49 protein-coding genes and 1 tRNA gene (2 of these 50 running past the window's edge) are annotated in these 56,772 nt (G+C 71.8%); 27 read left to right on the top strand and 23 right to left on the bottom strand.

The features are described 5' to 3' along the window. The 3 genes in view from cydB to ABZ128_RS02450 are tightly spaced (at most 45 nt apart) and all read left to right on the top strand, a layout consistent with a single transcriptional unit that may run on beyond the window. A protein-coding gene (cydB, locus tag ABZ128_RS02460; RefSeq protein WP_356845603.1) for a cytochrome d ubiquinol oxidase subunit II crosses the window boundary here: on the top strand, positions 1-135 show its final stretch. Its footprint begins 867 nt before the window's first position; only the last 135 of its 1,002 coding nucleotides appear in the window; its start codon lies off the left edge, out of view; the stop codon is at positions 133-135. A gap of 45 nt (positions 136-180) precedes the next feature. Next, complete coding sequence (cydD, locus tag ABZ128_RS02455; protein ID WP_356845602.1) at positions 181-3,729, top strand: thiol reductant ABC exporter subunit CydD; 3,549 nt, start codon at positions 181-183, stop codon at positions 3,727-3,729. A gap of 24 nt (positions 3,730-3,753) precedes the next feature. Next, positions 3,754-5,499: a GAF domain-containing protein gene (locus ABZ128_RS02450; protein WP_356845601.1), complete on the top strand. Its 1,746-nt coding sequence runs from the start codon at positions 3,754-3,756 to the stop codon at positions 5,497-5,499. Between the two features lie 2 nt (positions 5,500-5,501). Here the strand turns inward: ABZ128_RS02450 and ABZ128_RS02445 are convergent, their stop codons facing one another. Beyond that, positions 5,502-6,386 (bottom strand): Cof-type HAD-IIB family hydrolase, encoded by an 885-nt coding sequence (locus tag ABZ128_RS02445; protein WP_356845600.1) that lies wholly within the window; start codon positions 6,384-6,386, stop codon positions 5,502-5,504. A 119-nt stretch (positions 6,387-6,505) separates the two neighbouring features. On the opposite strand from ABZ128_RS02445, the gene ABZ128_RS02440 reads away from it, so the two are divergent. Then, positions 6,506-7,411: an LLM class flavin-dependent oxidoreductase gene (locus tag ABZ128_RS02440; protein WP_356845599.1), complete on the top strand. Its 906-nt coding sequence runs from the start codon at positions 6,506-6,508 to the stop codon at positions 7,409-7,411. 78 nt (positions 7,412-7,489) lie between these two features. Here ABZ128_RS02440 and ABZ128_RS02435 read toward each other — a convergent pair whose 3' ends face one another. The 3 genes from ABZ128_RS02435 to ABZ128_RS02425 all read right to left on the bottom strand — a co-directional run bounded on the left by ABZ128_RS02435 (position 7,490) and on the right by ABZ128_RS02425 (position 13,068). Then, on the bottom strand, positions 7,490-10,492 hold the full coding sequence (locus ABZ128_RS02435; RefSeq protein WP_356845598.1) for a tetratricopeptide repeat protein: 3,003 nt from the start codon (positions 10,490-10,492) through the stop codon (positions 7,490-7,492). Continuing rightward, the gene (locus tag ABZ128_RS02430) at positions 10,489-12,387 is read right to left on the bottom strand and encodes an HSP90 family protein (protein WP_356845597.1); all 1,899 of its coding nucleotides are present in this window, start codon (positions 12,385-12,387) and stop codon (positions 10,489-10,491) included. Before ABZ128_RS02430 ends, ABZ128_RS02435 begins: the two co-directional genes overlap by 4 nt. 141 nt (positions 12,388-12,528) lie before the next feature. Continuing rightward, on the bottom strand, positions 12,529-13,068 hold the full coding sequence (locus tag ABZ128_RS02425) for an RNA 2'-phosphotransferase (RefSeq protein WP_356845596.1): 540 nt from the start codon (positions 13,066-13,068) through the stop codon (positions 12,529-12,531). Positions 13,069-13,201: 133 nt separating this feature from the next. Between ABZ128_RS02425 and ABZ128_RS02420 the strand changes: the two genes are divergently transcribed. Next, entirely contained in the window at positions 13,202-13,969 is a 768-nt protein-coding gene (locus ABZ128_RS02420) for an aquaporin (protein ID WP_356845595.1), read from the top strand. A 104-nt stretch (positions 13,970-14,073) separates the two neighbouring features. Here the strand turns inward: ABZ128_RS02420 and ABZ128_RS02415 are convergent, their stop codons facing one another. The 3 genes from ABZ128_RS02415 to ABZ128_RS02405 all read right to left on the bottom strand — a co-directional run bounded on the left by ABZ128_RS02415 (position 14,074) and on the right by ABZ128_RS02405 (position 17,932). Beyond that, a complete protein-coding gene (locus tag ABZ128_RS02415; protein WP_356845594.1) occupies positions 14,074-14,988 on the bottom strand; it encodes a MerR family transcriptional regulator in 915 nt (304 codons plus the stop codon). 281 nt (positions 14,989-15,269) lie between these two features. Beyond that, positions 15,270-17,078, bottom strand: coding sequence for an SDR family oxidoreductase (locus tag ABZ128_RS02410; RefSeq protein ID WP_356845593.1), 1,809 nt, complete (start codon positions 17,076-17,078; stop codon positions 15,270-15,272). Continuing rightward, positions 17,075-17,932, bottom strand: coding sequence for a M24 family metallopeptidase (locus ABZ128_RS02405; RefSeq protein ID WP_356845592.1), 858 nt, complete (start codon positions 17,930-17,932; stop codon positions 17,075-17,077). Before ABZ128_RS02405 ends, ABZ128_RS02410 begins: the two co-directional genes overlap by 4 nt. A gap of 276 nt (positions 17,933-18,208) precedes the next feature. On the opposite strand from ABZ128_RS02405, the gene ABZ128_RS02400 reads away from it, so the two are divergent. The 5 genes from ABZ128_RS02400 (at position 18,209) to ABZ128_RS02380 (ending at position 22,437) form a co-directional block, all read left to right on the top strand. Beyond that, positions 18,209-19,186 carry an ABC transporter ATP-binding protein gene (locus tag ABZ128_RS02400; RefSeq protein ID WP_356845591.1) on the top strand — a complete coding sequence of 326 codons (978 nt, stop codon included), beginning with the start codon at positions 18,209-18,211 and terminating at the stop codon, positions 19,184-19,186. Beyond that, positions 19,176-20,063 (top strand): ABC transporter permease, encoded by an 888-nt coding sequence (locus ABZ128_RS02395; RefSeq protein ID WP_356845590.1) that lies wholly within the window; start codon positions 19,176-19,178, stop codon positions 20,061-20,063. The genes ABZ128_RS02400 and ABZ128_RS02395 overlap by 11 nt, the downstream gene beginning before the upstream one ends. Then, complete coding sequence (locus ABZ128_RS02390) at positions 20,060-20,971, top strand: ABC transporter ATP-binding protein (RefSeq protein ID WP_356845589.1); 912 nt, start codon at positions 20,060-20,062, stop codon at positions 20,969-20,971. Before ABZ128_RS02395 ends, ABZ128_RS02390 begins: the two co-directional genes overlap by 4 nt. A gap of 14 nt (positions 20,972-20,985) precedes the next feature. Continuing rightward, positions 20,986-21,705, top strand: a complete 720-nt coding sequence (locus ABZ128_RS02385) for an ABC transporter permease (RefSeq protein ID WP_356845588.1) — start codon at positions 20,986-20,988, stop codon at positions 21,703-21,705. 84 nt (positions 21,706-21,789) lie between these two features. After that, positions 21,790-22,437, top strand: a complete 648-nt coding sequence (locus ABZ128_RS02380) for a rhomboid-like protein (RefSeq protein WP_356845587.1) — start codon at positions 21,790-21,792, stop codon at positions 22,435-22,437. A gap of 123 nt (positions 22,438-22,560) precedes the next feature. On the opposite strand, the gene ABZ128_RS02375 is transcribed toward ABZ128_RS02380, so the two are convergent. From ABZ128_RS02375 to ABZ128_RS02335, 9 genes are all read right to left on the bottom strand, one after another. Then, entirely contained in the window at positions 22,561-23,373 is an 813-nt protein-coding gene (locus ABZ128_RS02375) for an HAD family hydrolase (RefSeq protein ID WP_356845586.1), read from the bottom strand. Then, positions 23,370-24,647, bottom strand: a complete 1,278-nt coding sequence (serS, locus tag ABZ128_RS02370; protein ID WP_356845585.1) for a serine--tRNA ligase — start codon at positions 24,645-24,647, stop codon at positions 23,370-23,372. The genes ABZ128_RS02375 and serS overlap by 4 nt, the downstream gene beginning before the upstream one ends. 527 nt (positions 24,648-25,174) lie before the next feature. After that, positions 25,175-26,110: a prephenate dehydratase gene (gene pheA / locus ABZ128_RS02365; protein WP_356845584.1), complete on the bottom strand. Its 936-nt coding sequence runs from the start codon at positions 26,108-26,110 to the stop codon at positions 25,175-25,177. 45 nt (positions 26,111-26,155) lie between these two features. Continuing rightward, entirely contained in the window at positions 26,156-27,430 is a 1,275-nt protein-coding gene (efeB, locus tag ABZ128_RS02360; RefSeq protein ID WP_356845583.1) for an iron uptake transporter deferrochelatase/peroxidase subunit, read from the bottom strand. Positions 27,431-27,435: 5 nt separating this feature from the next. Further along, positions 27,436-29,409, bottom strand: coding sequence for a copper resistance protein CopC (locus tag ABZ128_RS02355; protein ID WP_356845582.1), 1,974 nt, complete (start codon positions 29,407-29,409; stop codon positions 27,436-27,438). A 22-nt stretch (positions 29,410-29,431) separates the two neighbouring features. Continuing rightward, a complete protein-coding gene (locus ABZ128_RS02350) occupies positions 29,432-29,944 on the bottom strand; it encodes a copper chaperone PCu(A)C (protein WP_356845581.1) in 513 nt (170 codons plus the stop codon). Then, positions 29,941-30,591, bottom strand: a complete 651-nt coding sequence (locus ABZ128_RS02345) for an SCO family protein (RefSeq protein WP_356845580.1) — start codon at positions 30,589-30,591, stop codon at positions 29,941-29,943. Before ABZ128_RS02345 ends, ABZ128_RS02350 begins: the two co-directional genes overlap by 4 nt. A gap of 63 nt (positions 30,592-30,654) precedes the next feature. Continuing rightward, positions 30,655-31,371 (bottom strand): YcnI family protein, encoded by a 717-nt coding sequence (locus tag ABZ128_RS02340; protein ID WP_356845579.1) that lies wholly within the window; start codon positions 31,369-31,371, stop codon positions 30,655-30,657. A gap of 103 nt (positions 31,372-31,474) precedes the next feature. Next, on the bottom strand, positions 31,475-32,281 hold the full coding sequence (locus tag ABZ128_RS02335) for a hypothetical protein (RefSeq protein WP_356845578.1): 807 nt from the start codon (positions 32,279-32,281) through the stop codon (positions 31,475-31,477). A 203-nt stretch (positions 32,282-32,484) separates the two neighbouring features. On the opposite strand from ABZ128_RS02335, the gene ABZ128_RS02330 reads away from it, so the two are divergent. Continuing rightward, a complete protein-coding gene (locus ABZ128_RS02330; RefSeq protein WP_356845577.1) occupies positions 32,485-32,985 on the top strand; it encodes an ATP-binding protein in 501 nt (166 codons plus the stop codon). A 77-nt stretch (positions 32,986-33,062) separates the two neighbouring features. Here ABZ128_RS02330 and ABZ128_RS02325 read toward each other — a convergent pair whose 3' ends face one another. Both ABZ128_RS02325 and ABZ128_RS02320 read right to left on the bottom strand, forming a co-directional pair. Further along, entirely contained in the window at positions 33,063-34,529 is a 1,467-nt protein-coding gene (locus ABZ128_RS02325) for an aminopeptidase P family protein (RefSeq protein ID WP_356845576.1), read from the bottom strand. 87 nt (positions 34,530-34,616) lie between these two features. After that, entirely contained in the window at positions 34,617-36,236 is a 1,620-nt protein-coding gene (locus ABZ128_RS02320; protein WP_356845575.1) for a PP2C family protein-serine/threonine phosphatase, read from the bottom strand. A 448-nt stretch (positions 36,237-36,684) separates the two neighbouring features. Here ABZ128_RS02320 and ABZ128_RS02315 point away from each other — a divergent pair, with 448 nt between their 5' ends. Beyond that, on the top strand, positions 36,685-37,383 hold the full coding sequence (locus tag ABZ128_RS02315) for a bifunctional DNA primase/polymerase (RefSeq protein ID WP_356845574.1): 699 nt from the start codon (positions 36,685-36,687) through the stop codon (positions 37,381-37,383). 376 nt (positions 37,384-37,759) lie between these two features. After that, complete coding sequence (locus ABZ128_RS02310; protein WP_356845573.1) at positions 37,760-38,167, top strand: hypothetical protein; 408 nt, start codon at positions 37,760-37,762, stop codon at positions 38,165-38,167. A 182-nt stretch (positions 38,168-38,349) separates the two neighbouring features. Here ABZ128_RS02310 and ABZ128_RS02305 read toward each other — a convergent pair whose 3' ends face one another. The 3 genes from ABZ128_RS02305 to ABZ128_RS02295 all read right to left on the bottom strand — a co-directional run bounded on the left by ABZ128_RS02305 (position 38,350) and on the right by ABZ128_RS02295 (position 41,031). Next, complete coding sequence (locus ABZ128_RS02305) at positions 38,350-39,324, bottom strand: DUF5926 family protein (protein ID WP_356845572.1); 975 nt, start codon at positions 39,322-39,324, stop codon at positions 38,350-38,352. Between the two features lie 218 nt (positions 39,325-39,542). Beyond that, positions 39,543-40,145 (bottom strand): ATP-binding protein, encoded by a 603-nt coding sequence (locus ABZ128_RS02300; RefSeq protein ID WP_356845571.1) that lies wholly within the window; start codon positions 40,143-40,145, stop codon positions 39,543-39,545. Positions 40,146-40,230: 85 nt separating this feature from the next. Continuing rightward, complete coding sequence (locus tag ABZ128_RS02295) at positions 40,231-41,031, bottom strand: glycerophosphodiester phosphodiesterase (protein ID WP_356845570.1); 801 nt, start codon at positions 41,029-41,031, stop codon at positions 40,231-40,233. A gap of 222 nt (positions 41,032-41,253) precedes the next feature. Here ABZ128_RS02295 and ABZ128_RS02290 point away from each other — a divergent pair, with 222 nt between their 5' ends. From ABZ128_RS02290 to ABZ128_RS02225, 14 genes are all read left to right on the top strand, one after another. Beyond that, positions 41,254-42,852: a trypsin-like peptidase domain-containing protein gene (locus tag ABZ128_RS02290; protein WP_356845569.1), complete on the top strand. Its 1,599-nt coding sequence runs from the start codon at positions 41,254-41,256 to the stop codon at positions 42,850-42,852. Between the two features lie 102 nt (positions 42,853-42,954). Then, positions 42,955-43,860 (top strand): LysR family transcriptional regulator, encoded by a 906-nt coding sequence (locus ABZ128_RS02285; RefSeq protein WP_356845568.1) that lies wholly within the window; start codon positions 42,955-42,957, stop codon positions 43,858-43,860. A 79-nt stretch (positions 43,861-43,939) separates the two neighbouring features. After that, positions 43,940-44,488 carry a cysteine dioxygenase family protein gene (locus ABZ128_RS02280; RefSeq protein ID WP_356845567.1) on the top strand — a complete coding sequence of 183 codons (549 nt, stop codon included), beginning with the start codon at positions 43,940-43,942 and terminating at the stop codon, positions 44,486-44,488. After that, complete coding sequence (locus tag ABZ128_RS02275; RefSeq protein WP_356845566.1) at positions 44,488-45,534, top strand: putative sulfate exporter family transporter; 1,047 nt, start codon at positions 44,488-44,490, stop codon at positions 45,532-45,534. Before ABZ128_RS02280 ends, ABZ128_RS02275 begins: the two co-directional genes overlap by 1 nt. Before the next feature lie 252 nt (positions 45,535-45,786). Next, positions 45,787-46,743: a peptidase gene (locus ABZ128_RS02270; RefSeq protein WP_356845565.1), complete on the top strand. Its 957-nt coding sequence runs from the start codon at positions 45,787-45,789 to the stop codon at positions 46,741-46,743. A 106-nt stretch (positions 46,744-46,849) separates the two neighbouring features. Continuing rightward, positions 46,850-46,937: transfer RNA gene (locus ABZ128_RS02265), tRNA-Ser, on the top strand. 221 nt (positions 46,938-47,158) lie between these two features. Then, positions 47,159-47,614, top strand: coding sequence for a DUF6344 domain-containing protein (locus tag ABZ128_RS02260; RefSeq protein ID WP_356845564.1), 456 nt, complete (start codon positions 47,159-47,161; stop codon positions 47,612-47,614). Positions 47,615-47,918: 304 nt separating this feature from the next. Beyond that, positions 47,919-49,097: an acyl-CoA dehydrogenase family protein gene (locus ABZ128_RS02255; protein WP_356845563.1), complete on the top strand. Its 1,179-nt coding sequence runs from the start codon at positions 47,919-47,921 to the stop codon at positions 49,095-49,097. Next, the gene (locus ABZ128_RS02250; protein ID WP_356845562.1) at positions 49,094-50,140 is read left to right on the top strand and encodes an OB-fold domain-containing protein; all 1,047 of its coding nucleotides are present in this window, start codon (positions 49,094-49,096) and stop codon (positions 50,138-50,140) included. The genes ABZ128_RS02255 and ABZ128_RS02250 overlap by 4 nt, the downstream gene beginning before the upstream one ends. Further along, complete coding sequence (locus tag ABZ128_RS02245) at positions 50,140-51,183, top strand: acyl-CoA dehydrogenase family protein (RefSeq protein ID WP_356845561.1); 1,044 nt, start codon at positions 50,140-50,142, stop codon at positions 51,181-51,183. The genes ABZ128_RS02250 and ABZ128_RS02245 overlap by 1 nt, the downstream gene beginning before the upstream one ends. Before the next feature lie 5 nt (positions 51,184-51,188). Then, positions 51,189-51,587 (top strand): MaoC family dehydratase, encoded by a 399-nt coding sequence (locus ABZ128_RS02240; RefSeq protein WP_356845710.1) that lies wholly within the window; start codon positions 51,189-51,191, stop codon positions 51,585-51,587. Further along, positions 51,584-52,750: a lipid-transfer protein gene (locus tag ABZ128_RS02235; RefSeq protein ID WP_356845560.1), complete on the top strand. Its 1,167-nt coding sequence runs from the start codon at positions 51,584-51,586 to the stop codon at positions 52,748-52,750. The genes ABZ128_RS02240 and ABZ128_RS02235 overlap by 4 nt, the downstream gene beginning before the upstream one ends. Before the next feature lie 192 nt (positions 52,751-52,942). After that, positions 52,943-53,476: a SigE family RNA polymerase sigma factor gene (locus ABZ128_RS02230; protein WP_356845559.1), complete on the top strand. Its 534-nt coding sequence runs from the start codon at positions 52,943-52,945 to the stop codon at positions 53,474-53,476. 309 nt (positions 53,477-53,785) lie between these two features. Continuing rightward, a complete protein-coding gene (locus ABZ128_RS02225) occupies positions 53,786-55,435 on the top strand; it encodes a long-chain fatty acid--CoA ligase (RefSeq protein WP_356845558.1) in 1,650 nt (549 codons plus the stop codon). Positions 55,436-55,523: 88 nt separating this feature from the next. On the opposite strand, the gene ABZ128_RS02220 is transcribed toward ABZ128_RS02225, so the two are convergent. Together ABZ128_RS02220 and ABZ128_RS02215 are read right to left on the bottom strand one after the other, a co-directional pair. Next, positions 55,524-56,099 (bottom strand): antibiotic biosynthesis monooxygenase, encoded by a 576-nt coding sequence (locus ABZ128_RS02220; protein WP_356845557.1) that lies wholly within the window; start codon positions 56,097-56,099, stop codon positions 55,524-55,526. Positions 56,100-56,112: 13 nt separating this feature from the next. Then, on the bottom strand, positions 56,113-56,772 hold the 3' end of the coding sequence (locus tag ABZ128_RS02215) for a PAS domain-containing protein (RefSeq protein ID WP_356845556.1). 2,739 nt of this gene lie beyond the right edge of the window; 660 of the gene's 3,399 nt are visible here — the last part of the coding sequence; its start codon lies beyond the right edge, outside the window; it ends in the stop codon at positions 56,113-56,115.

Genomic DNA, 56,772 nt, shown 5'->3' with positions numbered 1-56,772 from the left:
TCCAGCCCGTACACCCTGAAGATCATGACCTGGTGCGCGGCCGTGGCGACGCCGCTCGTGCTGCTCTACCAGGGATGGACGTACTGGGTGTTCCGCAAGCGGATCGGCACGCAGCACATCGCCGATGTGCACTGATCCCCGACCCTGCGGCCAGACCTGCCTGACCCCCCACCCGGAGGGATGTTTCACGTGAAACCGATCGACCCGCGCCTGCTCCGGTACGCCCGCACCACCCGGCTCTTCCTGGGCGCCGTGGTGGCTCTGGGACTCGCCGGAGCAGGGCTGGTCGTCGGCCAGGCGATGCTCCTCGCCGAGATCGTGGTCGGAGCCTTCGAGAAGGGGCTGGACGGGCAGGCGCTGCGCACGCCACTGCTGCTGCTCGCGGCCGTGGCGCTCGGGCGGGCCGTGCTCGCCTGGCTCACCGAGCTGGCCGCCCACCGGGCCGGGGCGGCGGTCAAGTCACAGCTGCGGGCGCGGCTGCTCGACCGGGCCGCGGAGCTGGGGCCGGGCTGGCTCAGCGGTCAGCGCACCGGCTCATTGGTGGCACTGGCCACCCGGGGGGTGGACGCCCTCGACGACTACTTCGCCCGCTATCTGCCCCAACTCGGGCTCGCGGTGGTGGTTCCCGCGGCGGTGCTGGCCCGGATCGTCACCGAGGACTGGCTCTCGGCGGCCGTCATCGTGGTCACCCTGCCGCTGATCCCCCTGTTCATGGTGCTGATCGGCATGGCCACACAGTCGCGGATGGACCGCCAGTGGCGGCTGCTGTCTCGGCTTTCGGGGCACTTCCTGGACGTGGTGGCCGGGCTGCCGACGCTGAAGGTCTTCGGACGGGCCAAGGCCCAGGCCGCCTCCATCCGCAGGATCACCGACGACTACCGGCAGGCGACGATGCGGACCCTGCGCATCGCGTTCCTCTCCTCCTTCGCCCTGGAGCTGCTGGCGACCCTGTCAGTGGCACTGGTGGCGGTGACCATCGGCATGCGCTTGGTGCACGGGGAGCTGGACCTCTACACCGGCCTGGTCATCCTGATCCTGGCGCCCGAGGCGTACCTGCCGCTGCGCCAGGTGGGCGCCCAGTACCACGCGGCCGCCGAAGGGCTCGCCGCCGCGGAACAGATCTTCGAGGTGCTGGAGACGCCGGACACCACGACGGCCGGCGCCGCTCCCGTCCCCGCGCAGGGGCTCCGGATCGAGATCGACGGGGTCGCCGTCCGCTACGAGGGCCGGGACGAGGACTCCCCCGGACCGGTCTCACTCGTCGTCGAGCCGGGGGAGTGCGTGGCGCTCACCGGGCCGAGCGGGGCGGGCAAGACCACGCTGCTCCAGGTGCTCCTGGGCTTCGTGGCCCCGACCGCCGGGCGGGTACGGGTCGCGGGCACGGACCTGGCCGAACTGGCGCCGGCGCAGTGGCGGGAGCGCATCGCGTGGGTGCCGCAGCGCCCGCACCTCTTCGCCGGGACGATCGCGCAGAACGTACGCCTCGCCAGGGCGGGGGCCCCCGCCGAAGCCGTGGTGCAGGCGCTCAAGGACGCCGGTGCCTGGGAGTTCGTGAGCCGGCTGCCGCAGGGGGTGGACACGGAGCTCGGTGAAGGCGGGGCCGGGCTGTCGGCCGGCCAGCGCCAGCGGCTGGCCTTGGCACGGGCGTTCCTCGCGGACCGTCCGGTGCTGCTGCTGGACGAGCCGACGGCGGCCCTGGACGGCGAGACCGAGGCTGCCGTGGTCGACGCGGTCCGCCGGCTGTCCGTCGGACGGACCGTACTGCTGGTGGTGCACCGGCCGGCGCTGCTCGCCGTGGCGGACCGGGTCGTGGAGGTGGCGCCCGTCGGCGCCCTCCCCCGCCAGGCCCCGGCCCGGCAGGAGGCCGCGCCGGTCTTCGAGGGCTCGGCGTCCGCTGTGCCGGCGGCCGGAGCGGCGGCGACGGCACCTGTGGGGACTGCTGTCGTCGAGGGCGGCCGGGCGCAGGCGCGCGGCTCCGATCCGCTCCGCCGGGTCAGAGAGGTCGCCAGGGCCTGGCAGGGGCGGTTCCGGCTCGGCCTGTTGCTCGGGGCGCTGGCGGTGGGCTGCAGTGTCGGGCTGATGGCCGTCTCCGGATGGCTCATCTCACGGGCTTCCGAACAACCGCCTGTGCTCTATCTGATGGTGGCCGTCACCGCGACCCGGGCTTTCGGGATCGGGCGGGCCGTCTTCCGGTACGCGGAGCGGCTCGTGTCCCACGACGCCGTGCTGCGGATCCTGGCCGACCTGCGCGTGTCGGTGTTCCGTCGGCTGGAGCGCATCGCTCCCGCCGGGCTGCGGGAACAGCGGCGCGGGGATCTGCTGGCCCGGCTGGTGGCCGACGCCGACGCCCTCCAGGACTACTGGCTCCGCTGGCTGCTGCCCCTCGGCACCGCACTGCTCGTCGGCACCGGCTCGGTCGCGTTCACCGCCTGGCTGCTGCCCGAGGCGGGGGCCGTGCTCGCCGTCGGGCTGCTTGCCGCCGGGGTCGGGGTGCCCCTGGTCAGTGGCGCCTGTTCCCGGCGGGCGGAGCGGCGGTTGGCGCCTGCCCGGGGTGAACTCACCACCCGGGTGACGGACCTCCTGACCGGGACGGCCGAGCTGACCGTGGCCGGTGCCCTGGAGCAGCGCAAGGATGCCGCGAAGGAGAGCGACCGGACGCTGACCGGGATCGCCGCCCGGGGGGCCACCGCCACCGGGCTGGGCAGCGGGCTCTCCGCCCTGGTGTGCGGACTGACCGTGGTGCTCGCCGCCGGCTTGGCCGCGAGCGCCGTGCAGGACGGGAGGCTGTCCGGGGTGGCCATGGCCGTGGCGGTGCTGACCCCGCTCGCCGCCTTCGAGGCGGTGGCCGGGCTTCCGCAGGCCGTCCAGTACCGCCAGCGGGTGAGCCGCAGTGCCGAGCGGCTCTACGAGGTCATCGATGCTCCGGCCCCGGTCGCCGAACCGGAGCAGCCGGCCGCCGCCCCCGCCTCCCCCTTCCCGCTGCGGCTGACGCGGCTCTCCGCCCGCCACCCCGGGCAGCAGCGCTACGCGCTGTGCGCAGTGGACCTGACCTTGGAAGCCGGGCGGCGCGTCGCCGTCGTCGGTGCCTCGGGCGCGGGCAAGACCACACTGGCCCAGGTCCTGCTGCGCTTCCTGGACCCGGCCGAAGGCTCGTACACCCTGGCCGGGACGGATGCGCGCACGCTCGACAGCGACGAGGTACGCCGCATCGTGGGCCTGTGCGCCCAGGACGCGCACGTCTTCGACAGCTCGGTGCGCGAGAACCTGCGGCTGGCCCGGACGGGGGCGAGCGAAGAGGAACTGCGAGGAGCACTCGCCGCCGCCCGGCTGCTGGAGTGGGTGGACAGCCTGCCCGAGGGGCTCGACACCCTGGTCGGTGAACACGGTGAGCGGATCTCGGGCGGTCAGCGGCAGCGCCTGGCACTGGCCCGGGCCCTGCTCGCCGACTTCCCCGTCCTCGTGCTGGACGAGCCGGCCGAGCACGTGGACCTGGCGACCGCGGACGCCCTGACGGCGGACCTGCTGGCAGCGACGGAGGGCCGTACGACGGTGCTGATCACCCACCGTCTGGCGGGTCTGGAGGCGGTCGACGAGGTCCTCGTGCTGGACCGCGGGGCGGTCGTCCAGCGCGGGCCGTACGCCGAACTCGCCGCGGTCGAAGGCCCGCTGCGCAGGTGGGTGGAGCGGGAGCGGCGGGCGGAGAGGGCACCGGCTGACTTTCCCCGGTAAAAGGGACTAACTACTCTCAAGGTCATGTCGCTGCAGGAGTCGCAGGAACCGCCGGACGCCTCACCCGGAACACCGCCGGACCCGCTGGAGGCCGCCACGCGCGCAACGCGGAGTCTGCACGGGCTGTCCACCGAACTCACGGTTCGTGTGCCGCAACTCCTGGAGGCCATGCGCTCGGTCGGCACCGGTCTGGAACTGCACTCCACACTGGACCGCATCTGCGAGACCGCGGCCGAACTCGCCGACGCCCGCTATGCCGCGATCGGCGTGGTCGACACCGAGGGCCACGGCCTCAGCGACTTCGTGACCTTCGGGGTCAGCGCCGAGCTGGCGCAGAAGATCGGGCACCGGCCCGACGGCAAACGCGGCCTGCTCGGGGCATTGATCTCGCACCCCGACACCGTGTGCCTCGCTGATCTGACCAAGGATCCCCGCTCGGCCGGCATCCCGCAGCACCACCCGCCCATGAGCACCTTCCTCGGGGTCCCGATCCGGGTGCAGGGGGAGATCTTCGGCAATCTCTACCTCGCCGAGAAGAACGGCGGCGGCGAGTTCAACGACTACGACGTCCACATGGTCCGGGTGCTGGCCACCGAGGCAGGGATCGCCATCGGCAATGCCCGGCTGTACGAGGCCGCCACCCAGCGGGAGCGCTGGATCGACGGCTCGGTGGCCGTCACCACCGCCCTCCTGTCGGGAGGCGACGCGGACGACGCCCTCGCGGTGGTGGCCGAGCAGGCCCGCCATCTGGCCGACTCCGCCGCCGGCATCGTGATGCTGCCGGCCGAGGAGGGCGGGATGGAGATCGTCGCCGTCTCGGCGGACGACCCGGCGACCTCACTCGGGATGGTGATCCCGGCCGAGAGCCCGGTGGTGGCCAAGCTGCTCCGAGGCGAGCCGGTCTTCGTGGCCGACGCTTCGACCGATCCACGCATGACCAGCAGACTGACCAGCCGGTACGGGCCGTGCATGATGCTGCCGCTGCACAGCGGCGGACGGGTGCTCGGCGCGCTCGTCACCCCCCGCGGCCGCGGCGAGCGGCCGTTCAGCGAGGCGGAGCGGACCCTGGCCACACAGTTCGCCTCCCAGGCGGCACTCGCGCTGATGATGGCCGAGGCGCAGCGCGACCGGGAGCGGCTCGCCGTGTTCGAGGACCGGGACCGGATCGCCCGCGACCTGCACGACCTGGTCATCCAGCGGCTGTTCGCGACAGGAATGATGCTGGAGGGCGCTCAGCGCCGGTCCATCGTGCCCGAGGTGCGTGACGGAGTGGGCAAGGCCGTGGACGAGCTGGACGTGACGATCCAGGAGATCCGCACGGCGATCTTCGCCCTCCAGCAGGGCCCGGCGGAAGCCCCCGCGGGACTGCGCACGCGGGTGCTGCGGGAGATCAACATGGCTGCCGTACCGCTCGGCTTCAAGCCCGCACACCGCTTCCTCGGCCCCCTCGACACGGTCGTCGGTGAACTGGCCGGCAAGAACCTGATCGCCGCGCTGCGAGAGGCCCTGTCGAACGCGTTCCGGCACGCGGACGCGTCCCGGATCGAGGTGGTCATCGACTGCACGGTCACCCTGGCCGACGGTCGTCCCGGGGTGCGGCTGCAGGTCGCGGATGACGGCGTGGGCATCGCGGAGGGCGGACGACGCAGCGGGCTGCGCAATCTGCGCAGACGGGCCGAGTCACTGGGCGGGTCCAGTTCGTACGGACCCGGCATCGCCGAGGACGGCGGCGGGACCACCCTGGTCTGGGAGGCCCCGCTGCAGGCCTAGGGCTACGCGGGGCGAGCGGCGCGTTCGGCGAGGATGCGCTCGATGACGACGGCGACCCCGTCTTCGTTGTTGGCGACCGTCCGGCCCGACGCGGCCGCGATCACATCCGGGTGGGCGTTGCCCATCGCGTACGAGGTGCCGGCCCAGCGGAGCATCTCCACGTCGTTCGGCATGTCACCGAAGGCGACGACCTCGGCCGGGCTGATGCCGCGCTCGGCGCAGCACAGCTCCAGGGTGCTGGCCTTGGAGACGCCGAGTCCGCTGATCTCCAGCAGGGCGGTGGGGCTGGAGCGGGTGATCGATGCGTACGCACCCGCGGCGGAGCGGGCCAGGGCCAGGAACTCGTCGGGTGCGAGCTCCGTGTGGTGCGCGAGCAGCTTGAGGACCGGCGCCGCTTTGTCGTCCGCGTTCTCCTCCAGCAGTTTCTCGGCGGTCGCCACCTGGGCGCCCGGATCCAGGAAGAAGGGCGGGTAGAGCGGCTCGTAGTTGATTCCGGTGGTCGTCTCGACCGCGAAGGAGGTGCCGGGCGCGGCCGCCCGCAGGGTCTCCACGACCGTGAGGGCCGTGGCTCGGGGGAGCGCCCTCACCTCGACGAACTCGCGGCCCGCGTGGAGATCGACCACGGCGGCGCCGTTCGCGCAGATCGCCAGGCCATGACCGTGGACGTGATCGCTGACCACGTCCATCCAGCGGGCGGGGCGACCGGTCACGAAGAACACCTCGATCCCGGCCTCCTCGGCGGCGGCCAGCGCGGCGACCGTGCGCAGCGATACGGACTTGTCGTCGCGCAGCAGGGTGCCGTCGAGATCGGTGGCGATGAGCCGGGGAGTGGGGGTGGGCCCGTCCGGGCGCTGGGGAGCCGAGGTCACGGCTCCATCTTCGCCCATGGCACCGCAGCACCCGACCAGACCCGGTCCCGGCCGTGCGCCCGGTGGCGATGTTTCACGTGAAACGAAGACGCTCCGATGTTTCACGTGAAACATCGGCGGGCCGTAGTCTCGAACGCATGAGTCTGCGTCTGAGCACTGTGATCCTCCCCGTACGCCCGTGGCGCGAGGGGGGCCGGGACCAGTGGGTGCGAGCCGAGGGGCTTGGGTTCCACACCGCCTACACCTACGACCACCTGTCCTGGCGCTCCTTCCGTGACCTGCCCTGGTTTGGCGCGATCCCGACCCTGACGGCCGCGGCCGCCGCCACCGAGCGGATGCGGCTGGGCACGCTGGTCACCTCGCCGAACTTCCGGCACCCGGTGACCCTGGCCAAGGAGCTCATGAGCCTGGACGACATCTCCGGCGGGCGGGTCACGCTCGGCATCGGCGCCGGCGGCAACGGGTTCGACGCGACGGCCCTGGGTCAGGATCCGTGGACTCCGCGGGAGCGCGCCGACCGCTTCGCCGAGTTCGTGCCGCTGCTGGACCGGCTGCTGACCGAGCCGGCGGTCAGCGAGCGCGGCACCTTCTACTCCGCCGACGAGGCCCGCAACATCCCCGGCTGTGTGCAGCGCCCGCGGCTGCCGTTCGCGGTCGCGGCAACCGGGCCCCGCGGTCTGAAGCTCGCCGCCGCCCACGGCCAGGCCTGGGTGACCATCGGCGACCCGAAGCTGTTCGAGGAGGGCACCCCCGAGCAGTCGCTGGAAGCCCTGCGCGGCCAGCTCGCCAAGCTGCACCAGGCCTTCGCCGAGATCGGCCGGGATCCGCAGCCGATGGAGAAGATCCTGCTGACCGGCTTCACCCCGGAGCGCAACACGCTGCTGGAGTCCGTGGACGCCTTCGTCGACTTCGCAGGCCGCCACCAGGAGCTGGGCTTCACCGAGCTGGTGATCCACGCCCCCATCCCGGATTCCGACTTCGCTGCCGACGAGAGCGTCTTCGAGAAGATCGCCACCGACGGCCTGGCGCAGCTGGCCGGCTGATCCGGTTTCGCAGGGCGTGAATGCCGGTGCCCCTGCCGCTTCACAGCGGCAGGGGCACCGGCATGAGCAGCGCAGAGATCAGGAGCTGAGCTGGTCCAGCACGTACTGCGCACGCTCCAGCAAGGGTTCAACGGTTCCCTCGGGCAGGGCCCGTAGTTCGTCGATCAGTGCCGACATCCGGGCGGCGCCCGCCTCCGAGCGGCCCAGCTCGTCCTCGGTCCACGCGGCGTACTGCAGGCACTGCAGCCGGTCCCCCAGATGGTCCGGCCCGAGTTCCGCGTAGATGCCGGCCGCCCGCTCGGACAGAGCGACCTCCTCCAGCCTCAGTGCCTCGATCTGCGCGGCACCGGGCCGCTGGGCGGCGGCATCCGCCCCCTCCTCCTCGTCGTCGGTCTGCTCGCGCGTGGTCACCAGCCGGTCGAGCACCTGCGCCAGCTGCTGCCAGGTCTGGGCGAGCTCGGAGCGCAGGTCCTGGCGTTGCGGAGCGGTGGCCAGCGCCGAGTCCAGCACGGCCGCGGCCTCGTCCATCCGGGTCCGCGCCCGTGCGACCGAGGCGTCGTCGACCACCTCGCGCAGTTCGAGCCAGGCCAGGGAACGCAGGATCCGCACCTCGGCGACGGGCGCGTCCCCCGTGATCCGGTGCAGCTCCAGGGACCGCTCGTACGCGGCGACGGCTTCCCGGTGCAGCTGGGCTGCGGAGAGCTGGTCGGCGGCCGACTGCGCGAGGTTCGCCTGTGGACGCGGGTCCTCCCAGCCCTCGGCCACGTCGGCCGCCAGCAGGTACTGCTCCGCCGCCGCCCGCGGGTCACCGAGTTCCTGGAGCAGATCCCCGAGGAACTCCCGGGCAGCCACGGCCTGTCCCTCGCCGTGCTCCAGCAGATCGGGCAGCGTCGACTGCAGCACTTCCGCAGCATCGGCGGTGCGGCCCTTGCGCGCGTGGGCACGGGCCAGCAGCAGCCGGGCCTGCGCTCCGCCGGCGCCGCTCAGCCCGGCCTGGTCGAACCAGTGCGCGGCGCCCAGCGCGTGCTCGTCCGCCTCCTGCGCCGTGTCCGGCCGGCGCAGCAGGATGTCCGCGAGGGTGAGCCGTACGATGCCGTGGGTCTCGGCATCGGTGACCTCGGCCGCGTGCTCCAGCGCGGCACGCGCCGCCTCCAGGGCTTCATCGATCCGGCCCAGGGACATCAGGACGCCGGCCCGCAGCACCAGTGGATCCACCGCCTGCCACGGCCGGCCGGCGGCCACCGCACGGGCCGCGGCCGCCGCCAGCAGCGGTTCGGCCCGTTCGGGGTCGCCCTGCGACAGTCCGATCCGGCCCAGCATCTCCTCGGCCTCCGCGGCCAGGTCCGGCAGGGTCTGTGCGTACGCGGCGACGAAACCGGTGAGCTCGGCCGCAAGCGCGTCGTGCCCGGCGCCGTGGCCGTGCCCGTGGCCGTGGTGGTGGTGCTCCTCGGTTCCCTCCACCGAGCGCAGGTACGACTCCACCCGGAGCGAGGTCAGCTCGGTCAGCGCGATCCGGCGTGCGCGCAGCGGCTCGTCCGCATCCAGCGCCTCTGCGGACCGCCGGGCCACCCGCAGCAGTTCGCGCATCCGTTCGGGGGCCGTCCCGGACTGCGCGGCCAGGGTCGCCAGCCGCAGCTCCGCCAGTGCGGCGCGCTCTGCCTGACCGAGCGCCCGGTAGCCGTCCCGGACCGCTGCCAGCAGGTCGGCCGCGTCCGCGGCTCCCCCGCGCGCGGCGGTCAGGGCCCGGTGGTCCGCGACATCCGCGGCGACCAGGGCGTCGGCCTCGCCGTCCGGCTGCGCGTCCAGCCGTACGGCGACCTCGGTCCAGAGGGCGTCCGCGCCCGGGTGTCCCCGGTCGCGTGCCTGCCGGGCCCGCTCCACCAGCGCCGCGAATCCGTCCCCGGTGTCCGGAGCCGCCGGGGCGGCCGTCCTCGGGGGTACGGCCACCGTGGGCTCCGCCTGCGGCAGGGCCGTGCTGCGCACGCCCAGCGGGAGCACGTCCACCAGCGGCTCCCGCCCGATCCGGGCGAGCAGCCGGTCCGAGACGCGGGTGGTGCCGTTTCGGGCGTCGAACCGCCGCGCGATGTCGAGGACGCCCGCGCGCAGCACCTCGTACAGCTCGGAGACCGTGTGCGGGACGCCCTCGTACGGGACGGCCGGGCTCTGGCCGTGCCCCAGTTCCCGGAGCCGGCGCAGCAGGACGAGGATTCCGCCATGGAAGGCCCGCTGGTCGTCTGCGTTGGCGAGGGGGCGTACGTGGGCGGCGTGGTCGGCGAGGATCTCCAGGCCGCGCGACTCGTTGCCGCTCAGCGCGCAGAACTCGATGTGCCTGCCGATCGTCGGCAGCAGGCTCTCGTTGCCGCGGGCCATGCGGTAGCCGCGCAGGTGGTTCGAACGGGCCTCGTCGTACCGGCCGAGCCGCAGCAGCGGCAGCAGGGAGGTGCCGAGCAGCCGGTGCGGCTCCTCGGCGCAGGTCCGTTCGCCCGACAGCACGGGCCGCCACATCTCCAGGGCCCGGGCGTCATCGCCGCGCAGGGCCGCGTACTGGCCTTGGCCGTTGAGCTCGCAGGCGTGGCAGTCGCTCATGTCGTCCCGGTCGGCGGCCAGCCAGGCGTTCAGCGCCCGCTCGGCCCGCTCGTCGTCGCCGGTGGCGTCGGCGAGCCACAGTTCGGCCTCGCGTACCGGCCGTTCGCTGTAGCCCGCGATCCGGTAGCGGCGTTCCATCTCGTCCAGCCAGCCGGTGGCGGACTCCAGCGGGATCTCCGGGGAGTTCGTGATGGCCGAGGCCACCCACTTGAACTCCCAGAACAGGGAGTGGGCTTCCCATTCGGAGAAGGCGCCGGGGTCCTTGTCGTACTCCTGGAGCAGCCGGGCAAAGGGCACCAGCATCTTCGGGGACTCGGAGCTGTAGAGGTAGGCGTTGATCAGGTTGTCCAGGGCTTCGCGGAACAGCGCCTGGTCGCCGCTCGCCTCCGCCGCTCCGACCAGGGCCTCGGCGTGCGCGTTGCGTGCCGTGCCGTTGGGCGAGCGGCGGTTCTCGTGAAGGCCCTGTTCGATCTGCTCGCGCGTCAGCATGGTCACTGCCGGCCCTCCGGGGAGTCGGTGGAGTGGGTCGCCCATTCCAGGAGTCCGAGGAAGGCCCGGTTGAGCAGGGTGGAGTCGGCCGGGCGCAGCGGTCGCTGGGACATCAGCAGCGCCTGCCCGTAGAGGGATTCGACCGCGGTGCCGGTGAGGGCCTCGTCGGGGAGTGCCGCGATCCGGCGGATCAGCGGGTTGTTGTGGTTGAGCACGAGGCGGGCACGCGGCGCCGAGCCGCGGAGCGCGCCGAGGATGCCGCTCCACAGGGAGTCGGCGCTGTCCAGGGCAGCGGTACGGTCACGCTCCTGGCGGGCCTGGCGGTCGTCGAGGTAGAGCGCCGGCACGGAGACGGGCTGGAAGGCGCGCAGCACCACATCGCAGCTCTGCGCCTCCAGGCGGGTGCGGGCGGTGGACAGGAAGGGGGCCAGGGCCAGTTCGGCGGAGGTGGGGACCGGGTCGAGCCGCTCGGTGACGGCACCGGCATCGAGCTCCGCGACCTTCAGGTCCGGGCGGACCGTGGGCAGCAGGGCGAGCAGGTCGGCGTCGTACGTGTAGCCGGCGTTGATGACGCCGAGGCCGTGCGCCGCCGCGATCGGGGCGATCTGGCGGAACTCCTCCACGGTGCGCGTGAAGTGGATCTCGCTGTGGGCGGCGGTGAACTCCTGCAGGCTCATCGATCCGTCGCTGGTCTCGAACGGCAGCCAGGGGAGCATCAGGCCGAGCAGCTCGGCGTCGTGCCGGGCCAGCGACTTCACGCCGAGGTGGTGGACGCTCAGGAACGCGGCCAGCCGCTCGGGTTCGCTCGCGGCGAGTTCCGCGAGCCAGGCCCGGATACGGGCGCCGAGGGCCTCCCGTACGGCGGACAGGGTCTCGTCGTCGTACAGGTTCTCGCGGGAGGCGGTGGGCCGGAGTGTGTCGGTGTCCAGCACGGCCCGGACGAAGAACGCCCAGTCCGGCAGCAGGTTGTCGGCCTGGTCGGTGAGGAGCATGCCCTTGAGGTGGACGCGGTGTCCGGCCCGGTGGGCGGGACTGGTCGGCTCGGGAAGGACGTAGGCCACGCCGCGCACCCCGGCCACGGGCAGGTCGAGGTCGATGCTGTCGAGCGGAGTGAAGCCGAAGAGCTGGGCGCAGTGGCCCGCGAGCGCGACGCGGCGGGCGGCGGGCGTCGGGAAGGAGCGGTCCCACACGGCCGGGCGGTCGGTGAGGGGGCGCGGCTCGCCGCCCTCGCCTTCGTCGAAGGTGATGTCGTAGGGGAGCAGGGCGCCGTAGTCGCGGGCGAGCTGCTCGACCCTGGCCGGAGCGGTCCACTCCTCGGCTCCCGGACGGGCCTGGAGGATGACGGTGGTGCCGGCCTCGGGGCGCGCCCCGTGCGGCAGCTCGCGCACGGTGTACGAGCCGTCGTCCGTGGCCAGCCATTCGACGGGCGCGGCCTGGGGGTCGCGGGCGGAGCGGGTGATGACGCGGATCTGCCGGGCCACGACGAAGCAGGCGAGCAGCCCGATGCCGAACTGGCCGAGGAACTCGCGGCGGGTGTTCTCCAGGCCGCCGGCCTCGATGCCCCCGTCGTCGCCGCGCTTGGAGCTGCGGCCGATGGTGGCGAGGAGGGAGTGGGCCTCGGCGGCGGTCAGGCCGATGCCGCTGTCCTCGATGGTCACCCGGCCCCCGGCCGCCGACAGGCGGATGCGGATCCGCGCCTGCGGGTCGACCGCCTGGCGGGCGGTGACGGCGTCGACGGCGTTCTGGAGCAGCTCGCGGACGTAGACGCGGGGGCTGGAGTAGAGGTGGTGCGAGAGCAGGTCGACGAGGCCGCGCAGGTCGACCTGGAAGCTGGAGGGAGACGGGGAGGAAGAGGGGGACGGGGAGGAAGAAGACGAAGGGGAAGGGGATGCGGACGTCATGGGGCGTCACCTCGCGTGCACGTGAAGGGTTCGGCGATCGCGAGGTACCCCCCCTCACGGATCCCGGAATGAGGAACAGAGTAGGGCGATGATCTGACAATATCTCCCCGAATTGCGTCGCCTCCGGCTCCGTGGCCGCGGTCAGCGCAGCCGCAGGAACCGCGGCGGTACGGCATCCACGAGCCACACTCCGTTGGCGCTGATCCGGAACACGTGCCCGGCCGCGCGCATGGCCGCCGCGTCCACGGCGAGCACGACGGGCCGTCCGCGCCGCGCGCCCACACGGGTGGCCGTCTCCCGGTCGGGGGAGAGGTGGACGTGGTGGCGGGCCATGGGGCGCAGGCCTTCGGTGCGGATCGCGTCCAGTGCTGCCGCGACCGTGCCGTGGTAGAGGTACGCCGGCGGCTCGGCCTCCGCGAGTCCCAGATCGACGGGAACGGTGTGGCCCTGGCTGGCCCGGATGCGGCTGCCTTCGACGGCGAACCGCTGCTTGTCGTTGGTGGCGACCACATGGTCGAGCTCGGCCCGGCTGAAGGGGAAGCCGTGGGCGGCGGCCGCGCCCAGCAGGTCGTCGATCTCCACCCAGCCGTGGTCATCGAGCACCAGTCCGATGCGTTCCGGCTGATGGCGGAGGTGTTTCGAGACGTATTTGGACACCTTCACGGTGCGCTTGTCGTCCATGTCCCCAGCTTGCCGGGTGTGAGGCGGTGCGAGCAGCGCATTTTCACCACGGCCGGAGCCGGGCGGACCTCTACCGCCCTTCCGAGATACGAAATACATTTTCCATTACACACTTTTCCCAGGGGGAGAACCCATGACAATCCACGCTTCTCTGCCGCGCCGCGCCGTCGCCGAGCTCGTCGGCACGGCCGGCCTCCTCGTGGTGGTGATCGGTTCCGGTATCCAGGCCGAGGGCCTCAGTCGTGACACCGGAGTGGCCCTTGTCGCCAACTCGCTCGCCTCCGCCATCGGCCTCGGGCTGATCATCACCCTGCTCGGCCCGCTCTCCGGAGCCCACCTCAACCCGGTCGTCACCCTCACCTCCTGGTGGGCCCGGCGCACCGGCGGCTCCGGGCTCGGCGGCCGGGAGGCCCTCGTCTACACCACCGCGCAGACCGCCGGTGCGATCGGGGGCGCCGTCCTCGCCGAAGCCATGTTCGGGCGCCTCCCCGGCGGCTTCTCGACCCAGATCCGCGGCGGCGGCCACCTGCTCATCGGCGAGGTCGTCGCCACCGCTGGGCTCGTCCTCGTCATCCAGGGCCTGGAGCGCATCGGACGCCCCCGGCTGATCCCGGCCGCGGTCGCCGCGTACATCGCCTCGGCGATCTGGTTCACCTCGTCGGGCTCCTTCGCGAACCCGGCCGGTACCGTCGGGCGCGCCTTCAGCGACTCCTTCACCGGTATCGCCCCGCAGTCGCTGCCCGGGTTCGTCGCCGCCCAGCTGGTCGGCGCGGTCGTCGGCCTCACCCTCGCCGCCCTGCTCTACGGCAGCGCCCGCCGCGGGGTGAATGGGCCGAGGGCCGTGGTGGTGACGGCTGGTACCGCCGCTTCCGCGAACGCCTCGTACGAGGCCATCGGTTGAGTTGTCCACCGGGTTGCCCACAGGCTTCCCCGACTTGTCCACAGCCGGTTGGGTGGGTTTTGACGGCAAACGGGTGATCTACCCTGTGGACTACCGACCGGGATCTAGCACCCGCCCCGGCGGGCCAGCTCGTTCATCGTCCGGGCCTGGAGCTCCCGCTCCGTCGCGGCCCGGACGAACTCCCCCACGTGCTCGGCGCCGACCAGCTCCTGCACCGCGCGCACCGTCTCGGCCGGGAGCGCCACCGCCGCGGGCCCCGACGGCTGTGGGGCACCGACCGCCCCCAGATGGCGCTGCAGGTGCCGGGTCGCGAACAGCCGCATCGCCCGCGCCAGCTCGGCATCGACCGTCTGCTGCGCCAGGGGCCGCAGTCTCCGTACCATCGTCGCCGCCTCCGCCGCGTCCGCGTCCGTCGGCGGCACCTGCTCCAGGTAGCGGGCGAAGACGTGCTCGGTCGTGAACTCCAGGAACCGCGAGGCTATGTGCTCCACCTGCCCGCGCAGCTCCCGCAGGTGGCCGGTGATCGCCGGCAGCGGCACCCCGGCCGCGTACAGCTCGGCTGCCACGGCCAACTCCTGCGGAGACGGCACCAGGAACTCGTCCGGGCGCCCCGGGATCCGCTCCAGCACCCCGAGCTCGCAGGCCTCGCCCACCGCTTCGTCGTCCGGCCTGCCGCCGAAGCGCTCGTTCAGCTCGGCCCGGCTGATCCTGGCCGCCTCCTCGTCCGTCCACGGCCCGTGCACCTCGGCGACCAGCCCGAGGACGCCGCCCAGACCGCGCCCCGCGTCCCAGGCCTCCAGCAACTCCTTGATGGAGGCCAGCGTGTAGCCGCGGTCCAGCAGGTCGGCGATCTGGCGCAGGCGCGCCAGATGCGTGTCCCGGTAGACGTTGGAGCGGCCGCGGCGCTCCGGCTTCGGCAGCAGACCGCGGTCCTGGTACGCCCGGATCGTGCGCACCGTGGCCCCGCTGTGGTGTGCGAGATCCTCGATCCGGTACTCGGCTCCTGCCTGGTCTGACAATCCGGGCTCCCTACGACATGGCGGTGGGCCGACCGCGCCCGCGGCGGCCCGGGCGGCCGGTGGAGCCGCACGGCGGGCGGCCGCCCCTGCGCGGCAGCGAGCCCTTCTGCGAGGGATGGTACGACCGCCGGAAGAAGCCCGGTATGGCCGTGCCGCCCTCTCTCAGTGCCGGCCTCCGCGGAGGCGTCTGCCGAGGTGTCCGCGGAGGGGTCCCTGCCGGCGTCCGGGCCGGGGCCGGTACCCCGGCCCCGACAGGTCCGCGGCGCCGCGCCCGTACGAGGTCACAGCCGGGGCTCCAGCCGTGCCAGCCGCCGCAGGGCGGCGGGCGCGAACCGGGACATCCACAGGGCGCCCTTGGACTCCGGGGTCACCGGCACCACCGCCTCGTTGCGCACCACCGCCCGCAGGATGGCGTCGGCCACCTTCTCCGGCGGGAAGTTGCGCAGCCCGTACAGCCGTGAGGAGCGCTCCTGGCGGCGCTTCTCCTCCGCCGCGTCCACCCCGGCGAAACGCGAGGTGGCGGTGATGTTGGTGTTGACGATGCCCGGACATATGGCCGAGACCCCGATGGACTTCCCCGCCAGCTCGGCGCGCAGGCACTGCGACAGCATCAGCACCGCGGCCTTCGTGGTGCTGTACGCAGGCAGCGTCCTGGACGGCAGATAGGCGGCGGCGGAGGCGGTGTTGACGATGTGCCCGCCCTGCCCGCGGTCGGCCATCTGCTTCCCGAAGACGCGGCAGCCGTGGATGACACCCCACAGGTTGACGTCGAGGACCTTGCGCCAGTCCTCCGAGGTGGTCTCCAGGAAGGGCCCCGACAGGCCGATCCCGGCATTGTTGACCAGCACGTCCACGATTCCGTACGCGTCGGCGACCTTCGCCGCGAGCTTTTCCATCGCCTGTTCGTCGCTGACGTCCACGCACTCGTCCCAGGCCTCGGGGGCGCCGACGAGCCGCGCCATGTCGGCCGTACGGGCCGCGCCCTCCGCGTCCCGGTCCACGCACACCACCCGGGCACCCGCCTCGGCGAAGGCGAAGGCGGTGGCCCTTCCGATGCCACTGGCGGCCCCGGTGACGAGCACCAGCCGGCCGGCGAAGCGGTCGGCGTACCTGCCCGGAGCCTTGTGCTCGGGGGCCCGGGTGGCGGGGTCCTCCCGGGCGGTGACGAAGTCGGAGATCCATCCGGCCAGCTGGTCGGGCCGGGTCCGCGGCACCCAGTGCTTGGCGGACAGGGTGCGCCGCACCAGGTCCGGCGCCCACCGCTCCAAGTCGTCGTAGAGCCGCTCGGACAGGAAGGCGTCGCCGGTCGGCGTGATCAGCTGGACCGGTACGTGCGCGTAGGCGTCGGGGCGCGGCCTGCGCAGCCGCGGACGTACGTTGTCGCGGTACAGCCAGGCCCCGCGGGCGGCGTCCGAGCCCAGCGAAGCGGTCGGGTAGTCGCCGGCCGGGACCTTCTCCACACGCTCCAGGATCCGCGGCCACCGCTTGCCGAGCGGGCCGCGCCAGGCGAGCTCCGGCAGGACGGGCGTGTGCAGCATGTACACGTACCAGGACTTGGCGCCCTGGCCCAGCAGCTGCGCCGCCCGCCGCGGGGTCGGACGCGTCATCCGCTTCTTGATCCAGTGTCCGAAGTGGTCGAGGGAGGGCCCGGAGATGGAGGTGAAGGAGGCGATCCGGCCCTCGGTACGGGCGACCGTCGCGAACTCCCAGCCCTGGACCGAGCCCCAGTCGTGGCCGACCACGTGCACCGGGCGGTCCGGACTGACGGCGTCCGCGACCGCGAGGAAGTCGTCGGTCAGCTTCTCCAGCGTGAATCCGCCGCGCAGCGGCTGCGGAGCCGTCGAGCGACCGTGCCCGCGCACGTCGTAGAGCACCACGTGGAACCGCCCGGCCAGCCGCTCCGCGACCTCCGACCAGACCTCCTTGCTGTCCGGGTACCCGTGCACCAGCACCACGGTCGGCCGGTCCGCCTTGCCGAGTTCGGCGACGCACAACTCGACCCCACCGGTACTCACACGGCGCTCACGGGCCCCCGCGAGGCCTGCGCCGCCCGCCGCGCCGTGGGCGCCGGTCCTGTCCGTCCCGCTCATGCTGTCGTCTCCTCGGCCCAGCGCCGCACGTGCGGCAGATCGTCGTCCAGCCAGTACGCACTCTCCTCGGGATCCCGGGAGTCGGTGACCACCAGGATCTCCTCGAACTTCGCGCCGGTTCCACGGAAGCCCAGATGCGGCTCCACCGCCCACAGCCCCGGCTGCGGCGGATGGTCCGAGAAGCGGTACGGACTCCACAGCGGGGACCAGCCCTCGCGGTGTCCGTGCAGGGCGTCGGACGCCAGCCCCTTCAGGGACTGCACGCCGAAACCGAAGGCGGTCGGGGCCCAGCGCCGTTCCTTGACGCGGCCGATCTTGTGGGCGATCACGCCGAACGGATACGCGCGGTGCCGGTTGGCATAGCCCTGCCGGACCATCAGCCGCTCCACGTTCTCGTAGATCTCCCGCAGCGGGCGGCGCTCGCGGACCTGCTCCAGGATCAGCTCGCGGTGGGGCCGCAGATCGGACATCAGCCGGTCCTGCACCGGATTGAGCCCGAGGCTGCCCGAGTAGCCGATGTCGGCCGCGTACCCCCGGTGGACCGGCGCCATGTCGAGGATGAACGGCATGCCCGGCTCCAGCTTCCGGTTCGTCGGGAAGAACTGGAGGGGGATCGTGAAGTCCGTGAAGGCGGTGCGGTCCCCGAACCAGGCGAACGGCAGGTGGAACCAGTCCCGCACCCCGCGCTCCCGCAGCCACTCGCGCTGCATCCGCGCGGCCTCGCGCTCGGTCACACCCGGCCGCAGCTGCGCCGCAACGGTCTCCGCGCACTCGTACGCCAGGCGCTGCACTTCCCTGAACCCGCGCAGTTCGGCGGAGAGGTGCGCGGTGCCTTGCTTGGTGTCCCCAGCCATGCCAGCCGTCCGTCCATAGAGCCGTACGCGCCCGAAAGTTGACATTGATGAATGTGACAATGACCGGAGGGCGCGTCAAGGCCCGTGCACAGACCTGTGGACAAAGTTGGCCGGTTCCCGTTCCCGCGCGGGAGGGGCGCCGCGACCGAGGCATCCCACCGCCGCCGCCGAGCCCCGGTGTCAGCCTTGGGGCAGGGGCCGTAGTCCTCAAGGCGGAGACGGGATGGCGCTCCAGGTCTGACGATCCGCTCCGTCGGCACCGCTAACGTCGAAGCCGTGACTGTCATCGCGACCGAAAGCCTGAGCAAGCGGTACCCCCGAGTGACCGCCATCGACCGGCTCTCCCTGGACATCGGGCCCGGAGTGACCGGCCTCGTGGGCGCCAACGGAGCCGGCAAGTCCACGCTGATCAAGATCCTGCTGGGACTGTCCCCCGCCACCGAGGGCCGCGCCGCCGTACTCGGACTCGACGTCGCCGCACACGGCAGCGCCATCCGCGAACGCGTCGGCTACATGCCCGAGCACGACTGCCTGCCGCCCGACGTCTCGGCCACCGAGTTCGTCGTCCACATGGCGCGCATGTCCGGCCTCCCCCCGGCCGCCGCCCGCGAGCGGACCGCCGACACCCTGCGCCACGTCGGGCTGTACGAGGAGCGCTACCGCCCCATCGGCGGCTACTCCACCGGCATGAAGCAGCGCGTCAAGCTCGCCCAGGCGCTCGTCCACGACCCGCAGCTGGTCCTGCTCGACGAGCCGACCAACGGCCTCGACCCCGTCGGCCGCGACGAGATGCTCGGCCTGATCCGCCGGGTCTACACCGACTTCGGCATCTCCGTCCTGGTCACCTCCCACCTGCTCGGTGAACTGGAGCGGACCTGCGACCACGTGGTGGTCGTCGACGGCGGCAAGCTGCTGCGCTCCAGTTCCACGAGCGACTTCACCCAGACCACCGCCACCCTCGCCGTCGAGGTCACCGACTCCGACAGCCACCCCGACGGGACGGCTTCCCTGCGCAAGGCGCTGGCCGCGGCCGGCATCACCCTCCACGAGGGCGAGGAGCAGGGACTGCCCGGAGCGGGCCACATCCTGCTCGTCGAGGCCACCGGCGAGGACACCTACGACACCGTCCGCGACACCGTCGCCGACCTCGGTCTCGGCCTGGTCCGCATGGAGCAGCGCCGTCACCACATCGCCGAGGTCTTCCGCGACCACGACCGCCACCAGCAGAAGGGAGCCGGTTCCGATGGCGCCTGACACCTCGACCCAGATCCACAACATCGGCTACCGGTCCTACGAGGGCGCCCGGCTCGGCCGCTCCTACGCCCGCGCCTCGCTGTTCTCGCAGTCACTGCGCGGGGCCTACGGACTCGGCCGGTCCGCCAAGTCCAAGGTCCTCCCGATGATCCTCTTCGCGGTCATGTGCATCCCGGCGCTGATCATCGTCGCCATCGCCATCGCGGTGCCCGGCTCCACCGACCTGCCGATCAAGTACACGACGTACGCCCTGACCACCCAGATGGTCATCGGCCTCTACCTGGCCTCCCAGGCACCGCAGTCGGTCTCCCGGGACCTTCGGTTCAAGACCGTGCCGCTCTACTTCTCCCGCCCCATCGAGCGGGTCGACTACGTCCTCGCCAAGTTCGCCGCGATGGCCTCGGCCCTGTTCATCCTCACCGCCACACCGCTGCTGATCATGTGGATCGGCTCCCTGCTGGCGAAATTCGACTTCGCGGACCAGACGAAGGGGTTCGCCCAGGGACTGGTGTCCGTGCTGCTGCTGTCCGTCCTCTTCGCCGGCCTCGGCCTGGTCATGGCCGCGCTCACCCCGCGCCGGGGCTTCGGCGTCGCCGCCATCATCGCCCTGCTCCTGATTCCGTTCGGCGCGGTGACCGCGGTCCAGGGCATCGCCTACAACACCGGTTCCACGGGCGCCGTCGAATGGATGGGCCTGTTCTCGCCGATCACCCTGATCGACGGCGTACAGACCGCGTTCCTCGGCGCCACCTCCGCCTTCCCCGGCGGCGAAGGCCCCTCGGCCGGGGTCGGCTCCGTCTACCTGCTCGTCGTCCTCGCCCTCATCGCCGGCTCCTACGCCGCCCTGATGGCCCGCTACCGGAAGGCCGGGCTGTGACCATCATCGACATCGACCACACCTCCCGCTGGTTCGGGAACGTCGTCGCCGTCAACGACGTGACCATGCGCATCGGCCCCGGTGTGACCGGCCTGCTGGGGCCCAACGGCGCCGGGAAGTCCACCCTCATCAACATGATGGGCGGCTTCCTCGCCCCCTCCACGGGCACCGTCACCCTCGACGGCGCGCCCATCTGGCGCAACGAGCAGGTCTACCGGCAGATCGGCGTGGTCCCCGAGCGGGAGGCCATGTACGACTTCCTCACCGGGCGGGAGTTCGTGGTCGCCAACGCCGAACTCCACGGGCTCGACGCGGCGGCGGCCCAGCGGGCCCTGGCCACCGTGGAGATGGAGTACGCGCAGGACCGCAAGATCGCGACCTACTCCAAGGGCATGCGCCAGCGCGTGAAGATGGCCTCGGCCCTCGTCCACGACCCGTCCGTGCTCCTGCTGGACGAACCGTTCAACGGCATGGACCCGCGCCAGCGCATGCAGCTCATGGACCTGCTGCGCCGCATGGGCGAGGAGGGGCGCACCGTGCTGTTCTCCTCGCACATCCTCGAAGAGGTCGAGCAGCTCGCCTCCCACATCGAGGTCGTGGTCGCCGGCCGGCACGCCGCCTCCGGTGACTTCCGCAAGATCCGCCGCCTGATGACGGACCGCCCGCACCGCTACCTCGTCCGCTCCTCCGACGACAGGGCCCTTGCCGCCGCCCTTATCGCCGACCCCTCCACCGCCGGTATCGAGGTCGACGTCACGGAAGGCGCCCTGCGCATCCAGGCGGTCGACTTCGGCCGGTTCACCGAACTGCTGCCCCGGGTCGCGCGCGCCCACGGCATCCGGCTCCTGACCGTTTCGCCCTCCGACGAATCCCTTGAGTCGGTCTTCTCCTACCTCGTCGCGGCCTGAAGGAGCTGGCATCCATGTACAACCCCACCGTGGCCCGGCTGACCTACCGCGCCCTGCTCGGCCGTCGTCGCGCTCTGATCCTCTTCGCGCTGCCGGCCCTGCTGATCGTCATCTCCCTCGCCGTCCGCGCCTTCACGGGCCTCGACGACAAGGTCGCCGCCGACCTGCTGGGCGGCTTCGCCCTGGCGACCATGGTCCCGCTGATCGGAGTCATCGCCGGGACCGGAGCCATCGGCCCGGAGATCGACGACGGCTCGATCGTCTACCTGCTCTCCAAGCCGGTAAAGCGGCCGACGATCATCATGACGAAACTGATCGTCGCGATCGCGGTCACCATGGCCTTCTCCGCGATCCCCACACTGATCGCCGGCTTCATCCTCAACGGCAACGGCCAGCAGATCGCCGTCGCCTACACCGTCGCCGCGCTCGTCGCCTCGATCGCCTACAGCGCCATGTTCCTGCTGCTGGGCACCGTCAGCCGGCATGCCGTTGTCTTCGGCCTGGTCTACGCCCTGATCTGGGAGTCCCTCTTCGGGAGCCTGGTCACCGGAGCGAAGACCCTCAGCGTCCAGCAGTGGGCGCTGGCGCTCGCCGAGAAGATCGCCGGCGAGGGCTATGTCGACGCCACCGTCGCGCTGCCCACCGCCGTCGTCCTGCTCTGCGCGGTCACCATCGGAGCCACCGTCTATGCCGGCCAGAAGCTGCGCCGCCTGACTCTGGCCGGGGAGGAGTAGACCCCGCCGCGCCGACTCCACGAACCGTGCCCCGCCCGGCCCACCGGCCAGGCGGGGCACCGTCGTACGGGGCATCATCAGTGCATGGTCGAGCACGCCGAGCCCGAGCCGTCCAGGCCCGTGCGGGCCTGGATACGCTCCTCGCCCGGAACGCACATATGGCTGCTCGTCATCGCCGTCACCAGCCTCATCGTGGTGATAGCCCCCGACCGCGTCGAACACGTCCTGCTGCACCGGCACAGCAGCAATATCCACGAGCTCACCAGGCATCCCGTACGGGCCCTGGTCTCCAGCGCGTTCTGGATCGAGAACCCGTCCTCGCTCGCCCTCTACGCCGTCCTCTTCGAGCTCTTCCACGCCCCCGTGGAACGCTGGCTCGGCACCCTGCGCTGGCTCGCCATCGTCGCGACGGCGCACATCACGGCCACCCTGGTCAGCCAGAAGGTCGTCCTGATGGCCATCGAGGACCACCGCGCCCCGCACAGCATGGTCCACGTCGTCGACGTCGGTGTGAGTTACGGGCTCGCCGCGTCCATCGGCGTCCTCACCTACCGGCTCCCCCACCCCTTGCGCTGGTTCTACCTGGCCGGGGTGGTCGCCTTCTTCGGGATCCCGCTCTTCACTGGCGGCAATTTCACCGACCTCGGGCATGCGATCTCACTCGCCGTCGGCCTGCTCGCCTGGCCGCTGACCCGGCACCCGCACCCGGTCGATGTTTCACGTGAAACATGAAAATTCGCTGGTACGGCACTTCCGCCCGGGGCAGAGTGATCCGTGCGGGGAGTAACAAGGGTCCGGGGCAGCCACTTCGAGCGCGCCGTGCGGCGCGGGCTGTCCCGGACGCCTCGTCAGGTCCTACGCGGCCCCCAGCAGGCGCTCCAGCACCACCGCGATGCCGTCCTCCTCGTGTGAGGTCGTCATCTCGTCGGCCACCGCCTTCAGCTCCGCATGGGCATTGGCCATGGCCACTCCGTGCCCCGCCCAGCCGAACATCGGGATGTCGTTGGGCATGTCCCCGAACGCGATCGTCTCCGCCGCCTTCACGCCCAGCCGGCGTGCGGCCAGCGACAGGCCGGTCGCCTTCGTCAGACCCAGGGGGAGTATCTCCACGATGCCCGGACCGGCCATGACGATGTCGACCAGGGCCCCCACGGTCTCCCGGGCCGCCTTGACCAGGGTGTCGTCGTCCAGTTCGGGGTGCTGGATGTACAGCTTGGTCAGCGGAGCCGTCCAGACGGCCGCCGTGTCCTCCAGGTAGACGGCCGGGAGGCCCTCCTGGACCTGGTAGCCGGGTCCGAAGAGCACGTCGCCGTCCAGTCCGTCCCGGCTGGCCGCCAGCGCGAGCGGCCCCACCTCGGCCTCGATCTTCGACAGCGCGAGGCCGGCCAGCTGCCGGTCCAGCGTGACCGAGGTCAGCAGCCGGTGGGCTCCCGCGTCGTAGATCTGCGCGCCCTGCCCGCACACCGCGATGCCCTTGTAGCCGAGATCGTCCAGCACGCCCCGGGTCCAGGGCACGGCCCGGCCGGTGACGATGATGTGCGCCGCGCCCGCCGCGGTGGCCGCGGCGAGCGCTTCACGGGTGCGTTCCGAGACGGTGTCGTCGCCACGCAGCAGCGTGCCGTCGAGATCGGTCGCGACGAGCTTGTACGGGAACGGGGCCGGGCTCACTTGGTGATCGGCTCCAGGACCTCGCGGCCACCCAGGTACGGGCGGAGCACCGCGGGCACCCGAACCGAACCGTCGGCCTGCTGGTGGTTCTCCAGGATGGCGACGATCGTGCGCGGAACGGCGCACAGGGTGCCGTTCAGCGTGGAGAGCGGAGCGGTCTTCTTGCCGTCGCGGTAGCGGATCGACAGGCGGCGCGCCTGGAAGCCGTCACAGTTCGATGCGGAGGTCAGCTCGCGGTACTTGCCCTGCGTCGGGATCCACGCCTCGCAGTCGAACTTGCGCGAGGCGGAGGCACCCAGGTCACCGGTGGCGACGTCGATCACCTGGAACGGCAGCTCCAGGCTGGTCAGCCACTGCTTCTCCCAGGCGAGCAGACGCGCGTGCTCGGCCTCGGCGTCCTCCGGCGCGACGTACGAGAACATCTCGACCTTGTCGAACTGGTGCACGCGGAAGATGCCGCGGGTGTCCTTGCCGTAGGTGCCGGCCTCGCGGCGGAAGCACGGTGAGAAGCCGGCGTACCGCAGGGGCAGCTTGTCGGCGTCGATGATCTCGTCCATGTGGTACGCGGCGAGCGGGACCTCGGAGGTGCCGACCAGGTAGTAGTCGTCCTTCTCCAGGTGGTACACGTTCTCCGCCGCCTGGCCGAGGAAGCCGGTGCCCTCCATGGCGCGCGGGCGGACCAGCGCGGGGGTCAGCATCGGGACGAAACCGGCTTCGGTGGCCTGCGCGATGGCCGCGTTGACCAGCGCCAGTTCCAGCAGGGCCCCGACACCGGTCAGGTAGTAGAAGCGCGAGCCCGACACCTTGGCGCCGCGCTCGACGTCGATGGCGCCCAGCATCTCGCCGAGCTCCAGGTGGTCCTTGGGCTCGAAGCCCTCGGCGGCGAAGTCGCGGATCGTGCCGTGCGTCTCCAGGACGGTGAAGTCCTCCTCGCCGCCGACGGGCACGTCCTCGTGGACGATGTTGCCGAGCTGGAGCAGCAGCTGCTTGGCCGCCTCGTCCGCCTCGTTCTGCTCGGCTTCGGCGGCCTTGACGTCCGCCTTGAGCTGCTCGGCCCTCTTCAGCAGCTCCGCCCGCTCCTCCGGGGAGGCCTTGGGGATGAGCTTGCCGAGCGACTTCTGCTCATTGCGCAGTTCGTCGAAGCGCATGCCGGAGGACCTGCGGCGCTCGTCGGCGGAGAGCAGTGCGTCGACGAGTTCGACGTCCTCTCCACGGGCGCGCTGCGAGGCGCGGACACGGTCAGGGTCTTCACGGAGCAGCCGAAGGTCAATCACCCCTCCAGGCTACCGGGCTGGGCTTCGCGGGCTCACATCGATATAACGCTGCGTGTCACTATGCCCCAATTGCCGTGAATGGAAAACTGTGCGGGAGTGGGCCGGAACCGACCCTCCCCACGCGGTCAACAAAGGCGGCCCATTCCCCGAAAAGGGGCACATCGTCCTCCGCCGGTCAGCTCCTGAACAGGGGCGGAGGGCTGCCTTGTCCACAGGAATTGCCGCCCGGGGCAGTTTATCCACAGGCTGTGTGCCGGATCTGTGGACACGCAAAGAGATCAATCCCGACCGTGAGTCGTTCAGGAAGAATCAGGGTTCAAACCACCCTCACACACTCATTCGGGTGGGAATGGCTCGCTCCAAAGAGTTGGTCGTGGATGCCGAGGTGACGCCGTTCACCTTCCGCTCTCCAGCGCGAAACCCGAGCCGCCCGACCGATTTGTCGACCTTGCCGGTCTGGAGTGTCGACTAGTCCACAGGTCCCCATCTCGTCCTGTGGATAACTCTGTGGACAGGGCTGGGGAAAACTACGGCCGACCGTCGAGGCACCGCGTCAGCCAGTCGGAAGCGGCCGTGAAGTCTGCGTCCGAAGTTCCCGGCCGTGGATGACGGACGTCACCCTGAGCGACCCCCGCGCGGGGATAGGAACCGAGGAAGCGCACCTGGGGACAGGTCCGCTTGAGCCCCATGAGCGCCTCGCTCACACGCCGGTCCGAAATGTGGCCCTCGGCGTCCACCGCGAAGCAGTAGTTCCCGATGCCCTCGCCGGTCGGCCGGGACTGGATCAGCATCAGGTTGACCCCGCGGACGGCGAACTCCTGGAGCAGTTCCAGCAGCGCACCGGGGTGGTCGTCGCCCAGCCACAGCACGACCGAGGTCTTGTCGGCACCGGTCGGCGCGGCGGGCCGGGCAGGCCGGCCGACGAGCACGAAGCGCGTCTCGGCGTTCTGCGCGTCGTGGATCTCGGTGACCAGCGGGACGAGCCCATATGTGGCGGCCGCGAACTCGCCCGCGAAGGCGGCGTCGAAACGGCCTTCCTGCACCAGCCGGGCACCGTCGGCATTGGAGGCCGCCGACTCCCACACCGCGTCGGGCAGGTTCGCCCGCAGCCAGTTGCGCACCTGCGGCTGGGCGACCGGGTGCCCGGTGACGGTCTTGACGTCCGACAGGTGGGTCCCCGGCCGCACGAGCAGCGCGAAGGCGATGGGCAGCAGCACCTCGCGGTAGATCATCAGCGGTTCCCCGGACGCCAGCTCGTCCAGGGTGGCCGTGACGCCGCCCTCCACCGAGTTCTCGATCGGCACCAGGGCGGCGGCCGCCTCGCCGTTGCGCACGGCGTCCAGGGCGGCCGGGACCGACACCATCGGGACGAGCTCCCGGGTCGCGGCTTCCGGCAGGGTGCGCAGGGCGGCCTCGGTGAAGGTGCCCTCGGGACCGAGATAGGTGAAGCGGGTGGCTGACATGCGATCAGCGTAATGCCGCTGCGCGGACCGCGGCGGCGGTGTCCGTCATCCGTCGAGCAGCCGCTGACCCACGTACTCCCCGGCGCGGGGGCCGGCCGGGACCGCGTACAGCCCACTGGACTCGTGCCGGATGAACTGCGACAAGGCGTCTCCCCGGTCGAGCTTGCGCTGGACGGGGACGAAACCGCGCAGCGGATCGGCCTGCCAGCAGATGAAGAGGAGACCGGCGTCGGGGGTGCCGTCCGCGGCGATCCCGTCGTGGAAGGAGAACGGGCGGCGGAGCATCGCCGCCCCGCCGTTCTGCTCGGGGGCCGAGATCCGGGCGTGCGCGTTGGAGGGAATGACCGGCTTGCCGTCGGGGCCGATCTTGTCGAGCTGCAACTTCGTGGTCTCGATGCCGCCCGTGAGCGGCGCACCGGTGGCCTTGGTCCGTCCGATGACCTGCTCCTGCTGGGCGACGGACTGCTTGTCCCAGTCGTCGAGGAGCATCCGGATGCGCCGCACCACGGCGTACGAGCCCCCGCCCATCCAGGCGTGTGCGGCCGGCCCGGGTCCGGCAGCGGGTACGAAGATCCGCCGGTCGAAGTCGGGCTCCGAAGGCTTCGGGTTGCCGGTGCCGTCGACCTGGCCCATGAGGTTGCGGGCGGTCATCGCCGTGGCGGTGGCTCCGGGGGTCCGGTTGAAGCCGTTCATCTGCCACCGGACCCGGGCCGCCTCACCGGCGTCCTTCTGGAGGGCGCGCAGGGCGTGGAAGGCGACCAGGCCGTCGTCGGCGCCGATCTGGACCCACAGGTCGCCGTTGCTGCGCTGGGCGTCGAGCCGGTCGGACGAGAAGTCCGGCAGCGGGTCGAGGGCAGTGGGGCGGCGGTCGGCCAGGCCGGTGCGGTCGAAGAAGGAATGGCCGAAGCCGAAGGTGATGGTGAGGGAGGACGGCCCGGCGTCCAGGGCGATGCCGGAGTCGGCCGTCGGCGCGGTCTCTCCCGCCATGAGCCGCCGGGCGGTGTCGGACCAGCGGCGCATCAGGGCGGCGGCCTCCTTGCGCCCGGCGCCGGGCGCAAGGTCGAAGGCGAGGACGTGCCCCTTGGCCTGCAGCGGAGTGGTGATTCCCGCCTGGTGGCCGCCGCCCTCGAAGGCGACCTGGGTGGCGCCCAGGGAGGCGAGGGATCCGGACGGACCGGCGGCTCCGTCCGCGGAGTCGGCCAGCGCGGAGTGCACCAGGGCTCCGCCGGTGGCGCCGAGCGCAAGCCCGGCCGCACCCGCGGCGCCGACGGTGCCCAGCAGTCGACGGCGGGAGATCTCGATGTCGGGGGTCTCGGTCACGCGGGTCAGCCGATCTTCACGTTCTTCTGGACGGTCGTCTGGTCGATGTCGGAGGTACGGACGGTCACGTCAATCCGCCATTCCCCGGCGAACGGCAGCTGGACGCCCGATGCGCTCCAGTGGCCGGGCGCCGCGCGTTCGGGCACGAGCGGGAGCGGTCCGATCTCCTGGGCCGGGAGGGTGAAGGCGACCTTGATCTCGGGGATGTCGAGAGGGCTGCCGTCGGGGTCGGTGACCCAGAGGTGGAGGGTGTTGGCGCCCACCCGGCCCGGGTCGACTTCGAGTCGGACCGAGCCCTTGCCCTTCGCGCCTCCGGTGTCGAAGGGGAGGGTGATCTTGATGGCCCGGTTGGGGACGGCCGCGGCCGGGGTGGTGCGACCCGCCTCCTGCTCCGCGGCGCGCCCCGGCTCCGTCCCGGTGAGCACGGTGGTCACCGCGAGCAGGGCGACCGCGACGGCGGCCTCGGCGAGCACGGTGCGGCGCAGGCCCGCCCGGGAGGGATCGGCGTCTCGGGCCTGCTTCTGCCGCGCGTTCTCACGGGCGGCGCGCTGCCTGGCCAGCTGCGCGGCCCGCTTCGGGTCCTCCGTGCCTGCGGTGCGGACGCCGACGGCCGATGTTTCACGTGAAACAGCGCCTCGCGTTTCACGTGAAACATTGCGCTGGGGGACGAGCTTCGCCGCAGTCCCGGCTGCCGGGTCGGACAACCGCGCGGTCCAGTTCCGGGAGAGGCAGGCGACTGCGACCAGGACGGCCACCAGGCCGATCTTGACGAGCAGGAGCTGCCCGTAGCTCGTGCCCGTGAGGGCCCACCAGCTGCCGAGCTGACGCCAGGACTGGTAGATCCCGGTGGCCGTGAGGACCAGGACACAGACGAAGGCGACCTTCGAGAAGCGCTGGACGGCCTCGCGCTCCATGTCGGGCACGCGGTGGAGGGCGACGAGCAGCGCGGTGAGCCCGCCGAGCCAGAGGGCGACGGCCATCAGGTGCACGATGTCCACCGGCATGGCGATACCGGGCTGCACACCGGTGGAGGCGTGCTCGGCAAGGGCCCACGTGGCGGCGATACCGCCGGCGACGACGGTCCCGCCGACGCTGAGGCCGAAGAACAGGTCGCCGGTGTCCTTGCTCGCGTTCTCCTCCCCGGCCGGGGCGGTCTGACGCCGGGCGTACGCACCGAAGAGCACCGCGACGAACAGCGCTGCGGCCCCGAGGAGGAGCAGTCGGGAGACGAGGGAGGCGCCGGTCTTCGTCTCCAGTACCGACTTGAGCCCGCTCAGGTCGAGGGCGTCGGCGAACTTTCCCGAGCCGGTGTACGGGTTGCGGAGCACGACCATCACGAGGGTGGCTGCGGTGAGGGTGACCCAGCCCCGCAGGACGAGCTTCTGCAGCGGGCGCTGCGCCGCGCCGCGCCGCCAGCACAGAAGGATGAAGGCGGCGCCCCCGACCAGGACGGTGAAACCGGCGTAGGCGGCATAGCGGGCGACGCCGTACGCGATGCCCACCGGACCGCCGCCGCCCTGACGCGTGGGCAGGATGACACTCGTGCTGGACGGTGCCCCGATGGAGAAGGTGAAGGCCCCCGAGACGGGGTGACTGTCGGCGGAGACCGCCTGCCAGGCGACGGTGTACGTGCCGTCAGGCAGGCCGGAGTGCAGGGCGGTGCCGTAGCGGATGGTGGATCCGCTGCACATGTCGCGCAGTTCGCCGGTGTCCACGCGTTTGCCCTGGGGGTCCATGACGCGGATGGAGTCGTCGCCCATGGCGACCTGCTCCGAGAAGGAGAGGGTGACCTGAGCGGGGGCCGTGGCGACCACCGCCCCGTCCTGGGGATCGCTCGCGGTGAGCGCGGCATGTGCCGTGGCCGGCGCGGCAGCGGTGAACAGCGTTGCCAGCAGGGCCGCGAGGACCAGCGTGAGCCGTGGCAGCAGAGCCGCGGCCCGGACGCGGGCGGGGGAGGGGGCGAGGGCGGTGGCCGTCATGGCGTGTCAGTACCTCGGTCCGTCAGTGGGCGTTGCCATCGGTGGATGTCGGAGCCTGGGCGTTGTACGTCCGTTCCTTGACGTCCAGCTCGACCTTGACCGGGTCGGCCTTCTCGAAGCGCAGCTCGACGGTGACCTTGTCGCCGACGTTCGGCTTGTTCCTGAGCCCCATGAACATGATGTGGCTGCCCCCGCGCTCCAGCTTGAGCTCGCCGTTCGCAGGCACGTCCATGGACGGGACCTGCTGCATCTTCTGGTCCTTGGTCTCGTGGATCTGCAGATCGTCGGAGAGGGCACTGGTGACCGCGGTGAGCTTGTCGGCGGTCCCGGAGTCGTTCTTGATGACCATGAACGCGCCGGCCATCTTGTCGTTCACCGGTTCCGGCATGTAGGCCCCGCTGACCGTCATCCTCGGCTTGGCCCCGTCGGCCTTGGCGCCCGAGCCGGAGCCGGAGTCCGAGGAACAGCCGGATATGGCGAATGCTGCCGTCAGGGAGAGGGCGGCGGCGAGGGTGCGGGTGGTGCGGGCGTTCACGGGTTCTCCCCCTTGACGATCTTCGGCAGGTCCTTGGTGTAGTCGTCGACGGTCGTGCCCTCGCCGTAGAGGAGGTATCCCTCGTCGGTCTTGGGCGAGAACGCGATGACCTGGGCGCCGTGCATGGACACGACGCTGCCGTCGGCCTGCTTCTTGGGCGCCTCGATACCGATGCCGAGGGTGCGGGCGGCGGCCTGGATGGTGGCGAAGTCCCCGGTGAGCCCCGTGAAGGAGGGGTCCTGGGACCGGAGCCACGCGCCGAGGGAGTCGGGGGTGTCCCGTTCGGGGTCCGTGGTGACGAAGACGACCTGGAGCCGGTCCTGGTCGGCCTTGGGAAGCGCCTTCTTGGCGACGGCGATGTTGCTCATCGTGAGCGGGCACACGTCGGGGCAGTTGGTGTAGCCGAAGTAGATGAGCGTCGGCTTGCCCTTGGTCTGCTCCCGCAGGTTCCACGGCTTGCCCGTGGTATCCGTCAGGACGAGGTCCGGCTTGTCGAAGGGGCGGTCGAGGACGGTCGCCTTGCCGGTCTTGGTCTGGCCGGTGATCTGGGTGACCGAGCCGGTCTTCGCGCTCTCGCCGCCGCAGGCGGTGAGGGCGAGTGCGGCCGCCGCCACGAGGGCGGCGACCGTCACACGTGTGCTGTGCATGGAGGAATGTCCCTGGGATCGGGGGTGGTCTGGCTCAGGCCTACGGCCTGACGGTCCGATAGGTCAGGAGGCGCGGCGGCGCGAGGCGATGCCGAACGCGAGCCCGCCGAGGCCGACGACGATGCCCGTGACGCCCAGGGCGCGGGCCGTCGTGTCGGAGCCCTTGGCGGCCGCCTCCTCGTGCTCGTCCTTCGTGGTGTCGCCGGCGCCGGCCGCGGCCGGCTTCTTGCCGTCGTCGTGATGGTCGGCGGCCTTGGCGGCGGTCAGCTTAAGGACGGGCGCCGGGTTCTGCGGCTCCGCGGCGCCTTCCTTGGCCTCCTCGATCCACCGGACGACCTCGTTGTTGTCGTACGTCTGGATCGCCTTGAAGACCATCTGGTCGGCGTTCTCGGGCAGCTTGCCGACGGAGACCGGGAACTGCTGGAACTTCCCGGGCTCGATCTTGCCGCCGCTCCACGTGACCTTGGTGACCGCCTCGTTGATCTGCTTGCCGTGCACGGTGAGCGGCTTGTCGAGCTTGCTCTTCTCCACGGTCACGGTCCAGCCGGGGATGTCCTGCGGCATGACGGACGTGAGCGGCTGGTCGACGGGGAAGTTGACTTCGAGCTGCGTGGTCGAGGCGTTGTCGCGTTCGTTGGGGACCTTGAAGTTGAGCGTCGCGTAGCCGCCCTTGGCGGCCTCGCCGGGCTGCACGCTGACGTGCGCGAAGGCGGTGCCGGACAGGACGAGGACGGCGCCGGCGGCGAGGGCGGCGGCGAAGGAGACGCGAGAGGTCTTCATGCGGGGACACTCCTACAGAGCAGAGGTGGCGGTGGCTCCGCGCACGGGCGCGCGCGGAGTTCGCGGCACCGGTGCTCCCCCGGCCCGGGGAAGGGGTGCCGCGTCAGGCTGCGAGGACGAGCGCCGCGGGCGGGCCGCGCCTGATCACCGTGTGGTGGAGTGCCTCCCGGCCGGTGTCCGCTGCTGCCGCCCCGGCGGTCCGGGTACGGCGCGGGGCACGGGCGGAGGGGTCCGGGAGTCCGGCGGCGAGGGCCCGTACGAAGGCCAGCGCGGCGCGCAGCGGACGGACGGGGTCGGATCCCGCGGAGGCCCGGGACAGTTCGAGGAGGCGGAACAGGGCCGCCTCGCCGCGTGCGAGCAGCCAGCCGACGGCGAGCGCGGCCAGCAGGTGCCCGGCCAGCATGGCCGGGCTGAACAGTGCGGTGTCCGGGGCGGAGGAGGCCTGCACCATGGAGGCATGGCCGGCATGCCCCTGCGCCGCCAGTTCGGCCGTCATGGCGGCCGGGTCCAGTCCGGCGGTCTCCAGGACCTGCCGGGCGTCGGCCGGGCTGAGCGGTACGGAGTTGCCGCCGCAGATCAGCCGGGCGGCGAGGGCCGGCAGCGCCGAGTCGGGGCCGGCAGGTGCCGGGGCGGCCGCACGGTGCTGCCCGAGGCCGAAGACGGTGTGCAGGCCGAGCTGCCCGGTGGTGAGTCCGACCGCGATGCCGGTCAGCGAGCGCCGTCGTCCCGCGAGCAGAGCCGTGACCGCGAACACCGCCAGGAAGGCGACGGTGAGGGCCCACCACGGGACGGTGGCGCAGGACGCCACCGCATGCCCCGCCGCGGACAGCACGACGCAGACCGCGGTGAACACCGCGGCCCGGATCAACCGGAGACCGGCTCCGGCGGACGTCGTGTGGGGGGCAGTCATGGCCGGGACATCATCGCACTGCGCTCCGGCCCTTCATACGGCAGGTCCGGAAGGTCGTGAGTGACCCCGTACGAGGGTGTTCCAGGCCTACGGGGTCCAGACGTCGGCATACACGCCCCGCCGGGAGTGCCGCATCGGCCGAATGAGGGCTCTGACGGCCGCCGGGGGCTTACGGTCCGCCCGGCGCGGCAATAGGTAACCGTATGAGCATCTGGTGGTCTCTCCACTTGAGGCGCGAAGCCGCGAGCGTGCCGCTCGCCAGGCGACTGCTGCTCGGGACGATGGAGACCGCGGGGGTGGACCCGGACATCTCCTTCGACCTGTCGGTGGCACTGAGCGAAGCGTGTGCGAACGCGGTGGAGCACGGCGGGCCGGTGGCCGGCACCGGTTCCGGCGGGGGATCCGTCCCCGAGGCGTGCGCGGCGTACCGCGTCACCGCCTATCTGGACGGGGACTGCTGCCGGATCGAGGTGACCGATTCCGGCCCGGGCTTCCCGGCGGCGACGGTGGCCGGGCACAGACCAGCGCCGGCCGCGCCCGCCGCCCCGGCCGCCACCGCGGAGTGCGAACACGGCCGGGGCCTGTGGCTGATCGAGGAGCTCGCCGACCACGTCAGACTGCGCAACCGTCCGGGCCGGGGCGCGGTGGTCAGCTTCGACAAGGTCCTCAAATGGCGCGAGGGAGCGCTGCTGAAGGTCTCGTGACACGAAGGGCGGGACCTCGCACGGAGGTCCCGCCCCTGTGACACGAGCGCCGCCGGCGGGCCGGTGCGCCGTCGGCGTCAGCCCTTCAGGCGCGCCATCCAGGCCTCGACATCGGCGGAGGCACGGGGCAGTCCGGCCGACAGGTTCCGGTTGCCGTCCTCCGTGACGAGGATGTCGTCCTCGATCCGGACGCCGATGCCCCGGTACTCCTCGGGCACGGTCAGGTCGTCGGCCTGGAAGTACAGGCCGGGCTCGACGGTCAGGCACATGCCCGGCTCCAGCGTGCCGTCGACGTATGCCTCGGTGCGCGCGGCGGCGCAGTCGTGGACGTCCATGCCGAGCATGTGGCCGGTGCCGTGCAGGGTCCAGCGGCGCTGCAGGCCCAGCTCCAGGACGCGCTCGACCGGGCCCTCCAGCAGGCCCCATTCCACGAGCTTCTCGGCCAGCACGCGCTGCGAGGCGTCGTGGAAGTCGCGGAACTTCGCCCCGGGCTTCACGGCCGCGATGCCGGCCTCCTGGGACTCGTACACCGCGTCGTAGATCTTGCGCTGGATGTCGGTGTACGTGCCGTTGATCGGCAGCGTGCGGGTGACGTCCGCGGTGTAGAGGGAGTGCGTCTCGACACCGGCGTCCAGCAGGAGGAGGTCGCCGGAGCGGACGTCGCCGTCGTTGCGCACCCAGTGCAGGGTGCAGGCGTGCGGGCCGGCGGCGCAGATGGAGCCGTATCCGACGTCGTTGCCCTCCACGCGGGCGCGAAGGAAGAAGGTGCCCTCGATGTAGCGCTCGGAGGTCGCCTCGGCCTTGTCCAGGACCTTCACGACGTCCTCGAAGCCGCGGACGGTCGAGTCGACGGCCTTCTGCAGCTCGCCGATCTCGAACGCGTCCTTCACGGCGCGGGCCTCGGAGAGGTAGACGCGCAGTTCCTCGTCGCGCTCGGCGGTGACCTTGTCGGTCAGGGCCTTCTCGATGACGGCGTCGTGACCGCGGACGGCGCGCACCGGGCCGGTGGCCTCGGCGAGCGCGTCGGCGAGCTCGCGCACGTCCTTGGCGGGGATGCCCAGGAGCTGCTCCGCCTCGGCGAGGGAGTGGCGGCGGCCGACCCACAGCTCGCCCTGGCCGGAGAGCCAGAACTCGCCGTTCTCGCGGTCCGACCGGGGCAGCAGGTAGATCGTGGCGGTGTGGCCGGCCTCGCCCGCGGGCTCCAGGACCAGGACGCCGTTCTCGGTCTGGTCACCGGTGAGGTACGCGTACTCCGTCGCGGCGCGGAAGGGGTACTCGGTGTCGTTCGAGCGCATCTTGAGGCGGCCCGCGGGCACGACGAGGCGCTCCCCGGGGAAGCGCGCGGACAGCGCGGCGCGGCGGGCCGCGGTGTGCGCGGCCTGGGCGATGGGCTCAAGACCGTGCAGCTCGGTGTCGGCCCAGCCGGTGCGCATGTTCTCGGCAAGTTCGTCGCTGACGCCCGGGTACAGCCCGTTCTTGCGCTGCTTGTGCTTCTTCTGGGGCTGCTCTTCTTCCGGGGTCTCCGGGGTGAGCTCGTCCGCCACGTCTTCTCCTCAGCTACGACAGGACCGGGTATGGACCGCGTCCATCGTATGTGCGAAGGGAAGATGCCAGGCGGCAGATGTGATAAATCAGTCAAACCGGGCAGCGAGCAGGACGATGTCCTCCCCCGGCACCTCCGCCGCCGACGCGGATCCGGCCGACCCCGCGAACCCGACGGACCCGAGGTGGCCAGCGGAACCGGCAGGACCGGCGGAGCCCGACACCGCCGGGTCGTCCTCCGGCAGTACCGTCCGCAGGATGTGGTCGCAGAGGGCCGCCGGGTCCTCGCGGGCGCCGCGGGGCACCCCCGCCGCCGCGGCGTGCAACCGGGCGTAGGCGCGGTCCATGGCGTCGCCGGTGCGCCGCAGCAGCCCGTCGGTGTAGAGCAGCACCGTTTCTCCGGCCGCAGGTTCGATCTCCACGCTCGGTGCTTCCCAGCAGGCGAGCATCCCGAGCGGCGCCGAGAGGGTCGTCTCCACGTACTCGGTGCGCCGCGGGCCGATGAGCAGTGGCGGGGTGTGCCCGGCCCCGGCCAGGAGGATCTTGCGGTGGGCCGGTTCGCAGTAGGCGAAGAGCGCGGTCGCCGAGCGCGCCGACTCGGTCAGGCGCAGCAGCAGCTCCAGGTCGGAGAGGACCGCGACCGGGTCCTCGCCCTCCATGACGGCGTACGCCCGCAGCGAGGCCCGCAGCCGGCCCATCGCGGCGACGGCGCTCGGCCCCGCCCCGGTGACGGAGCCGACGGCCAGGCCGAGGGCGCCCTCGGGCAGCGGCAGGGCGTCGAACCAGTCGCCGCCGCCCTGCGGTCCGGTGTGGTGGCGGGCGGCGAGCTGCACCCCGGGGATCCGGGGGAGCCGGCTGGGCAGAAGCTCCTCGGCGACGGTGGCCAGCCGGCTGCGGGAGCGCTCCACCTCCAGCATCCGGGCCAGGTGCTCGGCGGCGTGCCGGACGTAGAGCCCCGCGAGGTCGCGCTGGCGGTCGCTCGGCTCGGCCTGCTCGTCGTAGAGCCAGACGGCCGCGCCGAGTCGCCCGGTGGCCTCGGCGACCAGCGGCAGCGCGTAACTGGCGGCGTACCCGAGGCGGGCGGCCACCTCGCGCTGGCGGGGGTCGACGGGGACGCCGTACCCGCCGAGGCCGGGGGGCGCGTCGGGCTCGGGGAGCACCTCGGAGCCCCCCTGGGCGTCGGGCAGTCCGTCGAGGATGCGGCCGTACGAGGTGGCGGCGCGCGGCACGGTCTCGATGTGCCCGAGATCCGCCCGGCCGAGGCCGAGGCCGATCGTGGTGCTGGGCCCGAGCCCGTCGGAGGGCTCCAGGACGATCAGGCCGCGGCGGGCCCCCACGAGGGCGGCTCCCGCGCGCAGGAACTCCTGGAGGGAGGATTCGAGGTCGCAGGCGCGGGCGAGGCGCTCGGTGAGCTCGTGGAGGGTGGTGAGGTCGGAGACCATGCCCGCGAGCCGGTCCTGGATCAGGGTGCCGGGGCCGGGTGCGGGGGTCGGTGCGGGGGCTGTCCGGACGAGCGCGGGCGCGGCAGTGTGCGGGACCGCGGTAACTGCTGGATCGATTCCAGCCACTTTCGGCAGATGCGGGGCGCTCATGGCGTCCGCCTTTCCACCTGGTGCGATTCGCCATATAGCATCGCAAACCCCCAGATCGTGCTGCGCCGCCATCAATGAATCCACATCTACACGCACACGAGGATCGATGTCCAGCATTGCCCAGCTGGGAATCCTGGTGTCCGTGGGACTGCAACTCACGGTCCAGCCAAGGCTAGAACTTGGCTGGAAAAAGAGGGAAGCGGACGGTTTTTGCGATCGACTGGTCGGGCGTCAGAGCGGGCCCGGGTACGTAATCGGTGGTGTCCGGGGTCAGTTGGCGCAATCCGGCACCAGCCGGGAGTCGCCCGGCACCGTCGGGAACCACCCGGCATCCGCCGGGAACCGCCCGGTGCGAGCCGTCGTCCTTAGCGGCGGCAGCCGGTCTCGGCGCCGGCGCGGGTAGCGTTCCGCCCCGCCGGACGTTTCACGGCCCTTGTAAGAAAACTGCACGAACCGTGTGAACCTGCTTCTGGCGGACAGTGACGCGAAACGTGTACGTGTGGTGAGACACCGCTTACATGGTGTGATGTGGCCCTCGGCGTTCAACGGAAAGGAACGAGCGCTCATGCGCGAGATCCTCGGAAGGCGTCTCCGGCGGCTCCGCAATCGCCTGAAATCCCTCCGTCCCGTCCCGGGGCAGAGCGGTGATCCGGCGCTCCTCGACACGGCGCTCACCTGCGCGACGGCCTGGCAGTGGCCCGTGCTGCCCGGGGTCGGCCGCTGCGGTGCCGACGGCCGCCGGTGCGCCTGTCCCGACCCCGACTGCGTCGTTCCCGGCGCGCACCCCTTCGACCCGGGCCTGCTCGCGGCCACCACGGACCCCCGCATGGTGGCCTGGTGGTGGGCCAACCGGCCCGCCGCCCCGGTCCTGCTCGCCACCGGCGGGGCCGCCCCCTGCGCCGTGAGCCTGCCCGCCGCCGCTGCCGCGCGTGCCGTCGTACGGCTGGACGCGCAGGGCATGCGGCTCGGGCCGATCGTGGCCACGCCGACCCGGTGGTCCCTGCTGGTGGCGCCGTACTCGCTGGAGCGACTCGGCGAACTCCTCTACGCCAAGGACCACGTGCCCTCCGCGCTGCGCTTCCACGGCGAGGGCGGCTACCTGTTGCTGCCGCCCTCCCCCGCGTCCGGCGGCGGGCAGGTGCGCTGGGAGCGCCGGCCCGCCGGCGCCGGGAGCCCGTGGCTGCCGGAGGTCGAGGCCGTGGTCGACGCACTGGTCGAGGCGAGCAGCGGTGCGTCCGGCGGTGGCAGCCGGCTCGCGTACTGAGTCTCGCGTACTGAGTCTCGCGCACCGAGCCTCGCGCACCGAGTCTCGCGTACGGAGTGCACAAGACGATGTCCGCCGATCACTCGTACGGGTGTCGGTGGGACGAGTTTCCAAGGGAATTGGGCGCGGGGATCTCCGCGTCCCATTCCCGCATCGCTATCTTCGCCGAATGAATCTCCGCTTGATCGGTATCAGCGCCGGTGTGCTGATCATCTTGTCGCTCCCGCTGGCAGGAGCGATCGCCGGACCCGATTTCGCCGGTCAGGATGACGGAAAAGGCGGCGGCTTGTTCTCGTCCCTCGGCTTCGGCGATCCATCGGGCCGGTCCCGTACGGCGACACCCGGCGCAGCGCCCGCCCGTCCGTCCGCATCCGCGATGCCCGCCACCCCCGCGCACTCCGCCCCGCCCGCGGCTCCCGGTCCGTCCGAGCAGCCGCGTACGGACTCCCGCTGCGGGCCCGAACTGTCCGCCCCACAAGGGCTGGAGGCGCAGACCTGCATTCTCGTGAGCGAGGGCCGGACCTGGGGTCGCAGCTACTACCGCAACACCAGCGGCCACGCGCTGGACGCCGTCCTGACGCTGATGGGCCCGGCGGGGCGTACGGTGCAGATCCGCTGCGCGGTGGGGGCGGAGGATGATCCGGGGCTCTGCGAGACGCCGCGTGAGGCCTCGGCGGGAACACCCGACAGCTACTCGGCCGTTGCGGAGTTTGCAGTTCCGGATGATGAAGGGCGGCTGCTGCTGCGGTCCGGGAGCAACGCACCGGCTCCGGCAGACGGTTGACCTGCCGCGGAAATGGAAGGGCCCGATCGCTGGCGACGGGGGATGCACCAGCGACCGGGCTACAAGAACGGTAACAAGAGATCGCCTGTTCGCAAATTCGATCTCTGATATTCAGACACCGATTTGCAGACGATTAGCGGGAGTTGTGACCCCAGTCACCGGCCCTGCGGGACCTGCGGCGGTCAGCTCAGCGTGATCTGCCGATTGGTGAGGCCACCGCGCGCCCGGCGCTCGTCGGCGGTCAGCGGAGCGTCCGACGCCAGGGCCGTGGCCAGCCGCTCCGCGAAGGCGGCGGCGGGCTTCTCCACGTCGTCGGCGCTCACTCCGGTGGGCAGGTCCCAGACGGGGACCATCAGGCCGTGGGCCCGGAAGGAACCGACCAGTCGGGTGCCTTCACCGAGCGAGGAGCTGCCGGCGGCGTGCAGCCGCGCGAGGGCGTCGAGCAGCTTCTCCTCGGGGTGCGGCATCACCCAGCGCAGGTGGTTCTTGTCCGGGGTCTCGCACCAGTAGGCCGCGTCCACGCCGGCCAGCTTGACCGTCGGGATGGCAGCCGCGTTGGCGCGCTCCAGCGAGGCCGCGATCTCCGGCGAGGCGTTCTGGGCGTTCTCCGCATCCGGAATCCAGAATTCGAAGCCGCTGTGCACAACCGGCTCGAAAACGCCGTCCGTGTCCAGGAGATCCTGAAGTCGGGAACCCTCGGCGGGAACCCGGCGAGCCGGAACGGGAGTACCCGGCTCCGCCAGGAGCGCGCGCTGCAGGGTGTCCGCCATGTCCCGGGCGAGGTCCCCGGTGGTCGAGTCGTTCTGCAGGGCGAGCAGGACGGAGCCGTCTTCGCGGCGCAACGCGGGCCAGGCCATGGGGAGTACGGTCACCAGGGTGACGGAGGGGACCCCCTCCGGCAGACCGCCCTTGAGGGAGAGCGGGACGGTGGCCGCGGGCACGAGCTCGCGCAGCGCCACCCAGTCGCACTCGCCGGGCAGGCCCTCGAAGGGGCGCTGCACGTGCTCGGTGACGGCGTGCGCGGCAGCCGCGCCGTGACAGGCCTTGTAGCGGCGCCCGGATCCGCACGGGCAGGGCTCCCGCGCGCCCACCACCGGGATCTCCCCGTTCTTGAGCTGCGGCTTTGCACTCTTGGCTGCGGGGCGCTTCTTGGCCATCGTGGGTGTCTCCCGGTTGCGGCGGTACGGCTTGTGTCTGGGCGGGAGCCTAGTCGTTCGTACCGCCGGAACCGGTGTTGTGCGGCCGGGAGCACGGTCGGCGTGCGCTCCCGGACGGCCGCCTGTGCGGATGGCCTGTGCTGCGGGTCGTTCAGGTGTACGGCGGGCGGTGATCTGACCGGCCGGGCCGGTCGGATCCTTCGGGCCGTTCGGACCGGTCAGGGCTCCAGATCGTCGAAGGCGGTGCTGAAGTCGATCGCCGGGGGCGCAACGCGCGTAGCGAAATCCTCGTGCCGGGGCCCGCACGCGACGATCACCCATACGGTGACCTCGCCCGCCGCACCGTCCCGGACACCCCAGTCCTGGGCGAGGGCGCTGATGATGTTCAGCCCCCGGCCGCCGCGGGCGGTGACCGAGGGCGTGGAAGGAACCGGGCGGGTGGGACCGCCCCCGTCCGTCACCTCGACCGTCAGCCGTCCCGCCCTGTCGATGCGCCATGCGGCGCGTATCTCCCCGTCCCCGATCTCGCCCGCGCCCAGTGGTCTGCCGTGGCGGCAGGCATTGCTGAGCAGTTCGGAAAGGATCAGTACGGCGTCGTCCACGACCGAATCGGACACTCCGCTGATACGCAATTGCTCACGCATGCGGTGTCTCGCCTCGCCCACGCCAGCAGGACCATGGCGTACGTCCATGCACGACGACGTGGGCACTTCCTGTGCCACCACCAACGCCACCCCCGGAACCTCCTTAGCCCCACGCCATGGTCTGGATGCCCCAATGGCCTGGACCGGAAACCGCCCTGGCCGGGCCCTGTGACGCATTCATGACCACCGGTTGCGGAGCGGATGCGCCGGGGCACGCCCTGTCACCGACGGGCCTGCTGGGGCGGGTGCGCAAATGGGGACGTCAGCGTCCGAGCTGGGACAGAACCTGCCGCGGTCGGTTCGTGATGATCGCTTCCACACCCAGATCAGCGCAGAGCTGAACGTCTTCCGGCCGGTCCACTGTCCATACGTGTACGGAGTAGCCCGCGGCCTGGAGCCTGCGGATGAAGCCGGGATGGCTGCGCACGATCCGCATGCCCGGTCCGGCGATCCGTACGCCGGCCGGCAGCCGCCCGTCGCGCATGCGCGGGGAGACGAACTGCATCAGGTACACGGTCGGGACCGTCGGAGCGGCCGCCCGCACCCGGTGCAGGGAGCGCGCCGAGAAGCTCATCACGCGGACCGGGTGGGGGCCCTCGGCGGGCGGGGCGTCCAGCCCGAACCGCTTGAGGAGGAAGAGGAGGCGCTCCTCCACCTGTCCGGCCCACCGGGTCGGGTGCTTCGTCTCGATGGCGAGCTGCACCGGCCGCCCGGCGTCGGCGACCAGCTCCAGCAGCCGCTCCAGCGTGAGCACCGAGGTGCGCTCGGGGTCCGCGTCCCAGTCGGGCGACTCCTCGCGGTCCTTCCAGGAGCCGAAGTCGAGGGCGGCGAGATCGGCCAGCTCCAGGGCGGAGACGGCGCCGCGGCCGTTGGAGGTGCGGTTGACCCGGCGGTCGTGGACCAGGACCAGATGGCCGTCGGCGGTGAGCCGGACATCGCATTCGAGGGCGTCCGCGCCGTACTCGATGGCCTTGCGGTACGCGGCCAGGGTGTGCTCGGGAGCGTCCTCCGAGGCTCCTCGGTGGGCGACGACCTGGATCGGAAGCGGCGTTGCGTGGGTCACCGGGTCATGGTGCCACCGCGAGGCCTTCGGGTGACGGCCGAGTCCTGGGGATGCGCCGGAAATGCCGGAGATAAAGGATGGGGGAGACGCACAGGTCCGGCTTACAGTGCTCTGACGGGTCATGGGGAAGGCTTTTCCCTGGAACTTGTGCGGCACGTCGAACGTTCAGTCGGGCCGAAGAGCAGGATTGTCTGAAGCCGTGTGTGACGAGGAGAGAGCGCTGTGAGCACCGAGAACGAGGGCACCGCGGCCCCTACGCCCCCCGCGGCCCCGTCCGCACCACCGGTGGCCACTCCCGCCCCCGAGGCGCCCGCGTCCGTGCCGGCAGCCGAGGCCACGGCCGCCCCGGGAGCCCCTGCCGGACCGCCCGCACCCACCACACCGCCGGCATCGGCCGCCGCTCCGGCTGCCCCGGTCGGCGCTGCTCCGGCGGCGTCCGGCGCCACGGCGCCCACCGCCGAGCCGGTGACCCAGCAGCTTCCGCCGACCCCCGCGCCGGGCACCGAGCCCACGCAGCAGATCCCGCCCACCCCGGCATCCTCCGGCGCCCCGCCCTACCCGCAGGCCCCGGCACCGGCCGCGCACGGAGCCGAGGGCTGGCCGCCCCCGCCGCCCGCGGTCCCGGCGTACGGCGCGGGCGGAGGCCAAGGGCACGGCGGTTGGGGCACGCCGCTGACCACCGACGGCCACCCGCCCGCGAAGCCGAAGGGCAGGGGCGGCCTGATCGCGGCCGTCCTGGTGGCGGCCCTCCTCGCCGGCGGCGTCGGCGGCGGCGTCGGCTACTGGGCCGCCGAGCGGGGCAACGACGGCACCGGCTCGACCACGATCTCCGCGAGCAACACCCCCAAGGACATCAAGCGGGAGGCCGGTTCGATCGCGGGCCTGGCCGCCGCCGCGCTGCCGAGCGTCGTCACCATCGAAGCCTCGGCAGGCGACGGCGAGGGTGGCACCGGCACCGGCTTCGTCTACGACCAGCAGGGCCACATCCTCACCAACAACCACGTGGTGGCCTCTGCGGCCAACGGCGGCAAGCTCTCCGCGACCTTCTCGGACGGCAAGAAGTACGAGGCCGAGGTCATCGGGCGGGCCCAGGGCTACGACGTGGCCGTGCTCAAGCTGAAGAACCCGCCGTCCGGTCTCAAGCCGCTGGCGCTCGGCGACTCCGACAAGGTCGCCGTCGGCGACCCGACGATCGCGATCGGCGCGCCCTTCGGCCTGTCCAACACCGTCACCACCGGCATCGTCAGTGCCAAGAACCGTCCGGTGGCCTCCGGCGACGGCTCCGGAAGCAAGAGTTCCTACATGAGCGCGCTGCAGACGGACGCCTCGATCAACCCGGGCAACTCCGGCGGCCCGCTCCTCGACGGGCGGGGCGCGGTCATCGGCATCAACTCCGCCATCCAGTCCGCCGGCAACGGCGGCTTCGGCGGCGGCCAGGCCGGCTCGATCGGCCTCGGCTTCGCCATCCCGATCAACCAGGCCAAGAACGTCGCCGAGTCGCTGATCAAGACGGGCAAGCCGGTGTACCCGGTCATCTCGGTCTCCGTGGACCTCCAGTCCAAGGTCGAGGGCGCCAAGATCTCCGAGCAGGGCGCCCCCGCCAACGAGCTGGTCGACCCGAACGGGCCGGCCGGCAAGGCCGGCCTCAAGCCCGGCGACGTGATCATCAAGTTCGGCGACAAGCCGGTCGACAGCGGCCCGACCCTGATCAGCGAGATCTGGACGTACAAGCCGGGCGACGTGGTGAAGCTGACCTACCTGCGCGACGGGAAGCCGTCCACCGTCGACATCACGCTCGGCTCGCGGGTCGGCGACAAGTAGGGCTTCGCCACCTCCACGCCTGACGAGCAGTGGCCGGATGGTGAGGGGCCGTGGGCGCGATTACGCCTACGGCCCCTCCCAACGTCCGCTTATGCTTCCCCTGTGTTCGATTCGCGGCATATCAGGACGTTCCACGAGGTGGTCGCCTCGGGGTCCTACTCGGCGGCCGCTCGCGTCCTCGGCTACACCCAGCCGGCGATAACCCAGCAGATGAAGGCCCTCGAACGGGCCGTGGGCACTCCGCTGTTCACCCGCATCGGCCGCAGGATGAAGCTCACCGAGGCCGGGGAGTCCCTGGCCCGGCACGCCGAGTCCATCCTCGGCAGCCTCTCCGCCGCAGAGGCCCAGCTGAAGGCGTACGCCCGGCTGCGGACCGGGCGGGTCCGGCTGTGCGGATTCCCCAGCGCCAACGCCACCCTCGTCCCCGAGGCCCTCAGCGGCCTGGCCAAGGACCACCCGGGCATCCAGGTGGAGCTGCTGGAAGGGGAGCCGCCCGAGTCGCTGCGCCGACTGGAGCGCGGGGAGTGCGACATCACCCTCGCCTTCACCTACCCGGGGCTCCACGAGGAGATCCCGGAGGAGGTTGCCGAGGTCAGGCTGCTGGAGGACCAGTTGACGGTGCTGCTCCCGACGGGGCATCCCCTGGCCCGGCGCCGGGCCGTGCAGCTGGCCGACCTCGCAGAGGAGAAGTGGATCGCGGGCTGCCCGCGCTGCCGGGCGAACCTGCTGCACGAGTGCGCCGAGCTGGGCTTCGTGCCGGACATCCGGTTCGCGACCGATGACAACCTGGTCGTGCAGAGCATGGTCGCGCAGGGGCTCGGTGTCGCGATGATGCCGGCGCTGGTGCTGCCCTCGCTCTCGCTGACCCGGGCCTGCGGGCGGGCGCTGCAACCCGCCGCCCGGCGGCACATCGCCGCGTACGTCTACCGGGAGCACCTGCGCGTACCGGCGACGGCCGTAGTGCTGGAGGAGCTGAAGAGAGTGGCCTTGAACCGGGTCGGCTGCTGACCGATTCATAAGCACGGCTTGGGAATTCGGGTCAGAACTGTCGTTGGACGTGATGGATCGGCAGCAGGACGCTGCCGGTATGACCACCACAACACCGGCCCGCACGACCGCGAGGATGGCCGCCCTCGTCCGTGAAATCCGTACGGTCGTCGACCGGGGGTTGGCCCCGGACCTGACCGCGTACCTGGTGGGCGAGCTGCTCGCCCCTCATCTGGGGAGCGACGACCTGCTGACCGAAGCGCAGCAGGAGGGCGACCCTGAGCGCTACCGCCAGCACATCCTGCATGCCGAGTCCGACGGCAGCTTCTCCGTGGTCGCGCTGGTCTGGCTGCCGGGGCAGGAGACCTGCATCCACGACCACGTGTCCTGGTGCGTGGCGGGGGTGCACCAGGGCCAGGAGAGCGAGCGCCGCTACCGCCTGGCTCCCGGGGCGGGTCCGGCCCGTCTGGTGGCGACCGAGGACGTGGTCAACGGTCAGGGCGAGGTCTGCGGGTTCGCGCCGCCCGGAGACATTCACAAGGTCCGCAACTCCTGTGCGGACAAGGCGATATCCGTCCACATCTACGGCGCGGACGTGTCCCGGCTGGGTACCAGCATCCGCCGTACCTACACGCCGCCCGTCGACTGATGGCCCTCCTCAACCGCCCGCAGAGCCTGGCAGTCCGGCATGTTTCACGTGAAACACCGTCATCCTGGCCGGGTTTGGGGCTTGCAGCCGCCGGGGTCCTGGTCGCCTGGACGGTGCACCGCCTGCTGCCCGCGGTGCCGATGCTGACCGCGTCGGTGGTGCTGGGCATCGCCGCAGCCCACCTGCCGGGCCTGCGAGGGGTCGTACGCGGCATCGGACGTCCGGGCCTTTCCCTGGCCGGCCGGCGCCTGATGCGGATCGGCATCGTGCTGCTGGGCCTCGGTCTGGGCCTGGACCAGGTGTTCCGGCTGGGCTGGACGACGGTGCTGATGGTGGCCGCTGTGGTCGCGGCCACCTTCTTCGGCACGCTCTGGCTGGGGCGCAGGCTCGGTCTCCCCGGCGACCAGCCGCTGCTGATCGCCACCGGGTACTCGATCTGCGGAGCCTCGGCGATCGGCGCGGTGAGCCAGGTGTCGGACAGTGACGAGGAGGACGTGGCCTCCTCGGTGGCCCTGGTGACCCTGTGCGGGACCCTGGCCATCGCGGTACTCCCCCTGCTCCAGGGCCCGTTGGGGCTGACCGACCCGGCCTTCGGCCGCTGGGTCGGCGCGAGCGTCCACGACGTCGGCCAGGTCGTGGCCACCGCGCAGACCGCGGGCCCGGGGGCCCTCGGCGAGGCGGTGCTGGTCAAGCTGATGCGGGTGGCACTACTGGCCCCGCTGGTGGCAGCCGTGGCCTTCTCGGTACGGGCGCGGCGGCAGGGCGTGCGTACGACCTCGGGGCGCCGTCCCGCGCCGGTTCCGCTGTTCGTCGCCGGCTTCCTCGCCGCCGCGGCTCTGCGGACCACCGGGGTGCTGCCCGATGCGGCGCTGGAGTGGGCCCACACCGTGCAGGAACTCCTGTTGGCGGCCGCCCTGTTCGGCCTGGGAAGTGCGGTGCACCTGCCCACGCTGGCCCGGACCGGGGGCAGGGCCGCCGTCCTGGGACTGGGGGCCTGGGTGGTGGTGGCGGGCGTCTCGTACGCGGGGGTGCTGCTCACCGTATGAGGGAGTGTCGCCGACCGTACGAGGGGGCACGGATGCCAGGGCGGCGGATGCCGAGGGAACGGATGACAACGGATCGGGCGGCAGGCGAACGGGTGGGAGTTGGCCAATTCCTGGCCGGAACCGACCGAACGTTCTGACTGTCTCCTGACTTCTCGTGCCGTGCGTGCGACCCTGCGGCCGATCCGCACCGACAGCTCTTCACCCCCACCCTGTCCGGTCCGAGGGGACCGGGCACGGCAGAAGGAGTCAGGCGTGATTCGTCATCGCACGGCAGCATCGGTCCTCCTGGCGGCAGGCGCCCTCCTTGCGGGCGCGCTGACGGCGGCCACCCCCTCGGCTGCCGCCGACACCCCCGCCTCGTTCACGCAGCAGCACACCCAGGGCTTCTGGACCGCGGAGCGGATGCGGTCCGCGGTCCCGCTGGACGTGACGGCGGCGCCCGGGGTGGCGCGCACCCCGGTCGCCATCTCGGCCCGGCCCACCGCCATCGCCCCGACGGCTCCCTCCGCGGCGGCCTCGCCGACCTCCTTCCCGCAGGCGGGCGGTGCGTGGACGGGCGGCGGGGCGGTCGTCAAAACCTCGGGCCGGGTCTTCTTCACCTTCGGGGACCGGACCGCCTCCTGCTCCGGTGACTCCATCACCAGCGCCAACGGCAGCACGGTCATCACCGCGGGCCACTGCGTGAAGTACCAGGGCGCCTGGCACACCAACTGGATCTTCGTCCCGGGGTACGAGAACGGCAACGCCCCCTACGGCCAGTGGTCGGCCACCAAGACCTTCGCCACCGACCAGTGGGCCGCCAGCGAGGACATGAACATGGACGTCGGCCTCGCCGTCGTCGCCCCGCTGAACGGCCAGAAGCTCAGCCAGGTCGTCGGAGCCCAGGGCATCCTCTTCAACGGCGGCTACAACAAGAAGATGTACTCCTTCGGCTTCCCCGCGGCCGCACCGTACGACGGCACGAAGCTCATCTACTGCAGCGGTTCCACGGGCAAGGACTTCCTGCTCACCAAGGACCACAGCCTGGGCTGCAACATGACGGGCGGCTCCAGTGGCGGCCCCTGGTTCCAGGACTTCAACGAGTCCACGGGCCTCGGCACCCAGGTCTCGGTGAACAGCTTCGGCTACACCTTCCTGCCGAACCGCATGTTCGGCCCGTACTTCGGCAACGAGGCGAAGGCGGCGTACGACAAGGCCCAGACCTCCTGACCAGACCTCCTGACCGCCCCGCCCGGCCGTCCCGGCACAAGGCCGCCCCCGCCGACCTCCCCCAGCCGGTAGGCTGTAGCCGCTCCGTCCCAGCTGGGACGGGCAGGGTGGGTTGCCCGAGCGGCCTAAGGGAACGGTCTTGAAAACCGTCGTGGCGCAAGTCACCGTGGGTTCAAATCCCACACCCACCGCCACAGACCGGCGAACGTGCTGATCAGAAGGGGCGCCCCTCCCGAGGGGCGCCCCTTCGTCGTGCAGCCGGGACGGCCTGGTCGACGGCTGCGGGGCCTTGGTTCTTCCGAGTGGTGTTTGTCGGAAGATCGGCGCGCGTCGGTGAAGCGGTGCGGTTGCGGACACATCATGCCGAATGTATGCAGATCCGCCCGTCGGAACTTTGCGAATCGAGGCACCCGTCATGGCCCACCGCATCACCGTCGCGTCCCTGTGGACCGCCGTCGTCTCCGCGCTCGTCGCGCTCCTCGCTTCCCTCGGGTTCGGTCGCAAGACGGCTCCGTCCGCCGTCGTCGTTGCCGCGTCCCCCCGGCCCGCGGCCGCCGCCGTGCGCCGGCCGGCCGTGCCGGTGGCCCGGCGGACCTGGCGGGCGGTGATGCGGGGCAGGGCGCTCCCGCCCACCATCAAGCAGCGCATCCGGGCCGAGGCCCACGGCAAGTCCCCGTCCGTCCGCCGCTCGGCCCCCGCGGCCGGCGCCGCCGCGGACTGGCCCTTGGCGCCGGTCTCCCAGGCCACGGAGCCGTCGGGGCCGTGCCCCGCATCCGCGTCGGCCGTGGCGCCCGTGGCCGCCGGGCCCGCCGGATCCGGCCGTGGCCGTACGGTCCGAGCCGCCCGCCAATGGCTGGCGCTCGCCGCCTAGTGGCAGGTGCCCGGCGTGCGGGGCCTGCCCGCGCCGCCAGGGCGTACGGGCGGCGAACGAGCTTCCGGCGGATGCCGGGAGTGTGCAGGAGCTGAGCTTGGGATCGCAGGGCCGCAGGCCCGGGAGACGGTGGGGTTCCCGGACGGAGCGGCCCTTTTGGCGTGTGCGGGGGCCTGAGTGCGGTGAAACGTTTCCGCTCTGGCCGGTTCGCCCGCACCTCCCGCCCGCGCGACCTTGACATCGGACAGGAATCTGACGGACAGTCAGTTTCACTCGAACGATGCGATGCCGGGAGGCCAGCACCGTGCACCTCGCCCCGACCGAAGACCAGTTGCGGCTGCGCGCCGAGCTGCGTGAGTACTTCCACGATCTGCTGCCGGACGGGCTGCCCGAGGACCCGGCCGCCCAGCGCGCGCTACTGCGCCGCATCGGCGCCGACGGTCTGCTCGGCCTCGGCTGGCCCGTCGAGTACGGGGGACAAGGACGGGGTGCGGACGAGCAGTTCGTGTTCTTCGACGAGGCCTACCGGGCGGGTGCGCCCGTCTCCATGGTCACCCTCAACACCGTCGGCCCGACCCTCATGAAGTACGGCACGCAGCAGCAGAAGGACTACTTCCTCCCCCGGATCCTCAGCGGCGAGATCGTCTTCGCCATCGGATACTCGGAGCCCGAGGCAGGCACGGACCTCGCCTCCCTGCGCACCCGTGCCGTGCGCGACGGCGGCCCGGACGGCGACTGGGTGGTCGACGGGCAGAAGATCTTCACCTCCAACGCCCAGAACGCGGACTGGATCTGGCTCGCCTGCCGCACCGACCCGAACGCCCCCAAGCACAAGGGGATCTCGATCATCCTGGTCCCCACCGATGTCCCCGGCTTCACGTGGACCCCGATCGAGACGGTCGGCGGACTCACCACCACGGCGACGTACTACGACTCCGTGCGCGTGCCCGCCGGCCATCTCGTCGGCCCCGAGCACAGCGGCTGGGGCCTGATCACCAACCAGCTCAACCACGAACGCGTGGCCCTGGCCGCCATCGGCATGCAGGCCGAGGACTTCTACGCGGCTGCCCTCGCCCGTGCCCGGACCCCCGACCCCGCCACCGGCGAGCGTCCCGCCGACCGCCCCTGGGTGCAGTCCCGGCTGGCCGAGGCCCACGCCCGGCTGGCAGCCGTACGGCTCCTGAACTGGCGCCTGGTCCAGGACGTGGGCAACGGCACCCTCGCCCCCGGCGACGCCAGCGGCGTCAAGTTCCTGGGCACCGAGTCCGCCGTCGAGGTCTACCGGATGTGCCAGGAGGTGGTGGGCGAGGAGGCGCTCATCCGGGGCCCGGGGCCGGAGCAGGGGCCTGCGGTCTTCGCCGGCGGTGAGCTGGAGCGGATGAACCGCGCCGCCCAGATCAACACCTTCGGCGGCGGGGTCAGCGAGGTCCAGCGGGAGATCGTCGCCATGATGCGGCTCGGCATGAAGGGGAGGAAGCGATGACCGCCACGGCGGACGACGACGACACGGCGCAGGACGGGGGCCGCGCCGGAGCCGGGGGCGCAACCGAGGCCGGAAGTGCGGCCGCAGCCGACGCCCGCGCCGGTGCCGATGACCGTTTCCACGCGCTGCTGCGGGCCTTCGAGGGGCAGCCCGCCGCCACCGCCGGACGCGGCAAGGACCCGGTCAACGAGCCGATGATCCGCCACTGGTGCGAGGCGATGGGCGATGCCAACCCCTCCTACACCGGCCCCGACGCCATAGCCCCGCCCACCATGCTGCAGGCCTGGACGATGGGCGGGCTCTCCGGTCACGGCGGCCGCTCCTCCGCCTACGACGAGCTCCTCGCGCTCCTCGACGGCGCGGGCTGCACCTCGGTCGTCGCCACCGACTGCGAGCAGGAGTACCTCCGCCCGCTGCGCCCCGGCGACGCGATCACCTACGACGCCGTCATCGAGTCGGTGTCGCCCCGCAAGACGACCAAGCTGGGCACCGGCCACTTCGTGACCACCCGCATGGACGTCCAGGCGAACGGCGAACCCGCCGGCACCCACCGCTTCCGCATCCTCAAATACGCACCCGACGCCCCCCGGGACCGGCAGCAGAAGAAGGCGGCGGCTGCCCGGCGCCCCCGCCCCGTGGTCAACCGCGACAACCAGGGCTTCTGGGACGGCGTATGCGAGCACCGGCTGCTGATCCAGCGGTGCACGGCCTGCGCGACGCTCCGCTTCCCCTGGCTGCCCGGCTGCCATGCCTGCGCCGGCCTCGACTGGGACACCGTCGAGGCGTCCGGCGCGGGCACGGTCTTCTCGTACGTCGTCATGCACCATCCGCCCTTCCCGGCTTTCACCGCGCATGAAGACGGCGCCGGCGCGGGAGGCCCCTACGCGGTCGCGCTGGTCGAACTCGCCGAAGGAGTCCGGATCATCAGCAACATCACCGGGATCCCCTACGACAAGGTCCGCATCGGGCTGCCCGTACAGCTGGAGTTCCTGCGGGTGGACGAGGAGCTGGAACTGCCCGTCTTCCGGGGGAGCGAGGGCTGATGGACTTCCACCCCACCGAGGAACAGGCCGCTGCGGCCGGCCTCGCCGCCCGGATCTTCACCGACCTCGCCACCCACGAACGCCTCGCCGCGGCCGGCACCGGCAGCGACGCCGAGCTGTGGAAGGCCCTCACCTCCGCCGGACTGGTCTCCGCCGTGGAGGACGTCGGCCTGCTTGGCCTGGTGCTGCTGCTGGAAGAGCAGGGCCGCACCACCGCGCAGGTCCCGTACGCCGCCACCTGCGCGTACGGCGTGCTGCCGGTCGCCGCCCACGGCAGTCCCGAGCAGCGCACCCGCCTGCTGCCCGCGCTGGGCTCGGGCGAGGCGGTGGCCACCGGCGCCTTCCCCGCCCGGGGCCGTTTCCTCGCCTCCCCGGACGGCCGGCTCACCGGCACCGCCCCGGTCGTGCCCTGGCTGCGCGAGGCCACGCACGTCCTGGTCCCGGATACGGACCGCGCCCTGTGGCTCGTACGGACGGACGCAGCCGGCGTGCGTACTTCGGCGGTGGAGACCACCGCCCCGTGGGCGGCGGGCCGGCTGACCCTGGCCGACGCCCCGGCGGAACGCCTCGGCGGGGAGGGCGCCCACGACGAGGTGCTGGCCGCCGCGCGCACCGCCTTCGCCGGACTGCAGGCGGGCGTCTGCGCGGGCTCGCTGGCCCGGGCGGTGGAATACACCTCCACCCGGGAGCAGTTCGGCCGGCCGCTCTCCACGAACCAGGCCGTGATGCTGCGCGCGGCCGACGCCCATATGGACACGGAGGCGATCCGGGTCACCGCGTACGAGGCCGCCTGGCGCATCGACGAGGGACTACCGGCGCACGAGCACGCCCTGACCGCGGCCTGGTGGGCCTCGGAGGCCGGCAAACGGGTGGTGCACGCGGGCCAGCACCTGCACGGCGGCATGGGAGCGGATCTGGACCATCCCGTCCACCGGCATTTCCTGTGGGGACGCCAGCTCGACGCCTACCTGGGCTGCGGCAGCGAACTGCTGGCCGAGCTGGGCGCACTCCTGTCCGCCGGATCCGAGGGGGAGGCCGCATGAACGGCGTGAAGGCCGGCGACGCACTGCCGCCGCTGGAGATCCCGATCACCCGCACGCTGATCGTCGCGGGCGCCATCGCCTCCCGCGACTACCAGGACGTGCACCACGACGCCGTCCTCGCCCAGGAGAAGGGCTCCCCGGACATCTTCATGAACATTCTGACCACCAACGGCCTGGTGGGCCGCTACATCACCGACCATTTCGGCCGGGACGCCGTCCTGCGCAAGGTGGCCATCCGCCTCGGCGCCCCCAACTACCCGGGGGACACCATGACCCTCACCGGCACCGTCGTCGCCCTCGACGGGGACACCGCCGAGATCCGGGTCGTCGGCACGAACCGCCTCGGCCACCACGTCACCGGCACCGTCAGCGTCACCCTCGGACCGGCGGGAGGCGCGGCATGAGCATCCGTACCCGGGACGGGCTGGGCGGGCGGGCCGCCATCGCCGGCATCGGCGCGACCGAGTTCTCCAAGGATTCCGGCCGCAGTGAGCTCCGGCTCGCCGTCGAGGCCGTGCACGCCGCCCTCGACGACGCCGGACTCGGCCCTGCCGACGTCGACGGCATGGTCACCTTCACCATGGACACCAGCCCCGAGATCACCGTGGCCCAGGCCGCGGGCATCGGGGAGCTCTCCTTCTTCTCCCGTGTCCACTACGGCGGCGGCGCGGCCTGCGCCACCGTCCAGCAGGCCGCTCTCGCCGTCGCCACCGGGGTCGCGGAGGTGGTGGTCTGCTACCGGGCCTTCAACGAACGCTCCGGCCGCCGCTTCGGCTCCGGCGTGCAGCAGCGCGAGCCTTCGGCGGAGGGCGCGGCGCTCGGCTGGTCACTGCCCTGGGGGCTGCTCACCCCGGCTTCCTGGGTGGCCATGGCCGCCCAGCGCTATCTGCACGCCTACGGCCTGACCCCGGAGGCCTTCGGCCATGTCGCCGTCACCGACCGCCGGCACGCCGCGAACAACCCCGCCGCCTACTTCCACGGCAAGCCCATCACGCTCGCCGACCACGCCGCCTCGCGCTGGATCGTCGAGCCGCTGCGGCTGCTGGACTGCTGCCAGGAAACGGACGGCGGTCAGGCGATCGTCGTCACGAGCCCCGAGCGGGCCCGTGACCTCCGGCAGACGCCCGCCCTGATCACCGCTGCCGCACAGGGCGCCGGCCGCCGTCAGGAGGCCATGACCTCCTTCTACCGCGACGACCTCACCGGACTGCCGGAGATGGACGTGGTCGCGCGGCAGCTGTGGCGGACCAGTGGACTGCGGCCCTCGGACATCGACGTGGGCATCCTCTACGACCACTTCACCCCGTTCGTCCTGATGCAGCTGGAGGAGTTCGGCTTCTGCAAGCCCGGTGAGGCCGCCGATTTCGTCGCGGCGGACGCGCTGCCGCTCAACACGCACGGCGGGCAGCTCGGAGAGGCGTACCTGCACGGGATGAACGGCATCGCGGAGGCCGTCCGCCAGCTGCGCGGCACCTCGGTCAACCAGGTCAGGGCGGCAGAGCACGTACTCGTCACGGCCGGCACGGGGGTGCCGACCTCCGGGCTGATCCTCGGCGCCGACGGCTGACCGGCAGCCGGGGCCGCTCCCCGGGGGACCGGGCAGCCGACCGACGGCTCACCGCACGCTCCGGCTCCCACGGGACCCCACCTCCTCCACCTTCAGGAGGTGGGGTGCGGCCTTCCCCTACAACCTGAGATGGATCCGCCTTCGGCACCTGCGGCCGATCCCAGGGGGCCGTCGCGCTTCTAGCGTGGAGCCATGACCACGCCTGTGTGCACACTCGCCTCGAATCCGACGACGTACCCGTCGTTCTCGGCGTACGTCCGGACCCGCGGGACGGTCCTGATGCGCACCGCGCGCTCGCTCACCGCCAACCCGTGCGACGCCGAGGACCTGCTCCAGACCGCGCTCGCCAAGACGTACGTCGCCTGGGACCGCATCGAGGACCACCGCGCACTGGACGGTTACGTGCGCCGGGCCCTGGTCAACACCCGCACCTCCCAATGGCGCAAGCGCAAGGTCGACGAGTTCGCCTGCGAGGAGCTGCCCGAGACCGAGGAAGCGCCGGCCACCGATCCCGCGGAGGCACAGGCGCTACGCGACGCGATGTGGCGTGCCGTGACCCGGCTGCCCGACCGGCAGCGGGCCATGGTCGTCCTGCGCTACTACGAGGACCTGAGCGAGGCCCAGACCGCCGAGCTGCTCGGCGTCTCGGTCGGCACGGTCAAGAGCGCCGTCTCCCGGGCCCTGGTCAAGCTCCGCGAGGACCCGGAGCTCACCCCGGTCCGCTGAGGATGTTTCACGTGAAACCCCCAACGTTTCACGTGAAACCCCCAACGTTTCACGTGAAACCCCCGACGTTTCACGTGAAACACCGACGGAACACCGACGGAACACCGCCCATGCACCCGCAGCCGGGTCGCCCTGTGCGCGGTGCACCGTATGCGTGCCTCCGGTCTGTGCATCAGGCCACGCATGGGCCCGAACAGCGAATACTCGCCGCGTTTGTACCTCCGGGTAGTGACATGCCGACCGGTACGTGCGCAGAATCGGCTGCATCCGAAGCCGCCGCAGCGCCGCAGCGCCCACCGGGAGGATGCTTTGCTGAGCACCATGCAGGACGTACCGCTCCTCGTCACCCGCATACTCCGCCACGGGATGACGATCCACGGAAAGTCCCAGGTCACGACCTGGACCGGGGAGGCCGAGCCGCATCGCCGCAGCTTTGCCGAGATCGGTGTCCGCGCCCACCGGCTGGCCAACGCCCTGCGCGATGAGCTCGGCGTCCAGCAGGACGACCGGGTGGCCACCCTGATGTGGAACAACGCCGAGCACGTCGAGGCGTACTTCGCGATTCCCTCCATGGGCGCGGTCCTGCACACGCTCAACCTGCGGCTGCCGCCCGAGCAGCTCGTCTTCATCGTCAACCACGCGGCCGACCGGGTCGTGCTGGTCAACGGAAGCCTGCTGCCGCTGCTCGCGCCGCTGCTGCCGCAGCTGCCCACCATCGAACACGTCGTGGTCGCCGGGATCGGTGACCGCACGGCGCTCGACGGCCTCGACGTGCGCGTCCACGAGTACGAGGAGCTGATCGCGGGCCGCCGCGACACCTACGACTGGCCGGAGCTGGACGAGCGCCAGGCCGCCGCCATGTGCTACACCTCCGGCACCACCGGCGACCCCAAGGGCGTCATCTACTCCCACCGCTCCATCTACCTGCACTCCATGCAGGTCAACATGACCGAGTCGATGGGCCTGACCGACAAGGACACCAGCCTCGTCGTCGTCCCGCAGTTCCACGTGAACGCCTGGGGCCTGCCGCACGCCACCTTCATGACCGGCATCAACATGCTGATGCCCGACCGGTTCCTGCAGCCCGCCCCGCTCGCCGAGATGATCGAACGGGAGAAGCCCTCGCACGCCGCGGCCGTCCCCACCATCTGGCAGGGACTGCTGGCCGAGGTCACCGCCAACCCTCGCGACCTCAGCTCGATGAAGCAGGTCACCATCGGCGGCGCCGCCTGCCCGCCCTCCCTGATGGAGGCCTACGACAAGCTCGGGGTCCGCCTCTGTCACGCCTGGGGCATGACCGAGACCTCCCCGCTGGGCACCATGGCGCACCCCCCGGCCGGTCTGAGCGCCGAGGAGGAGTGGCCGTACCGGGTCACCCAGGGCCGCTTCCCCGCGGGCGTCGAGCCGCGTCTGGTCGGGCCCGCGGGCGACATCCTGCCCTGGGACGGCGAGTCGGCCGGTGAACTGGAGGTCCGCGGCACCTGGATCGCGGGCGCCTACTACGGGGGCGCCTCCGGCGAACCCCTGCGTCCCACCGACAAGTTCAGCGCGGACGGCTGGCTCAAGACCGGCGACGTCGGCGTGATCAGCCCGGACGGCTACCTCACCCTGACCGACCGCGCCAAGGACGTCATCAAGTCCGGCGGAGAGTGGATCTCCAGCGTGGAGCTGGAGAACGCCCTGATGGCGCACCCCGAGGTGGCCGAGGCCGCGGTCGTCGCCGTGCCCGACGAGAAGTGGGGCGAGCGCCCGCTGGCCGCCGTGGTCCTCAAGAACGGTGCGAGCGTGGACTACGCGGGGCTGCGCGTCTTCCTCGCCCAGTCCATCGCCAAATGGCAGCTGCCGGAACGCTGGACGTTCATCGAGGCCGTACCGAAGACCAGCGTCGGCAAGTTCGACAAGAAGGTGATCCGCAAGCAGTACGCGGAGGGCGCGCTGGCCGTCACGAAGCTCGACTGACGCACCCGGGCACCCATCCGGTCACGCGCCCGGGCGCCCCTCCGGTCACGTCGCCCGCGCGACGCGCCCGGGTGCTCCGCCGGAAGGCTCAGCCCCGCGTGAGCCATGGCCGCAGCAGCTTGCTGACTGCGGGCATGGCCACGTAGGTCATCAGGGTGCTGAAGACCACCGCGAAGGCGGCCGTGCGCAGCACGAAGGGCAGATCCACCAGGACCGGCCCGAGCAGCGCGTTGCCGACGAGCGAGATAGGGAAGATCGCGAGCCCGGAGCTGATCGCCATCTTCCACCGCGGCGGCGCGGGCCGGGTCGTACCCGGCTTGGCGAACCAGGTCTCCATGCCGTGCAGTTCACGCCGGGCTATCTCGGTGTGGTGGTGGCCCTCGCAGTTCGCGAAGAAGGCCGCCCGCTCGGCGGACGCCTGCCAGCGCTCCAGGGCCGCCTGATCACGGAAGCGGTGGACGAGGAACCAGGGCGCGCCCTCGGCCGCCGGGCGGAACAGCCCGTATCCCAGATGGTCCGGGAAGGACGCCGCGGTCTCCAGGATCCCCCGCGCCCAGTCTTCGAACGCCTCCTCGTAACCGGGCTCCACCTGGCGGGCGATGAGCAGGCTCACCTCCCCGTTGTCGGCGGGGACGGTGTGCTCGGAGGTGTCGGTGAGGGCCATCGGGCCAGGATGACTAGTTGGTGCCGATCTTGGCCAGCAGGTCCACGATGCGGCCCTGTACGTCCGCCGTGGTGGCCCGCTCCGCGAGGAAGAGCACGCTCTCCCCCGACGCCAGGCGCGGCAGGTGCGACTCCTCGATGCCGGCGGTCGTGTAGACGACCAGCGGCGTGCGGTTCAGCTGCCCGTTGGCACGGAGCCAGTCCACGATCCCGGCGCGTCGACGGCGCACCTGCATCAGGTCCATGACCACCAGGTTGGGCCTCACCTGCGTCGCCAGTTCCACCGCGTCGGTGTCGGCGCCCGCCCGCGCGACCTGAAGGCCGCGGCGTTCCAGAGCCGCCGTGAGCGCAGTCGCGATCTCGTCGTGCTCCTCGATCAGCAGCACCCGCGAAGGATGCTGCTCGCTGTCGCGCGGCGCGAGCGCCTTGAGCAGGACGGCGGGGTCCGCCCCGTACGCCGCTTCGCGCGTGGCGTGGCCGAGCCCGGCCGTGACCAGGACGGGCACCTCGGCGGCCACCGCGGCCTGCCGCAGGGACTGGAGGGCGGTACGGGTGATCGGGCCGGTCAGCGGGTCCACGAACAGCGCGGCCGGGAACGCGGCGATCTGCGCGTCCACCTCCTCGCGCGAGTGCACGATCACCGGCCGGTAGCCGCGGTCGCTGAGCGCCTGCTG

It is taken from the genome of Streptomyces sp. NPDC006326, assembly GCF_040612915.1.
Taxonomy (GTDB): domain Bacteria; phylum Actinomycetota; class Actinomycetes; order Streptomycetales; family Streptomycetaceae; genus Streptomyces.
Note: the sequence above shows the minus strand (reverse complement) of the source record. Positions and strands in the feature narration are given on the sequence as shown.

What these genes read in the sequence shown, in the direction of transcription:
- cydD (WP_356845602.1), top strand. Translation starts at nt 181, where the DNA reads ATGTTTCACGTGAAACCGATCGACCCGCGCCTGCTCCGGTACGCCCGC.
- ABZ128_RS02450 (WP_356845601.1), top strand. Translation starts at nt 3,754, where the DNA reads ATGTCGCTGCAGGAGTCGCAGGAACCGCCGGACGCCTCACCCGGAACA.
- ABZ128_RS02445 (WP_356845600.1), bottom strand. Translation starts at nt 6,386, where the DNA reads ATGGGCGAAGATGGAGCCGTGACCTCGGCTCCCCAGCGCCCGGACGGG.
- ABZ128_RS02440 (WP_356845599.1), top strand. Translation starts at nt 6,506, where the DNA reads ATGAGTCTGCGTCTGAGCACTGTGATCCTCCCCGTACGCCCGTGGCGC.
- ABZ128_RS02430 (WP_356845597.1), bottom strand. Translation starts at nt 12,387, where the DNA reads ATGACGTCCGCATCCCCTTCCCCTTCGTCTTCTTCCTCCCCGTCCCCC.
- ABZ128_RS02425 (WP_356845596.1), bottom strand. Translation starts at nt 13,068, where the DNA reads ATGGACGACAAGCGCACCGTGAAGGTGTCCAAATACGTCTCGAAACAC.
- ABZ128_RS02420 (WP_356845595.1), top strand. Translation starts at nt 13,202, where the DNA reads ATGACAATCCACGCTTCTCTGCCGCGCCGCGCCGTCGCCGAGCTCGTC.
- ABZ128_RS02410 (WP_356845593.1), bottom strand. Translation starts at nt 17,078, where the DNA reads ATGAGCGGGACGGACAGGACCGGCGCCCACGGCGCGGCGGGCGGCGCA.
- ABZ128_RS02405 (WP_356845592.1), bottom strand. Translation starts at nt 17,932, where the DNA reads ATGGCTGGGGACACCAAGCAAGGCACCGCGCACCTCTCCGCCGAACTG.
- ABZ128_RS02395 (WP_356845590.1), top strand. Translation starts at nt 19,176, where the DNA reads ATGGCGCCTGACACCTCGACCCAGATCCACAACATCGGCTACCGGTCC.
- ABZ128_RS02385 (WP_356845588.1), top strand. Translation starts at nt 20,986, where the DNA reads ATGTACAACCCCACCGTGGCCCGGCTGACCTACCGCGCCCTGCTCGGC.
- ABZ128_RS02380 (WP_356845587.1), top strand. Translation starts at nt 21,790, where the DNA reads ATGGTCGAGCACGCCGAGCCCGAGCCGTCCAGGCCCGTGCGGGCCTGG.
- pheA (WP_356845584.1), bottom strand. Translation starts at nt 26,110, where the DNA reads ATGTCAGCCACCCGCTTCACCTATCTCGGTCCCGAGGGCACCTTCACC.
- ABZ128_RS02355 (WP_356845582.1), bottom strand. Translation starts at nt 29,409, where the DNA reads ATGACGGCCACCGCCCTCGCCCCCTCCCCCGCCCGCGTCCGGGCCGCG.
- ABZ128_RS02345 (WP_356845580.1), bottom strand. Translation starts at nt 30,591, where the DNA reads ATGCACAGCACACGTGTGACGGTCGCCGCCCTCGTGGCGGCGGCCGCA.
- ABZ128_RS02340 (WP_356845579.1), bottom strand. Translation starts at nt 31,371, where the DNA reads ATGAAGACCTCTCGCGTCTCCTTCGCCGCCGCCCTCGCCGCCGGCGCC.
- ABZ128_RS02335 (WP_356845578.1), bottom strand. Translation starts at nt 32,281, where the DNA reads ATGACTGCCCCCCACACGACGTCCGCCGGAGCCGGTCTCCGGTTGATC.
- ABZ128_RS02330 (WP_356845577.1), top strand. Translation starts at nt 32,485, where the DNA reads ATGAGCATCTGGTGGTCTCTCCACTTGAGGCGCGAAGCCGCGAGCGTG.
- ABZ128_RS02320 (WP_356845575.1), bottom strand. Translation starts at nt 36,236, where the DNA reads ATGCTGGACATCGATCCTCGTGTGCGTGTAGATGTGGATTCATTGATG.
- ABZ128_RS02315 (WP_356845574.1), top strand. Translation starts at nt 36,685, where the DNA reads ATGCGCGAGATCCTCGGAAGGCGTCTCCGGCGGCTCCGCAATCGCCTG.
- ABZ128_RS02310 (WP_356845573.1), top strand. Translation starts at nt 37,760, where the DNA reads ATGCCCGCCACCCCCGCGCACTCCGCCCCGCCCGCGGCTCCCGGTCCG.
- ABZ128_RS02305 (WP_356845572.1), bottom strand. Translation starts at nt 39,324, where the DNA reads ATGGCCAAGAAGCGCCCCGCAGCCAAGAGTGCAAAGCCGCAGCTCAAG.
- ABZ128_RS02300 (WP_356845571.1), bottom strand. Translation starts at nt 40,145, where the DNA reads ATGCGTCACAGGGCCCGGCCAGGGCGGTTTCCGGTCCAGGCCATTGGG.
- ABZ128_RS02280 (WP_356845567.1), top strand. Translation starts at nt 43,940, where the DNA reads ATGACCACCACAACACCGGCCCGCACGACCGCGAGGATGGCCGCCCTC.
- ABZ128_RS02275 (WP_356845566.1), top strand. Translation starts at nt 44,488, where the DNA reads ATGGCCCTCCTCAACCGCCCGCAGAGCCTGGCAGTCCGGCATGTTTCA.
- ABZ128_RS02260 (WP_356845564.1), top strand. Translation starts at nt 47,159, where the DNA reads ATGGCCCACCGCATCACCGTCGCGTCCCTGTGGACCGCCGTCGTCTCC.
- ABZ128_RS02250 (WP_356845562.1), top strand. Translation starts at nt 49,094, where the DNA reads ATGACCGCCACGGCGGACGACGACGACACGGCGCAGGACGGGGGCCGC.
- ABZ128_RS02245 (WP_356845561.1), top strand. Translation starts at nt 50,140, where the DNA reads ATGGACTTCCACCCCACCGAGGAACAGGCCGCTGCGGCCGGCCTCGCC.
- ABZ128_RS02235 (WP_356845560.1), top strand. Translation starts at nt 51,584, where the DNA reads ATGAGCATCCGTACCCGGGACGGGCTGGGCGGGCGGGCCGCCATCGCC.
- ABZ128_RS02230 (WP_356845559.1), top strand. Translation starts at nt 52,943, where the DNA reads ATGACCACGCCTGTGTGCACACTCGCCTCGAATCCGACGACGTACCCG.
- ABZ128_RS02220 (WP_356845557.1), bottom strand. Translation starts at nt 56,099, where the DNA reads ATGGCCCTCACCGACACCTCCGAGCACACCGTCCCCGCCGACAACGGG.